Origin of the sequence: Bradyrhizobium denitrificans (assembly GCF_013179005.1) — a bacterium.
Taxonomy (GTDB): Bacteria; Pseudomonadota; Alphaproteobacteria; order Rhizobiales; family Xanthobacteraceae; genus Bradyrhizobium; species Bradyrhizobium denitrificans.
Map to the genome: position 1 here is coordinate 57102 of NZ_JABFDP010000002.1, position 57671 is coordinate 114772.

The window sequence follows — 57671 nt, forward strand, 5'->3', positions numbered from 1 at the left end:
TGCAGGATCTGCCCGGCGATCTGGTGGCGAGCATCACGGCCCAATATGTCGAGCGTGCGCCGAAGGCGGCCGAACTGTTCTCGCGCGGCGGGCATGATGCGACCGCGACCTTCGACATCGGCAACCCGAACCTGACGATCGAGACCGCCAAGACCGTCGAGGTCGGCCTGCGCAAGGCTACCGGTCCGTTCCGCTTCGAGGCGACCGCCTACTACACGCAGTTCAGCAACTTCATCTATCGCCGTCTCACCGGCGTGATGTGCAGCGACGATTTCGACTCCTGCGGCACTGCGGGTGCCAATCTCAACCAGGCGGTCTATTCGCAGCGTAACGCGCTGTTCCGCGGCGCCGAGTTCCAGAGCCAGTTCGATGTCGCTCCGCTCGGCACCGGCATCTGGGGCATCGAGAACCAGTTCGACGTCGTCCGGGCGACATTCCCTGACGGCACCAACGTGCCGCGGATTCCGCCGCTGCGCATCGGCGGCGGCCTGTTCTGGCGCGACGCGAACTGGCTGACACGCGTCAACCTGTTGCACGCCTTCGCCCAGAACGACATCGCCCCGATCGCGGAAACGCCGACTCCGGGCTACAACCTGCTGAAGGCCGAGGTCAGCTACCGGACCAAGCTCGATCCGAACATGTTCGGCGCGCGCGAGATGCTGGTCGGCCTGGTCGGCAACAACCTGCTGAACGAGAAGATCCGCAACTCCGTGTCCTACACCAAGGATCAGGTCCTGCTGCCCGGCATCGGGGTGCGGATATTTGCCAATCTGAAGTTCTGATCACGAACTCGGAGGAGCGCAGAAGCCGACCAACCTGCGCTCCCTCCTTCGTCATTGCGAGGAGCGAAGCGACGAAGCAATCCAGAGTCCTCGCTGGGCCCTGGATTGCTTCGCTCGCAATGATGGAAAGATCTTAGCGCGCGTAATCCCAATCAGGACGGATCTCGCCCGCGACACCCTCGAAGGCGCCCTCGACCAGCTCGTTCACCAGCAACCGGTTGTAGTCGACAGGCCCGGGCATCGTCGCGCGGCCCTTCGGCACCGGCTTGAAGCCGACCCGCGCATAATAGGCGGCATCGCCGACCAGCAGGATCAGGCGGTGGCCCTGCACGCGCGCATCCGCGATCGAGCGCTCCATCAGCATGCGGCCGATGCCGTGCTTGCGAAACGGCGGCTCGACCGTCAGCGGCCCGAGCATCAGCGCCTTGGTGTCGCCGACGCAGATCGGCAGCTGCCGCACAGAGCCGACCAGCAAGGTGCCGATATGGGCGGTGAACGACAATTCGAGCAGGTGATCGACGTGCTCGCGCAACCGATAGGCGCTCAGCACGAAGCGGCCGGGGCCGAAGGTGCGCTCATGCAGCCGCTCGATCGCCTGCGCATCGCCCGGCTTCTCGGCTGAGATCGTGATGGAGAGGTCACTCATGTGGGGTGGCGAGATAGCATCCCGGCGCGGCGCGGTCCATGGCGTGGCGCCGTCGCTTTCACCGCATTCGCTCAGTCCTCCAGATCACCTGCTGAATTTCTGAGCATTCAGACGGTGTGACCGAAGATTGTGCTGAGATGTCAAGTTTCCGGAGCCGCCATCGCCTAACCTCGCCCCCGTCATGAGCGTTGCGGCCGTCGTCCCGGCCGCTTGGGACCCCTCTGACACAGCGGCAGGTCGAAGATGACAGGTGCATTCCGGTCGCGCCATCGCGGCGAAACTCATGTTTTCGATGATCTCAAGACGCTGCTGGCCTGCGCCTCGCCCCGCCGCTCCGGCGATGAACTGGCGGGCGTCGCGGCCGACAGCGCCGCGCGGCGGGTGGCGGCACGGATGGCGCTGGCCGATGTGCCGTTGCGACGTTTCCTCGACGAGCCGCTGATTCCCTACGAGACCGACGAGGTCACGCGCCTCATCCTCGACAGCCACGATGCCGCGGCATTCGCGCCGGTCGCCGCGCTGACCGTTGGGCAGTTTCGCGAGTGGCTGCTGTCCTGGGAGGCGGATGCCGACCGGCTTGCCACGCTCGCGCCCGGCCTCACCCCGGAGATGGTCGCGGCCGTCTCCAAGCTGTGCGGCAATGGCGATCTGATCGCCATCGCGGCGAAGTGCCGGGTGGTGACCGCGTTTCGTTCCACCATCGGCCTGCCCGGCCGGCTGTCGTCACGGCTGCAGCCCAACGATCCGACCGACGATCCCCAGGCGATCGCGGCCGGCACCCTCGACGGTCTGCTGTTCGGCATGGGCGATGCCGTGATCGGCATCAATCCAGCGACGGACAATGTCGAAGCCTGCATTCGCCTGCTGTCGATGCTCGACGACATCAGGTGCAAATTCGAGGTGCCGACGCAATCCTGCGTGCTCAGCCACGTCACGACCTCGATCCAGGCGATCGAGCAAGGCGCGCCCCTGGATCTCGTCTTTCAATCGATTGCCGGCACCGAGGCCGCCAATGCCGGGTTCGGCGTGACGCTCGCATTGCTGGCGGAGGCGCAGGACGCCGCGCAGTCGCTCAAGCGCGGCACCATCGGCAGCAACGTCATGTATTTCGAGACCGGCCAGGGCGCGGCGCTCTCGGCCGACGCCCATCACGGCCTCGATCAGCAGACCGTCGAGGCCCGCGCCTACGCGGTCGCGCGCGCCTTCTCGCCGCTGCTGGTCAATACCGTCGTCGGCTTCATCGGTCCGGAATATCTGTACGACGCAAAGGAAATCATCCGCGCCGGGCTGGAGGATCATTTCTGCGCCAAGCTGCTCGGCGTGCCGATGGGCTGCGACGTCTGCTACACCAACCATGCCGAGGCCGATCAGGACGACATGGACGATCTGGCGCTGCTGCTCGCGGCGGCCAATGTCAATTTCCTGATCGCGGTCCCCGGCGCCGACGACATCATGCTCAACTATCAAAGCCTGTCGCATCACGACGTGATGCGGTTGCGGCATCTGCTCAATCGCCGCCCGGCACCCGAGTTCGAGGCCTGGCTGGCGCGCATGGGCCTGCTCGACGAACACGGCCGCGTGCCGCCGCTGCCGGGCAGCGCGCCCGCCGTCACCCGGCTGATCGGACGCGGAGCGCGGGCATGAGGGACGATGCGTTCGACATGTTGCGCCGGATGACGCGCGCCCGCGTCGCGCTCGGACGCTGCGGAGACGGGCTGCCGACGCAGGCCAGACTGGAATTCCAGATGGCGCATGCGCTCGCGCGCGACGCCGTGTGGGGCAAGGTCAATTTCGACAGCATCGCCGACGCGCTGGCGCCGCGCGAGGTGATCAAGGTGGCCAGCGCGGCGCCGGACCGCGCCAGCTACCTGCGCCGGCCCGACCTCGGACGCCGCCTCGCCGCAGGCGCAGCCTCACAGCTGCCGTCAGGTCCGTTCGATCTCGTCTTCGTCATCGCCGACGGGCTCTCCGCCGATGCGGTCGAACGCCACGCAGCTGACGTGGTGATCGCGACCGAGGCGCGACTCCCGGGCCTTGCCATTGGTCCGGTCGTGCTGGCCTCGCAGGCGCGCGTCGCGCTGGGCGACGATGTCGGCGCGGCGATGCGCGCCCGGCTCGTGGCCGTTCTCATCGGCGAGCGCCCGGGGCTGTCGGCGGCCGACTCGCTCGGCGTCTACCTCACACTCCATCCGGCGCCCGGCCTGCGCGACAGCGCGCGCAACTGCATCTCGAACATTCATGACCACGGCCTGTCGGCGGAGCGGGCCGGCGAGAAGCTGGCCTGGCTGGTGCGCGAAGCGCTGCGGATCGGCGTCACCGGCATCGGCCTCAAGGAAGCGGCGCCGGACGGCGCGATCGAGACCACACACTCGACAGCAGAGATCACCCATCACAAACCGACAGGAGCGCGTGGACATGAGTGACGAGACCAAACCGACGCTTTCGAAGAGCCTGACCGGCCTCCATCTCTGGGGCATCGCGGTCGGGCTGGTGATCTCCGGCGAATATTTCGGCTGGAGCTATGGCTGGGACAAGGCGGGCACGCTCGGCTTCCTGGTCACCACGATCTTCATCGCGGTGATGTACACGACCTTCATCTTCTCCTTCACCGAGCTGACCACGGCGATCCCGCATGCCGGCGGCCCGTTCGCCTATTCCTATCGCGCCTTCGGCCCGCTCGGCGGCTTCGTCGCGGGCTTTGCGACCTTGATCGAGTTCGTGTTCGCCCCGCCCGCGATTGCGCTCGCGATCGGTGCCTATCTCAACGTCCAGTTTCCGGCGCTGTCGCCGAAAGCCGCCGCGCTCGGCGCCTATGTGGTGTTCATGGCGCTCAACATCGCCGGCGTCTCGATCGCCGCGACGTTCGAATTGTTCGTCACGATCCTGGCGATCGCCGAACTCCTGGTGTTCATGGGCGTGGTGTCGCCCGGCTTCTCCTTCGCCAATTTCGCCGCCAATGGCTGGGCCGGTGAAAGCACGTTCTCGCTGACGAGCATCGGCGGCATCATCGCGGCCATTCCCTTCGCGATCTGGTTCTTCCTGGCGATCGAAGGCGCGGCCATGGCTGCCGAGGAGACGAAGAATCCGACCAAGACCGTTCCGCTCGCCTATATCGCCGGCATCCTGACCCTCGTCGTGCTCGCCTTCGGCACCATGATCATGGCCGGCGGCGTCGGCGACTGGTCGAAGCTCGCCAACATCAACGATCCCCTGCCGCAGGCCATGAAGATCGTCGTCGGCGAGAATTCGGGCTGGCTGCACATGCTGGTGTGGATCGGCCTGTTCGGCCTGATTGCCTCGTTTCACGGCATCATCATGGGCTATTCGCGCCAGATCTTCGCGCTGTCGCGCGCCGGCTTCCTGCCAGCAAAGCTCGCCGCGCTGCATCCGACCTGCCGCACGCCGCATTGGGCGATCCTCGCCGGCGGCGTGGTCGGCATCGCCGCGATCTTTTCCGACGAGCTGATCCAATTCGCCGGGCAGACGCTGACGGCGAACATCGTCACCATGAGCGTGTTCGGCGCCCTGGTGATGTACATCATGAGCATGGCCGCCCTGTTCCGCCTGCGCGCGACCGAGCCCAATTTGGTCCGGCCGTTCAAGGCGCCGCTCTATCCGGTGCTCCCGGCCGTGGCCCTGGTGTGCGCGACGCTCTCGCTGCTCACGATGGTCTGGTTCAACCTGCAGGTGTTTGCGGCCTTCGTGGTGCTGTTCGCCGCCGGCCTGCTGCTCTATCGTCTGACGGCAGGCAAGCGCACCAATGCGGCGAATGACAATCTGCTCGACATCGCCCTGAACGAGGCCCGCGCCATGGCCGATTGATCCGGCCGCCGCGTGAGATCTTCGCCAACAGCCCTCCGCGCCATGTCCGTGCGCGGAGGTCCCATCGAGAGCCCGCTTCGACAGGCACGTGACTTGCATAACTACGAGGTGTGAATCGACGGCGCATTTCCTCAAAGGCGAGGATCTCATGGCACAGCATCTTGCAGCCGACAGCCAGCCTCCGCGGGATCGGAGCCGGAACATTCTGGCCGCCGCCGCGACCGGCGTGGCTGACTTCATCGCCCGCACGGGAGGTCGCCCCGAAGCGGTGTTCGAGCGGATCGGCATCGATGCGGAATGCCTTGGCCAGACCCGCCGCGCGCTCGACCTCGCAGACTATGTCGCGATGATGGAGGACGCCGCGCAGGAGACCGGCAACGACAATTTCGGACTGTGGTTCGGCCAGCGCTACCAGCCGCAGATGCTCGGTCTGATCGGCGAGATCGCGCTTGCGGCCCCGACGCTCGGCTCGGCCATCGAGCACCTCGCGCTGTGGTTTCCCTGGCATCAGCAGGCGACCGAGACCCGGCTCACCCGACGTGACGGCTTGCTCCGGCTCGAATATCGCATTCTCGACGGCTCGATCGTCGATCGCCGGCAGGATGCCGAGCTGACCATGGGCATGTTCGCGAATGTCTTCCGCACCTGCCTGCCGTCGGGCTGGGCGCCCGAGATGGTGCTGTTCGAGCATGCCCGGCCCGCGTCCTGGCGCGACCATGAAGCGGCGTTCGATGCCGATGTCGGCTGGTCGCAGGGGACCAACGCGCTGGTGTTTCGCGATCGCGGCCTGGACCGCGCGATGCCGCAGGCCGATCTGTCGCGCCTGCAGCGGCTGACCACCGATCTCGCCGGCGTTGCCGGCTCGTGCGGCACGCCGGCATTTCTCGACCTGGTTCGCGGCGAGATCAGGCGGCGGCTGTCCGCGGGCGCGCTTCATCTGGAGGAGGTCGCCGAGGCGCTGTCGACCACGCCCTGGACCTTGCAGCGCCGCCTTGCTGAATTCGGCGCCACCTTCTCCGATCTGATCGAGGCTACGCGCCTCGATCTCGCCCGCCATTATCTGCGCCAGGCCCATTTGCCGCTGGGCGACATCGCCTTCCTGCTCGGCTATTCCGAAGCTTCAGCCTTCTCCCGCGCGTTCGCCCGCTGGACCGGCTGCAGCCCGCGGCGATGGCGTCAGCTCTCCTTGCAGGCGATGGCCCGCAACTGACGCCACGCCAGCGTCACTCCGCCGGCATTGTCTTCTCGACCAGCCGCACCCAATAGGACGCGCCGTGGCCGAGAATGTTGTCGTTGAAGCGATAGGCCGGATGGTGACAGTCCTTGCCGTCGCCCATGCCGAGGAACACGAACGCGCCGGGGCGGGCCTGCAGCATGAAAGCGAAGTCCTCGGCGCCCATCAGCGGCGGCGCCTGATCGACGACGCGCTCCGCCCCGACCACGTCGCGCGCGACGTCGGCGGCGATCACGGTCTCGCGCGCATGATTCATCGTGATCGGATAGAGCCGGGTGTATTTCGTCGTGGCCGTGCCGCCATAGGTGCGCGCGATGCCGTCGGCGACCTCGGCGATGCGCCGTTCGACCAGGTCCTGCACCTCGGGATCGAGCGTGCGCACGGTGCCCTTCAGCTCGACGGTTTCGGGAATGACGTTCATGGCCTTGCCGGCCTCGACCATGCAGATCGAGATGACCGCCGACTTGATCGGATCGATGTTGCGCGACACGATCGACTGCAGTGCCGTGATGATGTGCGCGGCGATCAGCACGCTGTCGACCGCCTTGTGGACGCCGGCGCCGGCATGGCCGCCCTTGCCATGAACGGTGATCTCGAGTTCGTCGGACGCGGCCAGCATCGGGCCCGGCCGCAGCGCAAAGACTCCCTCGGGCACGCCTGGCGCATTGTGCAGGCCGTAGACCTCCTGGATGCCCCAGCGGGTCATCAGGCCATCATCGACCATCGCCTTGCCGCCGGCACCGCCCTCCTCGGCCGGCTGGAAGATCACGATCGCCGTGCCGTCGAAATTGCGGGTCTCGGCGAGATGCTTGGCGGCCCCGAGCAGCATCGCGGTGTGGCCGTCATGGCCGCAGGCATGCATCAGCCCCGGTGTCTTCGAGGCATAGGGCACGCCCGAAGCCTCCTCGATCGGCAGCGCGTCCATGTCGGCGCGCAGGCCGATGATGCGGCCCGACCCCGTCTTGCGGCCACGGATCACACCGACCACGCCGGTCCGCCCGATGCCGGTGACGACCTCGTCGCACCCGAATTCCCGCAGCCGCTCGGCGACGATGCCGGCGGTGCGATGCACCTCATACATCAACTCCGGATGCTCGTGAAAATCGTGGCGCCAGGCGGCCATATCGTCGGCGAGAGCGGCGATGCTGTTGAGGATGGGCATGGAAGCAGGGATCTCTTTGCAGGACGTGGAGCGAACCCGAACCATGACGGCACTGGCGGGCGGATACAAGCGTCCGCCATGCGGCGTGATGGGATGTGATGAGCCGGCCTCAGGCGGATGGCCGCCCGAGCGGTGCATGCGACAGATAGGCCAGCAGCTTCATCTCGCGACGGCCGCGGGTGACGGTATCCAGCACCAGGCCCGACGAGGCCGACAGCAGCGCCATGATCATCAGGCCCATCGACAGCACGGCCGTGGGCAGCCGCGGCACCAGCCCGGTCTCGATGAAGGTAACGAAGACCGGGATCGCGAAGCCGATCGAGACCAGCGCGAAGAAGATGCCGATCGCCGTGAAGAAGCGCAGCGGCTTCTCCGAGCGATAGAGCTTCAGGATCGTACCGAGGATGCGGAAGCCGTCGCGCCAGGTGTTGAGCTTGGAGACCGAACCTTCTGGCCGCGCATAATACGGCGTTGCGATTTCGGCCACCGGGAGCGCCAGTTCCAGCGCATGAACGCTGAGTTCGGTCTCGATCTCGAAACCGTCGGAGAGAACGGGAAATGATTTCACAAAGCGCCGCGAGAACACGCGGTAGCCGGACAGGATGTCCTTGAAGGCCTGACCGAACACTTCGGCGAGAAAGCGCGTCAGCATCCAATTGCCGGTGCGATGGCCCATGCGATAGGCCGCCTGCTCCTGGTCGATCCGCAGTCCCACGACCATGTCGAGATGCTCGGCCACGAGCCGCTCGATCATGCGTGGCGCGCTCGGCGCATCATAGGTGGCGTCGCCATCGACCAGCACGTAGATGTCGGCATCGACATCGGCAAACATTCGCCGGACCACATGGCCTTTGCCCTGCCGCCGCTCGCTGCGCACCTCGGCGCCGGCCGCGCGCGCGACCTCGATGGTGCGATCCTTCGAATTGTTGTCATAGACGTAGACGGTCGCCGTCGGCAGCGCCTGCTTGAAGTCCCTGACCACGGCGGCGACGGCCGCCTCCTCATTGTAGCAGGGCACCAGCACTGCGATCCGCATCGATGGTGAACTCATAGACCCCTCTCCCACGCCGGGGAGACTGCCCGCATTCGGTGCAGAATTTCATAATGAGCCGGCCTGAGCGGGCTGTTCCGGCCGCCAGGTGGGAATGACCTTAACGCCGTCTAGCACCTCGCGCAGGCGGGACAGCGTCCCCAAAGTGGTTCCCTCGGGCAGCGCATCGCGGGCGAAGAAGCCGGTCTCGACGATCTCGCTGTTCGGCGTCGGCGGCCGGTCCTGCGTGAACCTTTTGATAACGAATACGGCGACGTGGTCCCGTGGCGAGACGTGGCTGTTGAGGAAAACGCCGTGCAGCTCCGGCTCAGCCGAGAGCTGGATCCGTCCCTCCTCGAACAATTCCCGCGTCAGCGCCTCCAGGAAGGTCTCGCCGACCTCGACACCCCCGCCCGGCAGGTGCCAGCCGGCGACATAGCCATGCCTGACCAGGAACACCCGATTGTCGGCATCCAGCACGACGCCGCGCACACCCAGGGTCATGCCGCGCGCGAACCGCCAATACAGATGAAAGCCGCGCCGGAGCAGCGGCTCGAACCGGATCCGCAAGCGGCTGAGATGTGTTGTCATCAGAATTCGAAGTCCTGGTTGTCCTTGCGCTTCCCCGCGGGGCTTGCCATGAGAGCCGGCAGCATGAGGGATAGCACGACATGACGATTTGGCGCGCTCGCATCCGCATTCGGCGCCGAGGCCGGTGATGGCCGCGTTCACGCTCGCGCATCTGTCCGACCCGCATCTCGCACCGCTGCCGCGGCCGCGGCTGGCGGAGCTCGCCGGCAAGCGCGCGCTCGGCTATCTGAACTGGACCCGCAACCGCTACAAATATCACCGGCGCGATATTCTCGATCTGCTGGTGTCGGACCTGCACACGCAGATGCCGGACCAGATTGCCGTCACCGGCGATCTGGTCAATTTCGCCCTGGAGTCGGAATTCCCGCTCGCCCAGGCCTGGCTCAAGACGGTCGGGCCACCGGACAAGGTCACGGCCATTCCCGGCAACCACGACGCCTATGTGCGCTCGACCCGGCTGCGTTTCGCCGAGAGTTTTGCCGCCTATTTCGGCGGCGATGCCCCGCAGGAGGGACCGGCGACTTTTCCCTCGCTGCGCCGGCGCGGGCCGCTGGCGCTGATCAGCCTGTCATCGGCCGTGCCTTCCGGTCCGTTCATGGCGACCGGCCGGCTCGGCAGCGCGCAGCTTGCCGCTTTGGAGCAACTGCTGCAGTCGATCGCCCATGAGCAGCTGTTCCGGGTGCTGCTGGTGCATCATCCGTTGCGCTCCGCCAATCGCATGAAGCGGCTGACCGACGCCAAGGATCTCATCGCCCTGCTCGCACGCCACGGCGTCGAGCTGATCCTGCACGGCCACGATCACGTGCATTCGACGATCTGGATCGACGGCCCCGAGCGCAAGATTCCGACCGTCGGTGTGCCCTCGGCCTCCTCCATTGCACACGGCCATTATCCGGCGGCCGCCTACAACATCTTCGCCATCTCCCGCGCCGGCAATCACTGGCGCTGCGACATGACGGTCCGCAGCGTCAACGATGCGTTGCGGGTGCGCGAGATTCGGCAGGTTCGGCTGCTCTGACGCGGGTTCAGAAAGAGATCGGTTTCAGGCTCTCATAAAGCGCGACGCCGAACAGCGACAGCGCGCCGAGCACAAAGCCGAGCGCAAACGTCCAAACCCTGCTGCCTTGGCGCGGCTTCTCCGCGGCGATCGGGGCCTGCGCGCGCGCCGGGCTGAAGGCGCGCTCGCGCTCGACCATGCGGCGCGCAACATAATCGGTCACAGCCTTCACGATGGCGCCGGCCTCGTGCGATTCGGCGAGCACGATGCGGCCGTTGCGGGTGTCCTGCACGAAGCGATATTGCCGCTTGTCGCGGCCCATCACGACATGGGCGACAATGTCGATCCACAAGCGCGGCGTCTCGCCCTGGCTGATGCCGCGATCGAACAAATCGATCTGGCCCGGGATCTCATTGAACAGCGGATCGAGCGCGTCGTTGAGAATCTCCAGCCGCGCCACCTCGGCATCGCGCAGATCGACCACCACCCCGGTGCGGTCTGCGGCCTCGATCCGGGCTTGTCGCAGCGCCTCGCGCAGGCGCACGGGACGCGGTTCGGTGCTGCTGTCGGGGGCCTCGGACATCGCTGACGCTTTCACAGTTTGGCCCTGGTTCTGCCAGGTTCCCACCCGGTTAACCTAGCAGTAACCCAGTATTCTGCAATCCCCTTTGATCTTCAATGGGTTATAAGCACAGCATCGTAACCAGAACGGACGTGGGCGGCCTCCTCCGGTGACCCGGCTGAGACCGCCCCGTCCTTGGGCTCTTCCTCGAGCTTATTCAAATACCCGGCAATGCCTCGCGTCGGGTCACGCCGCCGGGGCGCGCTGCGGCTCCTCGACGATCGAGAACCGCACGCCAGCCTTGTGCCGGTTCTCCTCGGAGACCTCGCGCCAGCAGTCCTCGGCTTCCTTGCGCGACTTGAACGGACCCTTCACCTGGGCCGAGCCTTCCACCAGCTTGTGGAAATTCATCGAGCCGAACTCGCCGCCGATCACCCAGAAATTGCTGGTCATGAGACCCTCCTTCAACGTCACAACTTTGACAGTGCATTGCGAATTGCGTGACAGGAGATAAACGCGAAACCGACGCTTACCGCTAGTCCCCTTGTTTTTGAATGGTGATGTCATGTAACATCATCACTTGTCACAAATGTAATTTTGTAAATCTTGTCACAAACTGGGGGCTTCCGGCCTGTCAGGAGATCGCGATGCCCGGTGAATCCGGAAAGAAGCTGTTCGTCGGCCCGCGCTTCCGGCGGATTCGCCAGCAGCTCGGTCTGTCGCAGACCCAGCTCGCCGAGGGGCTCGGCATTTCGCCAAGCTACGTCAACCTGATCGAGCGCAACCAGCGGCCGGTCAGCGCCCAGATCCTGCTCCGGCTGGCCGAGACCTACGACCTCGATCTGCGCGATCTTGCGACCGCCGACGAGGACCGCTTCTTCGCCGAGCTCAACGAGATCTTCTCCGACCCGCTGTTCCGCCAGATCGAGCTGCCGAAGCAGGAGTTGCGCGACCTCGCCGAGCTGTGCCCCGGCATTACCCACGCCCTGCAGCGTCTGTATGCCGCCTACGCTGAAGCGCGCCGCGGCGAGACGCTGGTGGCGGCACAGATGGCCGACCGCAACGCGGGCGGCGGCCATTTCGAGGCCAACCCGATCGAACGGGTGCGCGACCTGATCGAGGCCAACCGCAACTACTTCGCCGAGCTCGAGCAGCAGGCTGAAGGCCTGCGCGACGCGCTCGACGTGCCCGCCGAAGGACTCTATGCGGCGCTTGCGGCGCGGCTGCGCGAAAAGCATTCGGTGCAGACCCGGGTGATGCCGGTCGACGTCATGCGCGAGACATTGCGCCGCTATGACCGACATCGCCGCCAATTGCTGATCTCGGAACTCGTCGATGGGCCCGGCCGCACCTTTCAGCTCGCGTTCCAGCTCGGCATGGCTGAATGCCTGCCGCAGTTCGAAATCATCATCGGCCGCGCCGGCGCACTCGACGACACATCGCGAAGGCTCTACCGCATGACGCTGGCAAGCTATTACGCCGCCGCCGTCATGATGCCCTACGGCCCCTTCCTCGCCGCCGCAGAAGCGCTGAGCTACGACATCAACGTGCTGGCGCAGCGCTTCAACACCGGCTTCGAGCAGGTCTGCCATCGCCTGACCACGCTATCGCGCCCCAATGCGCGCGGCATTCCATTCTTCATGCTGCGCGTCGACAATGCCGGCAACGTCTCCAAGCGGTTTTCGTCCGGCACCTTCCCTTTCTCGAAGTTCGGCGGCACCTGCCCGCTGTGGAATGTGCACTCGACCTTCGACACGCCGGACCGCCTTCTCAAGCAGATCATCGAGCTGCCCGACGGCTCGCGCTATTTCTCCATCGCGCAGATGGTGCGCCGTCCGGTCGCGCCGCATCCGCTGCCGCAGCCGCGCTTCGCCATCGGCCTCGGCTGCGAGATCCGCCACGCCTCACGTCTCGTCTATGCGGCAGGCATGGACCTGGAGAAGACCGAGGGCACACCGATCGGCGTCAATTGCCGGCTGTGCGAGCGCGAAAACTGCGCCCAGCGCGCCGAGCCGCCGATCACCCGGACGCTGATCCTGGACGAGACGACACGGCGGGTGAGTTCGTTCGCGTTCAGCAATGCAAGGGAGCTGTAGGGCAAACGCTGTCCACGTCATTGTCGTCCGCCTGCAATGACGAGAATCTGAAATCGCAATGCCTCGCCCCGCCGGCCAGCGTCTGCGTCCTTTCGAGATGGATGCCGCGCACGGCATAGGCGTCGACATCGAGCCCGCAGATGTTCGGCAGAATCGCCTGATCGCCGTGACGCGCCGCGAACTTGCAGAATCCGCATGATGTGTAGTTGATGCCGAACTCGAACCGGTCGCCCGGGCCAGGCTCGACAAACTCATAGACGAAGTCATCGGGGAACTCGCGCTGATGAGCTTCCGAAGCGCTGTGTGCGGCCTGCTCGCGCAAACGTCTCCGGTTCTCCGGCGACATGAACTGGCGCCCTTCGGCAAGGCGATCCGCTGCGGGCTCGATGAGCAGTTGCGCCCTGTAGGTTTCCCGTTCGATGTCGCCGATCAGGGAGGGTGACACGCCGTGCCGCCGCAGCACGCGGCTGATGGCGATGAAGCCGATCAGGCGCATGAAGAAGTCAGTCATGCGGCTTGCGGCGCCGCCGACATAGGGCATCTGGGTGAGCACGACCTCGAATTCGTCCATCACCTGCCGCCTGATCTGCGCGATGCCGGACGCATGCGCGCGGTCGCGCAGCAGCGGTTCGGCGAGGTCGAGGCGATGGCGCATGACAGCTTCCATCGCATCGCGATGCCCCTCGTAGAACGGGTGAACGATATCGACCATGGCGTATCTCTCCTCTGGCGGCTCTCGGGCCTTGCCCTGTAGGCACCGATGACATGAGGAGCGGAACGTAGCTGTCGAGGCCGGGCCGGCTCAAAGCAGATTTGCTGTGGTCTCACCGTAGAAAATCTATTGCAAGGCCACGGCCGATCAGTGTCAAACTCGATGCAATGACCTATACGCTTCCGCCGCTCAACGCGTTGCGCGCATTCGAAGCTGCCGCGCGACATCTCAGCTTCAAGCGCGCCGCGCAGGAGCTGCATGTGACTCCTGCGGCCGTGGGCCAGCAGGTCAAGGCGCTGGAGGCTCGCCTGGGCGTCCGCCTGTTCGAGCGATTGCACAAACAACTCATCCTGACTGCAGCCGGTCAAAGCTATTTGCCCGGCATATCGGACGGTTTCCGTCGCATCGCCGACGCGACCGCGCAACTCAAGCCGCAAGGCGCCGTGCTGCTGCAATTGGGCGTCCATGGCGGCCTCGACCTGCGCCGGCTCGGGCTGGACGCATTCCGGGCGGGGAATGCCGAGATCGGCTTGCGCGTGCTGCAACCCGCCGGCTTGCATGAACTGGTCGAGGGCAAGGTCGACGTGCTGATTGCCCGCAGCCTCGGTCACCACCCGGGCTATCGCTGCGACCGGATTCACGGGGAAACTGGCGTGGACGATTGGCTGATCTCTCCCGAAGGGACGGCCGATTGTCCGGAGATCGTCAGCCTTCGTAACTGGCTGCGCCGGCGATCGAGCGAGGCCGGGCTCGCGCCTCAGCGGTCCCCGCATCGGATCGGTATCGTCTGACGATGAAGCACCTCTGAAGCAGGAGTCTGCGGCTCAACATCCTGCTCATGACGCGCATCCTCTCCGCGCCTGACGCGCTGCGCTGTCGCCATTCATGTGCCGTTCGGCAACGATGATCCATTGGTGAGAGCGGCAAGGTCGCCGACTCCGATGGAACCCGACGTCGCCTGAGCGGTTGCTTCGGCGTCCACGCAGAAAAGTGAGAACAAGTTGAATCGCCGTCAGTTCATGCAATCTGCGGCTGCGATCCCGATCGCCGCATCCGTCGCGCGGAGCGTCGCGGTCGCGGCGCCTGCGGGTCAGCCGTTCAATGCAGCCAATGTCCGCGATCTCGCGCGCAACCTCGCGGCCAAGCCATATGCCGCGCCGGACGACAAGCTGCCGGATGCGCTGGCGAAGCTCGACTACGATGCCTACCGCTCGATCCGCTTTCTGCCGGAGCACGCGCTGTGGCGCGACGAGAAGCTGCCGTTCCAGGCGCAGTTCTTTCATCGCGGGTTCATCTACAAGGACCGCGTCGACATCTACGAGGTCACGGACGGCCAGGCCAGGCCGGTGACCTATCGTCCGGAAGACTTCGCGTTTGGTCCGCAAGTGCCGGCGTTTCCGGCGGCCGATCTCGGCTTCGCCGGCTTTCGGCTGCACACGCCGATGAACCGGCCGGACTATTATGACGAGGTCTGCGTATTTCTCGGCGCGAGCTATTTTCGCGCGGTCGCCAAAGGCGAGATCTACGGGCTGTCGGCGCGCGGCCTGTCGATCGACACCGGCGAGGCCAAGGGCGAGGAGTTCCCAGTGTTCAAGGCGTTCTGGCTGGAGAAGCCGACCGCCGGCGCCACTGCGATGGTGGTGCACGCGCTGCTCGACAGCAAGAGCGCGACCGGCTCCTACCGCTTCACGATCCGCCCGGGCGACACCACCGTGTTCGATGTCGAGGCCTCGCTGTATCCGCGCGTCGAGATCGGCCATGCCGGACTGGCGCCGATGACCAGCATGTTCCTGTTCGGGCCCAACGACCGCAGCGACACCGACGACTTCCGGCCCGCGGTGCATGATTCCGACGGGCTTGCGATGTTCAACGGCAAGGGCGAGCAGCTCTGGCGTCCGCTCAGCAATCCGCGCGACCTGCAGGTCAGCGTCTTCAACGATCTCAATCCACGCGGCTTCGGCCTGATGCAGCGGGAGCGGCAATTCGCCGCCTACCAGGATCTGGAATCGCGGTTCGAGCGGCGACCGAGCCTGTGGATCGAACCGATCGGCGATTGGGGCGAAGGCGCCGTGGTGCTGTTCGAGATCCCGACCAAGCAGGAGATCCATGACAACATCGCCGCATTCTGGCGGCCGAAGACGCCGCTCGCGGCCAAGGGCGAGCACAACATGACCTATCGGCTGCATTGGGGCCCGGACGTGCCGAAGCCGCATGCGCTGGCGCGCTTCACCCGCACCGGCGTGGCCGCGCTGGGCGAGGGACGGCTGTTCGTGCTCGAACTCGCGGGCGATGCGCTCAAGGGGCTCGATCCCGGCACCGTCAAGGGTGTCGTGAGCGCCGAGAAGACCGAGGTGACCAACGTGGTCGCCCAGCCCAATCCCGAGACCGGCGGATGGCGCCTGAGCTTTCAATGCGCCGCCAAGGACGCGCCGGTCGAGCTGCGGGCCGAACTGTTCGCGAGCGACAAGCTCATCTCCGAGAGCTGGATCTATCGATGGACGCCGTAAGCTCAAGACGATCGCATCAGCTTCGTGACGAGACGGGAACGGACTTCCTGCCCTCCGAGGCGCCCTGCGAGATGGTGGCTGCGCCGCTTGACCAGCCCGTGCCGGGCCGTCCTGCGCTCAGCAGCGGGCCAGGGGTCGCGGTCCGTCGCGCGCTCGTTCTGGCCTCCACCGCCGCGCTGACCGCGGTGGGCTGCGCCAAGATGTACCAGGTCGTCGAGGTCGGCGGCGTGACCGTGCTCGAAGGCCTGGTGCTCGTGCTGTTCTGCATCCTGCTCGCCTGGATCACCTTCGCCTTCATCACGGCGCTGGCCGGCTTTGCCGTGACCTTGGCTCGGACTCGGGAGACGATCCCGATCGATCTCGACGGCCCCCTCCCCGCGCTGTCGAGCCGCTCCGCGATGCTGCTGCCGACCTATAACGAAGATCCGGACGCGGTGATGGTGCGGCTGCGCGCGATGATCGAATCCGCGGCCGCGACCGGCGCGGCCGATCGCTTCGACTGGTTTCTGCTCAGCGACACCACCGACCCCGACATCTGGATCGGAGAGGAGGCCGCGTTCCTGGCGCTGCGCGACGCATGTCCCGCGCATCGCGTCTACTACCGGCACCGCGCCGACAATCTCGCGCGAAAATCCGGCAACATCGCCGAATGGGTGCGGCGGTTCGGCGCAGCCTACGACCACATGATCATTCTCGATGCCGACAGCCTGATGAGCGGCGAGACGATGGTCCGGCTCGCTTATGCGATGGAACAGGCGCCGCAGGCCGCGCTGATCCAGACGCTTCCGGTGATCGTCAACGGCAGCAGCCTGTTCGCGCGGCTGCAACAATTCGCAGGCCGGCTCTACGGGCCCGTCATCGCCTCCGGCAATGCGTGGTGGTACGGCGCCGAAGGCAATTATTGGGGCCATAACGCCATCATCCGCGTCGCCGCCTTCGCGCAGCACGCCGGACTGCCCGAGCTGCGCGGGCGCAAGCCGTTCGGCGGACACATCCTCAGCCATGATTTCATCGAGGCCGCGCTGATGCGCCGCGCCGGATGGGGCATCTACATGACGGTGAATCTCGGCGGCAGCTACGAGGAGGTGCCGCCGTCGCTGATCGACTATGCCGCGCGCGACCGGCGCTGGTGCCAGGGCAATCTGCAGCATCTGGCGGTGCTACCGGCTCGCGGGCTGCACTGGGTGTCGCGACTGCATCTACTGATCGGCATCGGCGCCTATGTCACCGCTCCGCTATGGCTCGCCTTCCTGGTGCTCGGCATCCTGATTTCGCTGCAGGCCAATTTCGTCCGGCCCGAATACTTCCCGAAAGGCTTTGCGCTGTTTCCGAGCTGGCCGGCCCAGGATCCGGTGCTCGCCGCCCAGGTGTTCGGCGCGACGCTCGGCCTGCTCATGATCCCGAAGCTGCTCGCCTGCTTGGCTGCCTTGTTCACCGCGGACAGGCGTCGGGGCTTTGGTGGCGGCCTCCGGCTCTGCGCCGCAGTGGTGACCGAAACGTTGCTGTCGGCGCTGATCGCGCCGTCGATGATGATCTTCCAGTCGGTCGCCGTGATCGACATCCTGCTCGGCCGGGACGCCGGCTGGCAGGTGCAGCGGCGCAGCGATGGCGGCGTCAACCGGCAGGAAATCTTCCGCAAATTCGCCCTGCCCTCGGTCTGCGGCGTGGCCATGGCCGCCGCCGCCTATGCGGTCTCCGTTCCGCTGCTGGCCTGGATGTCGCCCGTGATCGCAGGACTTGTGCTCGCCATCCCGATCGGCCTGCTGACCGCCGGCCGCGGCCGCGGCGCGCGCCTGTTCACCACGCCGGAGGACCGCGAGCCGGCGCCGGTGCTGATCCGCGCCAGGGAGCTTGGCGAGGCCCCGCGGCAACCGCACGAAGCCGCACTGCACGCGCTCCGGCAGGACGCCGAGCTGTGCCGCCAGCATATCAATGCCCTGCCCGCGCCGCCGCAGCGCCGGCCCGGCGACATCGATATCGATCTCGCCACCGCCCGGGCGCGGATCGCCCAGGCCGGCGGTTTCGCCGAGGCGATCGGCTACCTGTCCCGCCGCGAAACGCTCGCCGTGCTCAAGGATGCCGCGACGCTACAGCACCTGCTCGCCTTGCCGGCTTAAGGACCTGGCCCGCGTTCGGCTACTTCGTCAGATGCGCCGACGCGATGGCCTGCTGGAACAGCGCGGTCAGCGCGGCGCCGATGCTGCCCGAGGAATCGACCTCGTAATAATAGCCCGGACTGGCGCACGACTTCATGATGCCGCTGATCGAATCCCGCCACGGCGCGATGTAGGTCGTGTACCAGCTGTTGTTGGTGATCGCGAGATAGGTGGTGTAGAGCACCGCGATCTTGATGCCGCGCGCCTTCAGGGTGTCGCAGGTCGTGGTGTTCAACGGCTCCTGACAGCGCCCGCCCGAAAGCACGGTCTTGCTGCACGTCGTCGGATAGGAATAGTCGGCGACACCGTCGGAGACGAAGAACAGCCATTTCTGCGGCTTCGTCGACGAGCCATCACCCTGGGCCGGGATCACGCCATTCATGCCGGACATCGCACCATCGAAATCGGTGCACATGTCGTTGTTGTAGCCGCTATAGGGGATCGTCATCAGGTCCAGCGCGCCGACCGAGGACTTCACCGACGACATGCTCGACGACAGGCTGGCGATGGTCGTCAGCCCCAGCGAGCCGCAATCGCTCCCCAGGCTGTAGACTGCCATGCGGTATTGGTTGCTGACCACCTGGCTGGCCGTGGCTGTATCGGTCAGCGACTGGGTTGCCGACCTGACGACGTCGATCCGCATCGTCACGCCCTTGTTCTTGGCGATCTGGTAGTAGCTGTTGGTCTGCAGCGTCTTCTTCGTGCTCGATGTGTAAGTATCGTGACAGGCGAAGGCGCATTTGTCAGAGGTCGCGTTCTGCAGCGTCGTCATGTCGGCCGTGGTTGCGCCGAGCCCCTGTGACGGCGAATTGTCGACCAGGACGTAGAAATCCATATAGGTCGGGAACGACGCCGACGCCGACGAGGAAGCCGTCACGGTCATTGTCGGAAAGCCGAACATGTACATGAACGCCGTATTGACGACCACCGACGCCGTGCCAGTCACGGTTCGCGCCGTCACGCTGTCCGTGACGGTGATGTTCAGCGAGTTCGAGGTCAGCTTATGCGACGACATCTGGCCGTTGTACATGTTGGTGGCAGATGTCTTGGCGTCCGCCGCCGTGCCGCGCATCGCGGTATAGCCTGTTGCGGCGAGCATCGCCGCATCGAGCGAGGCGGACAGCTTGGCCTTGGCACGTACCGCCATCGAATAGTCGATCGCGGAGCCGACGAAGGTGAGGATCGGCAACAATGCGAGCGCGAATATGATCGCGATATTCCCGCTCTCGTTGCGGCGAAACCGCGACAGGAGCCCGAGGTATCGATGTCCGGACAGCACCGCAACACTCCAAACGCAGAACTCTGATGCGGGCCATATTGCTGATGATCCCTTTCATCCGAATTGACGCAATTGCCGAGAATTCGTTACCAGGCGTTTCCACCGAGGTTTCGCCGGCCCCGTTAGTCCGTCCTTAGTGATATGACAGCGCGGCCCCTGCACATGACACCGTCGGCAGGTCCAGCTCGAGCGCCGGAGAACGCCGTGCCGCCTGCCTGACCGCGGCGGACGTTGCCGCCGCTCGCCATGCAAGTCGACCTCTCACGCTTTTCAGAATTCGGAGGCATCGAGCGCGGCCGGTCTGGTCGGCCGGCACGAGGCGCCCGGGTGTGGCGCAGCTGTTCAGCCCCGATTGCAAAGCGGCAGCGCCGATAGCATAGTCCGCGCGCTCTGGGGCGCCTGGAGCGCTGATTCTCGGGAGTTTGGGGACGACGATGGCGGATGCCGATCTTGATGCCGTGATCCGGCAACTGGCCAAGCAGCAGAACAAGACCATTCTGGCGGCGGCCAAGAAGCGGCGGGACCGCTTCAGCGGCTTGGCCATGAAAGCCAAGGACAAGGACGCCAAGGAGCGCTACAAGATGCTCGCCCGCGAAGTGGCCGAGCAGGCCAATGCCGCGGCGCGCCGGCTCCTGATCTCGGCGGACAACGTCGCCGACAGCTATGCCCGCGCGATGCGTCAGGCCGCCGCGGCCGAGCTGCCCAAGAAGCCCGAAAAGCCGCAAAAGTCCGAAAAGTCAGCCGCGGCAGCGCCGGCAAAGCCGGACGGCAAGAGCGGCAAGAAGTCCGTCAGCAAGACCGCGAAGGCCGCCGCCAGGAAAACCGGCAAAGCCGCAGCCTGACCGCGCCTCCCGACACGAGACACGGACGTCCGACATCATCGGCCGGATGACGGCCGCCATGTGCCGCCGAGGCGGCCCCGCATCCCCAGGCGCGGGCAGCGCCCGGCGAAAAATCCCTGGTCCATAGCAACCATCCGCGCATGACCGACTTTCCCCGGGGGTCGTTCAGGACGCGGAGATGGGAATGAAGGCGCTGGTCTGGCATGGCAAAGAGGACATCCGCTGCGACACGGTGAGCGATCCCGAGATCGAGCACGACAGGGACGCGATCATCAAGGTCACGAGCTGCGCTATTTGCGGCTCGGACCTGCATCTGTTTCACAACTACATCCCTGCGATGATGCCCGGCGACATCATGGGCCACGAGACGATGGGCGAGGTCGTCGAGGTCGGTTCCGGGGTCAATGGCAAACTCAAGAAGGGCGACCGCATCGTCGTGCCCTTCACAATCATCTGCGGTGAGTGCGAGCAGTGCCGGCGCGGCAATTACTCGGTGTGCGAGACCACCAACCGCAACAAGCATCTCGCCGAGAAGGTGTTCGGGCACACGACCGCGGGATTGTTCGGCTACACGCATCTGACCGGCGGCTATCCTGGCGGTCAGGCGGAATATCTCCGCGTCCCCTTCGCCGACGCCACCCACATCAAGGTGCCGGACGGGATGACCGACGAGCAGGCGCTGTTCCTGAGCGACATCTTCCCGACCGGGTGGCAGGCGGCCGCGCAATGCGACATCGAGCCGGACGACACCGTCGCGGTGTGGGGCTGCGGCCCGGTCGGACAGATGGCGATCCGCAGCGCCATCCTGCTCGGCGCCTCCAGGGTGATCGCGATCGACCGGATTCCCGAGCGGCTGGCCATGGCCGAAGCCGGCGGCGCCATCACCATCAATTTCGATAAGGAGAGCGTCGTCGGACGGCTGAACGAGCTGACCGACAACAAGGGCCCGGAGAAGTGCATCGACTGCGTCGGCTTCGAGAGCCATATCAGCATGGCGCAGCCCGACAGCGTGCTCGACCGGGCCAAACAGATGTTCATGCTGGAGAACGACCGGCCCCACGCGCTACGTGAGATCATCTATGTCTGCCGGCCCGGCGGCATCGTCTCGATCCCCGGCGTCTATAGCGGCTTCTCCGACATGGTGCCGATGGGCGCGCTGATGAACAAGGGGCTAACGATCCGCACCGGCCAGACCCACGTCAACCGCTGGACCGACGATCTCACGCAGCGCATCGCCGACAGGCAGATCGATCCGTCCTTCGTGATCACCCATACCGTGCCGCTTGCGCAGGGACCTGAGATGTATCGCGCCTTCCGCGACAAGCAGGACAGCTGCGTAAAGGTCGTGCTGAAGCCATAAGGGATCGCATCGCATGTTTCATTTCTCCAATCTCGTCAGGTCGAAGGGCGACCCCAAGATCATCTCCACCGGCCCGAGTTCGCTGACGGCGGCGGATCGGCTGGCGCGCGGGCTCGGCTGGTTCAGCATCGCGCTCGGCACGCTGGAGCTGCTGGCGCCACATCGCGTCACCAACGCGCTCGGCATGCAGGGACGCGAGGGTCTGGTGCGCGCCTATGGTGCGCGCGAACTGCTCGCCGGCGTGATGACGCTGTCGGTGGAGAAGAAGGCCGGCCTGTGGAGCCGCGTCGCCGGCGACGGTCTCGACATGGCGACGCTGCTCGGCGAGGTCAGGCCGAGCAATCCGCGCGCCGGCACCGTGATGGCGGCGCTGGTGATGGTCAGCGGAATCACCGTGCTGGACTATCTGGCGGCCAAGGATGTCGCCGCACAGCACGACCCGAAACGCGGCCGCAAACGGCTCTACAGCGATCGCAGCGGTTTCCCGAAGGGCATCGCCGCCGTCAGGGGCGCGGCGCTGCCGCGTCCCGCGAGCAGTACGGCCACGACGTAGTTCGCGCGCCGCGCTTGGCTACGGCGTCAGCATGACCGAGAACAGGCGGAAACCTGCGATCTTCGGAAAGGCCTCGGCCGCCTCGGGCGACGCCAGAGCAACGACGGCCGCGCTCACTTCGCCATTGGTCAGCCGGGTGATCGCAGTGGCCTGGCCTTCCAGCAGCAAAACCTCGGACGCCCCGGCCGCGTTCATCGCAGCGGTGATCTTGGCGTTCGACTTCGCATAGCGCTCGTCGATCGCGATCACCTTGCCGCTGAGATCGGCGAGTGCGCGCACGTTCGGACGCGCCATGAGCACAGCCACGAGATGCGTATCGGCAGGGACCTCGGGCACGCGCAACGCCGTCATCCGTTCGGCCAATTCGGCCGCGACAGTGACCTCGCTTTGCACCTTGGCCGGGTTCGGTAGAACATCCGACACGGCAGGCGGCGGCTTGGCGCCGGATTCGCCGGCTGCAGGCGGCGACGTTGGCTCCGGGCGGGCTGTTCGCGCCGGCGTGTTGATCGGCTTGTCCGCGGATGTCTCCGTCCGCTTGTCTCGCGTCTTGTCGCTGGGCTTGTCGGCGGGCTTGGTCACGGTGGCGTGAGACGCGGCCCGCCGCTTGGCGGCGCGCGCATGCTTGCGCTGCAACTTTGCCCGACGCGCCACGGCCGGAGCAGATTTACGGCTCGACTGGCCGGCGATTTCGGCAGGCGCCAGCACGGTCGGCTCGCCGACGGGCGGACTATCCGCGCAGGCTTGGCCGCTCAGATCCACACAGGGCACCGCGAACTGCGGCGTTGCCGGGTGACTGCAGCCCCCGAGGGCCAACGCTGACACCACGGCCAACGCGCCGATACAAAGCGCTCTCACTTTTCCGCTCCTGACGACTCTCCTAGCGCGCCTGTGGGCGTCTGCTTTGCTCACCATCTCGATCGGGATGCGTTAAACTCACGCTTAAGCGGCGGCCGCGGGCGGCTCGGACAGCGCCGCGTGGTTAATAGCCCGCGCACAAAGCGGCGGATCCGGCCGGGCTGCCCCCGCGCCGATAGGAGCCTATCCGGCCATGCCGGCTGATTTTCGCCGTTGATCGGAGCGCCCGCCGCGGCCATGGTGCGGCTGTTGTCGGGACAGCGGAGGCAATCGTGGCCGCAAGGCCTGCCACGCGGAACGAACCGCCGCCGCTGCCGTTTTTCGAACCTGCGAAGGATGCTCCATGGCCAAGATTGACCCCGCTGCCGGCAAGCCGCTCGCCAATGCCGCGCTCGCCAACATTCCGCGGCTGATCACGGCCTATTATGCGCTCAAGCCCGATCCGCATGAGCCGACCCAGCGGGTCGCGTTCGGCACCTCCGGCCATCGCGGCTCGTCGCTCAAGACGGGCTTCAACGAAAACCACATTCTCGCCACCACGCAGGCGCTCTGTGACTACCGACGTCAGCACGGGCTTGATGGTCCGCTGTTCGTCGGCATCGATACCCACGCCCTCGCCGAGCCGGCCCTCGCCAGCGCGCTCGAAGTGTTCGGCGCCAATGGCGTCGACGTGATGGTCGACAAGGACGGCGGCTACACGCCGACGCCGGTGATTTCGCACGCCATCATCGCCTACAACAAGGGCCGTACGGAGCACCTCGCCGACGGCGTGGTCATCACGCCGTCGCATAACCCGCCAGAAGATGGCGGCTACAAGTACAATCCGCCGCATGGCGGCCCGGCCGACACCGATGCCACCGGGGAGATCGAGCGGCAGGCCAATATCTATCTGGCCAACGAACTCGATGGCGTGTCGCGCATCAGCTACACGAAAGCCAGGCAGCGCGGCTCAGTGCATCCTTACGACTACATCACGCCTTATGTCGCCGACCTCGCCAACACGGTCGACCTCGACGCCATCAAGGCCGCAGGCGTCAAGATCGGCATCGATCCGCTCGGCGGCGCCGCCATCGCCTATTGGGCGCCGCTGATCGAGCGCTACGGGCTCAACGCCACCATCGTCAACGATCTCGTCGATCCCACTTTCCGCTTCATGACCGCGGATTGGGACGGCAAGATCCGCATGGACTGCTCGTCACCTTACGCGATGGCGAGCCTGATCGGCATGCGCGAGCGCTTCGACGTCGCCTTCGCCAACGACACCGATGCCGATCGTCACGGCATCGTGACGCGCTCGGGCGGCTTGATGAATCCGAACCATTATCTGGCGACCGCGATCTCCTATCTGTTCGCGCACCGGCCCGACTGGCGCAGCGACGCTGCGATCGGCAAGACCATCGTGTCGAGCTCCCTGATTGACCGCGTCGCACGCAAGCTCGGACGAAAGCTGGTCGAGACGCCCGTCGGCTTCAAATGGTTCGTCGAGGGCCTTCACTCCGGCAGCTTCGGCTTTGCCGGCGAGGAGAGCGCCGGCGCCTCGTTCCTCAAGCGCGACGGCACGGTCTGGACCACTGACAAGGACGGCCTCATCCTCGGCCTGCTCGCGGCCGAGATCATGGCCAGGCGCGGCCGCGATCCGAGCGAGCTCTACAAGGAGCTGACGTCGGAGCTGGGTGCGCCGGTCTATGAGCGGATCGACGTCCCGGCGAGCCCGCCACAGAAGGCCGCGCTGAAGGCGCTGACGCCGGAGCAGTTGAAACTGACCGAGCTCGCCGGCGATCCGGTCCGCGTCGTGCACACCAAAGCGCCCGGCAACGGCCAGTCGTTCGGCGGCATCAAGGTCGAGACCGATTATGGCTGGTTCGCGGCGCGGCCGTCCGGCACCGAGGACGTCAACAAGCTCTATGCCGAGAGCTTCCGCGATGCCGAACATCTCAAGCGCATCCAGAGCGAGGCGCAGGCGGCGCTGGCCAAGGTGGCGTAAAAAAGTGAATGGCGAATAGCGAGTGGCGAATAGGGGTCTTGCCGTTCCCTATTCGCTCTTCGCGCGCCCCCTTCCCTGCCGCACCCCGGATCGGATATCGATGGTCCGACAAGGAATTAGACAGCCATCGGTGAGACCGGATGCGAAGCTCTTCGACTGCCTTGCGCGTGACCTTCAGCGCGCTCGCGACCTCCTTCATGCTGGTTGTCGGCGCGTCGGCGCAAATGGCGCCGGAGGCGGCTGCGCCCCGACCGAAGCCGGCGCCCTCGATGCGCGCCGCCTCCTGTCATAACGGCCAGAGCTTCGACCGCTTTCTCGCCGAGCTGAAGCAGCGCGCCGTGGCCGAAGGCGTGTCGCAGCGCGCCATCGCCGCAGCATCGCCCTACCTCACCTACGACCAGGGCATCGTCAACCGCGACCGCGGCCAGCGCGTATTCGGCCAGCTGTTCACCGAATTCGCCGGCCGCATGGCGGCGGTCTACCGGATGCAGAACGGCCAGCAGCATATCAAGATGCATGCGGCGGCATTCGCCCGCGCTGAGAAGGACTATGGCGTGCCGCCGGCGGTCATCGCGGCGTTCTGGGGCCTGGAGAGCGATTTCGGCGCCAATATGGGCAACCTGCCGGTGCTGCCCTCGCTGGTGTCGCTGGCCTATGATTGCCGCCGCAGCGAGCGCTTCCAGAACGAGACCATTGCCGCGCTGAAAGTCATCGACCGTGGCGACCTCTCGCCCACCGAGATGATCGGCTCCTGGGCCGGCGAGCTCGGCCAGACCCAGTTCCTGCCGACGCATTATGTCACCTATGCCGTCGACTATGACGGCGACGGCCGCCGCGACCTCTTGCGCAGCGCGCCCGACGTGATCGGCTCGACCGCCAACTATATCGCGACCGGCCTCAAATGGCGCCGCGGCGAGCCCTGGCTGGAGGAGATCCGCGTGCCTCCAACCTTCCCCTGGGAGCAGGCCGATCTCACCGTCAAGGCGCCGCGCAGCAAATGGATCGGCCTCGGCGTGACCTATGCCGACGGACGGCCGCTGCCGAATGATGCGCTGGAAGCGTCCGTGCTGCTGCCGATGGGCCGCAACGGCCCGGCGTTCCTGGCCTATGCCAATTTCGCCGCCTACACCGAATGGAACAATTCGCTGATCTATTCGACCACCGCGGCCTATCTCGCCACCCGCATCGCCGGCGCCGCGCCGATGCGCAAAGCCAGCGGCCCGGTCGCGCAACTGCCGTTCAACGAGATCAAGGAGCTGCAGCAGCTGCTGGTGAAAGCCGGCTTCGACGTCGGCAAGGTCGACGGCGTGCTGGGCCAGCAGAGCCGCATCGCCGTCAAGACCATGCAGCTGCGGCTCGGCCTGCCCGCAGATTCCTGGCCGACGGCAGAGCTGCTGGCGCGGATGCGCGGCAACACGCCGCGCGCTCAGGCCGCGCCGGCGACGACCACTGCCACGCGCTGATCATCCTCGGCCAAAGGACAACGGCAATGCCTCACGTTATCGTCAAACTCTACCCGGGCAGGTCCGAACAACAGAAGCAGGCGCTCGCACGGGCCCTCACCGAAGCGGTGACACGCACGCTCAATTCCGGCGAAGACTCGGTCTCGGTCGGCATCGAAGATGTCACCCCGAACGAGTGGACGGCAAAAGTGTACAGGCCCGACATCATCGACAAGGCTGACACGATCTACAAGAAGCCCGGCTACGACCCGCAGTGAGCTGATGCTGCTGTGATCGCGCACAAGGCATTGTGATCGGCAGCCGTACCCGATCGGGTTCGGGTCTGCGCGGGCGGGACGCCCGAGTTGCGGGCTGGCGCCGTCGCAGCTAAATGCCGCCGTGAGAATTCGGAGAACCAGCGTATGGCCATCGTCTTCATTACCGGGAGCGCGGACGGGCTCGGCCGGGCCGCGGCGCAATCGCTGCTCGATCAGGGCCATCGGGTGGTGCTGCATGCGCGCTCGGCCGATCGCGCCGCGGCGCTCGGCGAGCTCGGATCGCGCGCGGCCGGGATCGCGGTGGGCGATCTCCGCAGCGCCGAGGAGACGCGGCGCATCGCAGACCAGGTCAATGCGATCGGGCGCATGGACGCGATCATCCATAATGCCGGCGTCTATTCTCAACCGGATCGCGGCGCGACTCCGGAAGGACATGCCACCACCCTCGCCATCAACACGCTCGCGCCGTACATGCTGACAGCGCTGATCGAACGCCCCGCCCGACTGGTGTATCTCAGCAGCGGGCTGCATCGCGGCGGAGAAGGCTCGCTGACCGATCTCGACTGGACGACGCGCCCGTGGGATTCGGCAAAGGCCTATGCCGAGACCAAGCTGCACGTCGTGGCGCTGGCCTTGGCGCTGGCGCGGCTCTGGCCAGAGGTGCTGAGCAACGCGGTCGATCCCGGTTGGGTGCAGACGAGAATGGGTGGGACGAGCGCCCCTGTCGACATCGAAACCGGACAGCGGACCCAGACCTGGCTGGCGGTCAGCGACGATCCCGAAGCCCTGGTCAGCGGACGCTATTGGCATCACCTCCGGCAGCAGGAACCGGCCGAGGAGGCAGTCGAACGGACGTTCCAGGACAAACTCATCGCCAGATTGGCCGAATTGACCGGTGTCACGCTGCCGTAGTTCAGGTGAATCTCAGGGCCGAACCCGTCACGCGCTTGGGCCGACAGAGCAACACGCCAGCCTTGACCATTTCCTGCTGCAAACGACGCCCTGGATGGAATTCCATCCTGCGCCACTTGCGCGGAACCCACCCGCATTTTTGGAATGGCTCGGGCCATTGTGCCGTCTGCGGCAATGCACAATTGACCCTCACCTGTCCTCTCCAAGGGAAGAGCCGATGAGCACATCGAAACTGTTCGAGCCGTACAAGCTTGGTCCGATCACTCTCGCCAATCGCGCCGTGATGGCACCGTTGACGCGCAACCGCGCCGTCGAAGGCCTGGCCGCCGGCCCGCTGACCGCCACCTATTACGCCCAGCGCGCCAGCGCCGGCCTCTTGATCTCCGAGGCCAGCCAGGTCTCGCAGCAGGGCCAGGGCTACCAGGACACGCCCGGCATCTACTCCAAGGAGCAGATCGCCGGCTGGCGCAAGGTCACGGACGCGGTACATGCCAAGGGTGGGCGCATCTTCATCCAGCTCTGGCATGTCGGCCGCATCTCACATGTCTCGCTGCAGCCTCATGGCGGCGCGCCCGTCGCCCCGTCGGCGATCGCCGCCAAGACCAAGACCTTTGTCGGCGGCGCCTTCACCGATGTCTCGGCGCCCCGCGCGCTAGAGCTCGCCGAGATCCCGGGGATCGTCCAGGCGTTCAAGCAGGCCGCGCTGAACGCGATCGAAGCCGGCTTCGACGGCGTCGAGATTCATGGCGCCAACGGCTATCTGCTCGACCAGTTCGCCAAGGACGGCGCCAACAAGCGCACCGATGCCTATGGCGGATCGATCGAGAACCGCGCCCGGCTGATGCTGGAGGTCGCCAAGGCGGTCTCGGAGGCGATCGGCGCCGACAAGACCGGCATCCGCCTGTCGCCGGTGACCCCCGCGAACGACATCTCCGATTCCAATCCGCAGGCCCTGTTCGACTATATCGTCGACCAGCTCAACGCGCTGAAGCTCGTCTACATCCATGTCATCGAGGGCGCGACCGGCGGCCCGCGCGACGTGGCGCCGTTCGACTATGCCTCGCTGCGCAAGCGCTTCAAGGGCACCTACATCGCCAATAATGGCTACGACCTCGCGCTGGCCAACAAGCAGCTCGATGCCGACGCCGCCGATTTGATCGCGTTCGGGCGGCCCTTCATCGCCAATCCGGACTTGGTCGAGCGGCTCAAGCAGAACGCACCGCTCAACGAGCTCGATCGCGCGACACTCTATGGCGGCGGCGCCAAGGGCTACACCGACTATCCCACGCTGCAGGCGTCTCAGGCAGCAGAATAGCGCCCGGCGTCGCGCGTTCACGCCCCGCAAACCTGGTGAGACCGCCGCTCTGCGGTCTCACCACCACTTTGGATGGTCCCCCTCAGGTCATGCTTCCCGGCAGAAAGCAGCGCACTTCGATGCGCAGCACCTTGTCGAGCTGGCGATAATAGACCGGCCAGACCATCGTCCGGCCGGCGCGATTGGGCCCGGCGACGACAGCGTCCTCCGGAACGTCCCACCATAGACCTTCAATCCGCACCCGGTAGCGGCCATCCTGCATCTCCCAATCGATATCGGACAGCGCGGTCCCGTCCGCATCCGAGCAGCACGGCCCCTTGGCCGAGCGAAGACTTTCGAACCAGGCCTTGAGCGGCGAGTTCGCATAACGCCCGTCGAGATCGCGCGCCGTCGCGTCGCATCGGAGCGGACACCACATCGCGAGACCGGCCGAGAGAATGAGCAACGCCATGGCTCCGAGCGTGCGACGGAGGACGGTCGGCCGACGCGAGGCCATCAGTCCTGATGCGCTGATCGGTTCGAATGTTGACGGCCGGTCGGACATGTCTGCACCTCGTTGCTCGCTGCAAAGGATGCGCAACAGTTCGATGAGCTTCATGGCGGAAGTTCGTAGTTGGCGAGGACGATCGGCGTGCATCGCGCAGTCGTCGTAAATTCCAATGCCAAGCGCTGAGCTGTTCTCGGCAAGCCCGGGAGAACCTCCCGGCACCCACCATGATCAGGGCCGATCACGACATGCGGTCGTCGTCCGACGAAGAGGCGCAGCGAATCAGCTTCCAGGCCTGCTGTTCGACAGGCATCCATACGACGAACGAAGAGGCCGGGATTGCTCCCGGCCTCTTCGCGAGCTGCCGCGCACGTCCATCCGGTGCGGGGGAGCTCAGAACTCGGCGCGAACTTTCAGCACGGCCGACTGCTCGAGATAGGCGCTTCCCACCACGGCGTTGTAGCCGAGCGAAAGCGACTGCCGGTCGCCGAACGCGATCAGCTTCAGCGCGGCGCCGAGCTCAGCCGTGTCGCGCGTGGGCGATGGTCCGGCGGCGAAGAACGTGCCGGCGCCTCCGGCAAAGCCCGCGGTGACGGTCTGCGCCGTGTTGCCGAATTCGTGCCGCCATGCCGCGAGCGTCTCCAGGCCGAAGCCGTAGGTCGATGTGACCAGAAGCGGAATCGTCGAACGCAGGCCCAGATTGGAGCGGACCGAGTTGGTGGTCTGCTTGGCGATGGTGAGCGCTGCCCCGGCCGCGCTGGCCTCGGTGTAGCCCTGCTGGTCGAGATGAGCGAACGCGACCCCGGCGAAGGGCGTCAGCACGGCCTGATCCACCTTCACGGGGACGCCGAGCTCGGCGCGGCCCACGGTCAACCATCCCTTGTGGCTGCCCGACACGCTGTCAGCAAAGCCCGCGAAGCCGATGCGGCGCGTGGTGGTGTAGTCGAGCAGCGCGACGCCGGCGGATCCGCTGACGTACCAGGACGGCTGAACATAGGCGCCGTACACCGTGCCCTGGTAATGCTGGATGCCGACCGAGTCGCCCGCTGCCGTCTTGTCGTCCATCGCGCTGGCGGCGTAGCCGAACGCGGCGCCGATGCGTGACGCGCTGCCGATCCGTTGATCGATGCCCGCCACCAGCCCGCCGGTGTTGCCGGCATAGCCCGCGACACCGCCGACCTCGCGCTGCGAGATGTTGGTGCCGATCAGGCTGCCCCACACCGTGCGCTCGGGCTCGGGCACCACGGCCGGCGCCTTCAAGGTCGGACGCGCTTTGGTTGGGGCAAAGGCCAGCAGCACCGAGGTCAGCGGGTCTGTGTCATCGGCGAAGGCCGAGGCGACGCGCGCGTTCGGCGACGCGCCGGCCGCCGCAGCCGTGAGGCGGTTGTCGATCTGGCCCTGCAGCAGCGCGGCAGTCGCCAGCGGGACCTCGATCTGCGCCCCGTTGACGAACGGGCGCAGCTGGTCGCCGGCGCGGCGCACCTCGTTGTCGCTGCGCAGGCTCTGGACCGCGCCGCCCAGCGCCTGCAATTGCGCGTTGCCGCCGCGATAGCCGACCAGATGATCGAGTGCCGCGAGGCTGCTCGGCGAGAGTCCGGCGATGCTCGCCGGTGACCGCACATTGGCCTTCAGCAACAGCGCACCGGTCGTGCTATCCGCATTGAAGCTCACGAGCGCGCCGGAAAAATCGACGTTGAGCGGCGCGGTCGAGACCGAGGTCGCCACACGGTAGACATCGCCGTCGCGCACGATGCCCTGAAGCCGCGGGGCGATCGTGCCGGTGCCCGCAAAGGCCAGCCTGCCACTGATGTTGCCGAGATTGGTCGACGGCGCTGCCGCGGTGCCGCCCGGTCCATAGATCGTGGTGCGCAGCACGGCATTGTCGACGAGCTGCACGCCGTTGACGCTGCTGACCGTCACCTGCGATTTCATCAGATCGAGCATGCCGAAATTGACGACACTGGCGAGGCTCGTCACCCCGTCCAGTGTCAGCGCGTTGCTGCCGATGCCGTTCCGAGCCACGACATTGCCGCTAAAACCGGTGCCCCTGAGCAAGATGGTGTTGGACGCCCCCCTCTGATCGATGATCGTGATATCGCCATCCAGCCTGCCGCTGTTGACCAGCCTGAAATTGCGCGCGCCAGAAAAGCTGGCGGCCTGGGCGGTGGTCGCGGCACAGAGCGGATCGGTGGTGTTGGTGCCGGCGGCCGGACAGGCCCTGCCGCCCGCATCGGTCCCCGTCCCCGAGCTGCTGAAGGTGCCGGCCGCAGTGCCTGCGATCCCCTTGGTGAACGACCCGCGCGAGGCGCTCTGGTCGACCTCGATCTTTCCGGAGATCGTGCCGCTGTTGGTGACGTTGTGCGCGCCCGAACCGAGATAGAGGTTGCCCTGGATCAGCCCGGCATTGGCGATGACGCTGTCGCGCGGACCCGAATTGGAGCCGCTGCCTGTCAGCGGAAATGCCTGGCCCGACGCTCGTCCAGCCGCGGTTGTCAACGGATTGGTATCCAGCGCCAGGATGTCGCCCTTGATGACGCCGCCTGCCGTGTTGGTCAGGTTCAGCGTCTTGGTTTCACTCACCGTCACATTGCCATTGCTATCGAACGCATAAAGCGGCGTGTCCGGGTTGCTGCCGGCAACCGTCCTGAACTCGGCGCCGGCGAAGACGGCGATCGCCCAATGGCCGTCGTAGAAGCGGCTCGCCGCCGTCCAGTCCGTGTTGGCGATGATGCCGGAGTTGGCGATGATCGTCGCGGCCCGGCCGTAATAGGCGGCAGCAAAATGGCCGGTCGCCGACACAGTCCCGCCGGCCCGGTTGTTCAGCACGAAGCTGTTGGTGTTGTCGTCGGAATAGAGCGCCGAGATGATCGCCAGATTGGTGCCGTTATAGCGCGCCGTCGCGGTGGCCCCGGTCGAGACGGTGAGCCGGGCCGGATCGAACGTACTGAAGACATTCTGCGTCGCCGCCAGCGTGCCGGTGTTGTTGACCGTAAACCTGTTGACCTGACTGTCGGCGACGACGACGTGCAGCCGGCCGGCGCTCAGCTGGCTGGTGGTGAGGCTGAGCCAGCCGGCATTGTTGATCACCACGTTGTTGACGGCCGGGTTCTCGGCATTCGAGAAGTTGGCGGCGATCATGCCGCGATCGGCGAGACCCGCCTGGGTGTTGGTGACGAGGGTGCGGTTGGCTGTCGCGTCCAGCGTGATGATCGCCGTCGGCGGATTTGGATTGTAGCCCCTTGCGGGGAAAGCCGGGTTCGCCGGCGTGTAGGCGTTACTTCCGCTCGCGGGCGTCGCGGTAGCCGCTGCCGCGTCATATACCGTGACGGCCGTTGTGATGCTCCCACTGCAACTGGCGGCCACACCAGGCGTCGTACATTCGGCCTTTGCGCCGCCGGTCGTCATCCATGCGGACAGCAGCACAACGCCTGCGGCAGCCGCTTCGCTGCGCTTCCTGATCTTCGAATCCAACTGCCGTCCCCCGAGCTACGCAAAAATTACTGATTAGTTATTTGTTTCTGAATTTATCTGAACAATACCGTGCATGAGCAAGGCGAAAGTTTCTCGGCACACGCAGGATCAAATCCAATGCGCGACGGAAATTGTCCCGCTCGCAACGCGATGTCTCATCGGACTGTTCTCGCGTGATGTATTCGTCGCGACGCCAGCGAGCGCCAGCCAACGCCGTGGCTCTGCACGGATCGCAACGATCAGGCCGGAGCGAGCCAAATAAAAAGGCCGGGATTGCTCCCGGCCTTCAGCCGCGGTGGGGATCGGCCGCGGCGGCGCAAACGCGCAGCGATTATCCTGCAGGCGTCCGCACGCTTTAGAACGTTGCCTTCAAGCCGGCATAGACCGCGAGCGGCATGCCCGGCAGCATGCTGCGGGGATCGTTGAAGGTGACCAGATTGGCCGCCCCCTCGGTCGAATTGTTGAAGCCTTTCGGATCAAACACCGTCCCGGCGGAATAATAGCGCTTGTTGAAAAGGTTCTGCACCATCCCAAACAGCTCCACATTCTTCGTCACCTGATAGGACGTATGCAGATTGACGACCCAGTAGGCCGGCACCTTGGGATAGGTGTTGGCGTCGTCGCGGAGCAGATACTGGCTGCCGATATAGTTCATGTCGGCGCCCACTTTCCAGGCGTCGGTCACGGCATATTCGGCACCGAGTTTCAGACGATGCGCGGGGATGGCGGGAATGTGACTGCCGGGCAGCACGGCGACGACGGCCTGGCGATTCGGATCGTTGACGCTGAACGAACTGCGGAACGTGGCGTCGACGAAGGTGTAGTTGGCGTAGGCGGCCCAACGATCCCAGGTCAGGTCGACCTTGGCCTCGACGCCCTGACGCAGGGTGGTTCCGGCATTGGTGAAGTAGCCGGCGTTCGGACGCGCCAGGCTGGCGACATTGATGATATCGTCGGAGTTCTGCGTCCGGAACAGGCTGATACCCCACCTTAGCCGCCAGCCGTCATTCTCGACCAAGGGCGGCGCTTTGCGATAGGGCGCAACCGCCGCATAGGCCGAGCGGCCGCCGGAGATCTCGCCGCGCAGACCACCTTCGATCGTCCGCGACACCACCTGCTTCAACGGCGGATCCGCGATCAGGAAGTTGTCGATCAGACAAGGATTGGCCGGATCAGAACAGCCGAGCTCGAGCGGCGTCGGGGCGCGATTGGCCTCCGAATAGCCGGCATAAGCGGTGAGGCCGGGCGTGAACTTGTAGGTGAAGCCGACCACCGGATTGAAGCGCTGGAAATTATTGCGGCTGTTCAGCGCCGGATTGAGGCCGGTCTCATCCTGCAGATTGATCTGAGCATAATTGAAACGGCCGCCGGCGGTGAAGGCCAGCTGCGACGTGATATCGAACGTATCGGTCGCATAGACGCCCACATAGGTGTTCTTCGCCCCAAGGTTCACCGGCGCGACATTCGCCTGCGGCTGATCGATGAAGACGCCGGTGCCGGTGACGAAGAAGTTGCCATCGACGGTTCCTAGCTCGGACGTCGCCTGGAAGTTGGAGCGGCCGTGATCGACGCTGCTGCCCACCACGAAATGGTTGTCATGCCCGAACAGCTGGGCGGTGTTGGCCGCCTGCAGCGAGCCGCCATAGCTGTTCGACTTGGTCCAGTTGCGATCGATCGCACCGAGCGCCGTGTTGGCCGGCAGGTTATTCACAGACGCGCTATTGCGATTGATCGGAAACTCCGCCCCCGTGGCATCATCCTGAAAACAGAATTCCCCGGGGAACGCCCCATTGTCGTCGCAGGCCTGGGCCTCAGTCCCGTTGCCGTCGACATGGGACGCGCGGTAGGCGCGGTAATAGGCGTTGGCCTGGACGGTCCAGGCATCGGTCGGCGTCCACTTGGCGCTTGCCTGCAGGAAGGCGAGTTGCAGACGGGTCGACTGCGGCCAGGTGTAGACGCTGGACCAGCGCTGATTGAGCATCTGGATCGGCGTCGCCGCCACCGAGCCCAGTTTGTTGTCGGCGCCGGTGAACGACAGATGGAATTCGGTTGTATCACCGCGCAGACCAAGGTCGGCATACATGCGCCGGACCTGCGACGAGGACGAGTGATCGCGCCAGCCGCGGTCATAGGCGCCTTCTGCCGCGACATAAGCCGACACATTGCCGTTGGTCCAGCCGGTCTGCGCGCCGGACTGAATGCGGCCATAGGAGCCTCCCCAGAGCTGCGCCTCGGTGCCCTGATAGGTGAAGCCGTTCTTCATCTCGATCGACAGCGCGCCGCCGGTGGCGTTGAGACCGAACAGCGGATTGTTCGGCATCAGGGTCATGCGCGCGATCGCCATCTCCGGGATCAGGTCCCAGTTCACGACATCGCCGAACGCCTCGTTGATGCGGCTGCCATTCTGATACACGGCAATGCCTTGCGGGGTGCCCGGCACGGGGGATGCCGTCGCGCCGCGATAGTCCAGATTGCGCTGGAACGCGTTGCCGGATTGGTCGCTCAGCGAGACGCCCGGCACCGAGCGCAGAATGTTATCGAGCAGCGATGGCGCGCGGCTGTGATCAAGCTCGCGCGCGCCGATCGTCTCGACATTGGACGGGACCTTGTCACGGTCGATTTCGGCGCCCGGCACCGGCGCCACACCGACAACCTCGATGGTCTGGAGTGTCTGCTGCGCGAACGCAGCCGCAGGTAGCAACGCACACGTGGCAAGAAGCGCGCTCTTCAGCGCTGACAGTCTGGTCAAGACGTCCCCCAGTTTCTTGTCTCCCGCTTCCACGCACGCCCACGCCCCTGGGCGGCCAGCACGTGAAGCCGGTCGGATGACACGATTACAAACGTTATTATTGGTAAATAGCGGCCATGTTCCTCGCAACGGGCAATATTCTTCGCCCCATAGGGACAATCTTCCCGTAACCTTAGATGGGCAATCATTTTGCCAAGCCGTCTCCACGGAGCGGCCGCATTGTCGCCGCGGGTCCGGTTTGCAACGGAACCTGCATGGTGGACGAACGCCCGGGGGATACCGGTAGCCAAGGAAGAGACCTTCATCGGATGTATCGCGTTCTGCTCGTTGACGACCACCCGGTCGTGGTTGCGGCCTGCCGCTGGCTGCTGAGCGAGGCCGGGATCGGGGAGCTGTCCGAAGCGCATGATGCCGAAAGCGCCTATGAAGCCTTTGTGCGCGAGCGCCCGGACGCGGCGGTGGTCGACCTTCGCCTGCAGAGCCAGGAATTGGGCGGGATCGGCCTGATTCAGCGCATGCGCTCGCACGACCCCGGGGCCAGGATCCTGGTCTTCAGCATGCTCGCCGACCCGCGAATCGTCCGCTCGGCGATCGACGCCGGCGCGAGCGGCTATCTGCTCAAGGATGCACCGCCGCACGAACTGCCGAAGGCGCTGGATCAGATCCGATCGGGCGGCACCTATCTCGATCCGCAGCTTGCCAAGCGCATTGCGTTATTGCGCAAGGAGGCCGACGGCACTGCAGCAACAGCGCTGACCCAGCGTGAGCGTCAGGCGCTCGCGCTGCTCGGGCAGGCGAAATCCTATCAGGCGATCGCGGATCAGCTCGGGATCAGCTACAAGACCGTCATCAACCTGACCTACCGGCTGCGACAGAAGCTCGGGGCCCGCAGCCTTCCGGACTTGGTTCGGCTGGCGGTCGAGATGTCGCGCCCGAGCCTGTAAGAGGCTGTGACAATCTCGGCGACCGGATGTTCATACGACTTGCCGGCCCACGACGCGCATCCGCCTTCAAAGCCGCGTCGCGCATCCGCCTCAAAAGTCGCGCATCCGCCTCAAAATAAAAGGGCCCGCGACGGTTTGCCATCGCAGGCCCTCCTGATCAGCTTTGGTCGGCCCGCGGCGGGCCGCGCGCCTCACTTCAACAGCTTGGCCACCGACTTCAACTCTTTCGAATCGAGCGTGCCGTCATTGTCGGGATCGGCGGCCTTGAAGCGTCCCTCGACGAGCGCGAGATATTCGTCCTTGGTCAGCGTGCCGTCATTGTCGGGATCAGCAGCCTTCAGGTCCTTGGCCGACACGCGGCCGCGGAGCTCCTTGGCATCGAGCGTGCCATCATGATCGCGGTCGAGACGATCGAACAGCGCCCCCGCAGCGGCACGAACCTCGTTCATATCGGCAGTGCCGTCCTTGTCCGGGTCGATCGAGGTGAGCAGCTTGGAGGTGGCGGGCGCGCTGGCCGCCATCGTGGCCGTGCCGACCATCGCCGTCATGGCCACAGCAGCAGCCGCCGTCATCATCAGTTTCCAATTCATCGAATTGATCCTCTGTCTCCGCCGTCCGACCAGGGCGGCGATGAATGGCGCAGTAACAACTCATGCGAGCATCATCGGCTTCGCAGACGACGCAACACGCACGCCCTGACCTATGAGACGGTTTCCGATTTCGCAAGTGCAATAGCGAGACGTTCGGGAATTTGACGCGGCTGCCGGGACTAGAACCTCGGGCCATGCAGGAAATAGCGCCCGGGGCGGTCGCGACGGGGCGACATCTCCAGGTCGGCGCCGGCCTCGCCCCGGCTGTTGGCGACGACTTCGCGTCCTGGCTGCGCAGCGCGCCGCCGCTGTGTCCCGCGGTGCACCATCGTGTCCACGCTGCCCTTCACCTCCGCGGCTCGGTTGACGGGACGCCGCAACGACACACGCCTGGCTCGCGTGACGTGACCTCCGGTCTCCGCTGCATCCGCCGCCGTTGCTCTCCCGCCACTCCTCCGAACGACCTTGTGCCTTGTACAGCCGGCCTCGGATGTCGCGCAGATCTTATTAGTCGTCTTCATGCCGGGATGGGTGTGCTGCCACCAGGCCTCCAATTCGTCGCGCAGTGACGGCCCTCGCGCGAGCGCACGGTCATCCGGCAGCAGCATGACGGACAGCAGGAGAATCGCGATCACCCCCAGCCTCCTCGACTGAGCGAAGGACCGGCGGCGATGACCAATGGTTTTGAGCACAGGGGAGTCCATTCTCTAGCTGATTCAAGAGTCGGCGTGCATGCGGCCATGGATGTTTTCCCCGCTCTATGACCTCAATGTGTTTGCACGGCGCCACATTCATTGCCGCGCTGCGATTGATTCGCGTGTTGGTCGCCACATTGCGCCGGTGAAAAAGTCCCGTCCGCCTTGCCAAAACATCCCTATTCCCGCGTCATGCAAGCACGGAGCTTTGGAATGCGGCACGCGGCGGCTCATCGTTTCCCGAGTGCGTCACCTTTCAGCCGGCCGCACCGCATGTTTTCGCCGCGTCGACTCGATAGCTCCTCGTCCAGGGGGAGCACGAGGATATGCAGTCGGCCGGCATCGCAAAACAACAACAACAAAGACAATCGCGATGGTGCGTGACCGCTGCTGCCCTTCTGCTCAGCCCCTTCGGCGCGTCAGCCGAGGAGATCCAGGGCAACGACCCCGCCTCGCCCGGGCATTTCCAGATCGAGCAGCGCTTCGGCTATGTCACCACGTTCAATCCGCAGCAGCAGAATGGCGGCCAGCGCGTACCGCAGCGCGCGATCACCGGCGAGACCGAGATCGGCTATTCGCCGACCGAATGGTATGAGATCGCGCTGACGTCGCCTTACGCCTTCGCGCGCGCCAATGTGCCGATGACGCTGGGCAATGTGATGGACAATGGCGTGCCCGGCTACTCCTTCCAGTCCGGCGGCGTGACGATCAGGCAGACTTTCATCCAGGGTGATCGCCTCGAACGCACGGTCTTTCTCGGCCTGGTGTCGCGCACCATCCTGGCGCCGCAGGGAGGACTCACGCCGGATCTGTGGGTCGCCAACAAGGCAGGCGCCGGCCAGCCGGGCGCGCCGCGCTTCGTTCAGGAAGCCACGCCGCGCGTGGCGCAGATGTTCACGCCGATCATCGGCGTCAATCTGCCCAATGATTATCAGTTGATCTTCAACGCCAACATGACCTTCGGCATCGACGGCGCCGGCTCGGCCTTCGAGCCATCGGTCCGCTTCGTCAAACGCCTCAACGACCGCTGGACCGTTGGCATCGAGCACTTCTCCAATCTCGGACCAATCGGCCATATCCTGCCGTGGAACCAGCAGATGCAGACGCTCTATGCGGTCGCCGATACCAAGTTCAAGGGCTTCGAATTCAGCTTCGGCGTCGGCTACGGCCTGACCAATGCCTCGCGCGGCCTCGCGGTCAAGACCAGCATCGGCAAGGATTTTTGACACGGACCTGATCTGCCGCGGCATCTCATCTTCGATCACAACACAAGGAAGCTCATCATGCGTCGCCTCGTCACCACCTGCGCTGTTCTCATGCTGGCCGGCTCGGCCGCCTTTGCCGAGGACGGTCCGCGCTTTCTCAACCGCACCGGCCAGACCATCGTGAAAATGTATTTGGCGGCAGCAGGCACCAAGAGCTGGGGCACCGATCAGTGCAAGAACGACGACGAGGGCGAGGTCGACCACAATGAGCGCATGACCTTGGTCGGCGTCAAATCCGGCCGCTACGATATCAAGCTCGCCGACAAGGCCGGACGCACCTGCGTGGCCAAGAACATCGAGCTCAAGGAAGGCGCGCAGTTCGTCGTGCGCGATACCGATCTCACCGAATGCTCGAAGTGAGCAGACGATCGTGAGGCCGCTCAGCGCGGCCTCATATGCAACGGCACCGAGCGTGTTTCCTGCGCCTGTTTCATGACGGGCGGAAAGCGCGGAAACGGTGCGGCGCGTTCGATGATGGACAGCGCCGCGCGATCCAGCGCCGGCGAGCCTGAGCTGCCAGCGAGCCGGCGCGACACCAGCCGCCCGTTGCGATCAATCACGACATTGACGATGGCGGTCCCGCTTGCGCCATTGCCGTCGGACGGATAGGCGACGTAGCGGCGGATATGCGCCACCACTTCGGCATTCCAGCTTGCCTGCCCCTCGCGCGCACCGACACTGTCCTCGCCAGGGTTGGGAGCAGATGCGACGCGCGACGGACGGCTCGCCTGCGCCGCAGCCGGCTTCGGCGGTGCGGGCTTCTTCTCGGCCTTCTCCTGCGTTTCCTTCTTCTCGACCGGTTTGCGCTCGACGCGCTCGGGCACCGGGGCCGGCTTCTGCTCCGGCGGTTTGGCCTCGACCGGCTTGGGCAGCGGCGGCGGCGGCAACACGATGTCATCGACGCGTGGCGGCTCTGGCGCCAGCGCAACCTGAGGCGCGGGCTCGGGCGCGGGAGCGACCTCGGGCACCGGATCCGGCTGAGCCATGAGCTGCGGCTCCGGATCAGGCGGAGGCTGCGGGACCGGCTCGGCCACGGCTTCGCGCGCGACGGGCTCCTCCTTGACCGGCTCTTCCTTCGGTGGCTCGACCGGCGGCGTGGGATCGGCCGGCGGCGCCTCCTGGGCCACGGGCGCGGGATCGCTGACCACGGCCGGCGTGAACACCACATCGAAGGCCGGTGCCTCGGCGCGCCCTTGCACCGCAGGACGCAGCAACAAATAGCCCGCCGCCAGCCCGACATGCAGCGCGGCCACGACCAGCGCGGCGACGGTCCACAACGTCCGCTCGCGGCGCTCGTCATCCTCGAACGGATCGAGCGTCAGGACGCTCACGGCACGCTCCGGTCTTCCAATGCGACCAGCGCCACCTTGGTGTAGCCGGCGCGCCGCAGCGTGTTCATCAGCGCCATCACCTCGCCATAGGGCAGCGTCTGGTCGGCGCGCAGCAGCACCCGCTGGCCATGGTCGGACTTCGTCGCGGCATCGAGCGAGGCGGCAATGTCGGCCTGCGCCACGCTTTGATCGCCGACCGCAAGCGAACGGTCGGCCTTGAAGGTCACGAAAACCGGCGTCTCCGCGCGCGGCTGCGGCTCCGCCGAGATCGCCGGCAGGTTGACCGGGATATCGACGGTCGCCAGCGGCGCGGCCACCATGAAGATGATGAGCAGCACCAGCATGACGTCGATGAACGGCGTCACATTGATGTCGTGCGTCTCCTCGAACTCATCAGGACGCTTGGCGAGCTTGACGGCCATCGCTCACTCCGCCGGATTGGCGATCGACAGCAGCGACGTATCCACCGCCCGGATCGCGCCACGCCGCGCTTCGGTCGAGGCCGCGTGCTGACGATCGAGATCGCGGCTCAGCAGCCGCATCACGGCCACCGACGCATCGGCGATGACCGCGCGATAACCGCCGGTTGCGCGCGCGAAAAGGTTGTAGATGACAACGGCCGGGATCGCGGCCGCCAGGCCGAAGGCGGTGGCCAGCAGCGCCTCCGCAATGCCCGGCGCGACCACCGCGAGGTTGGTGGTGTGGGCATGCGAGATGCCGATGAAGCTGTTCATGATGCCCCAGACGGTGCCGAACAGACCCACAAAGGGCGCCACAGCGCCCACGGTGGCGAGAATGCCGATGCCGCGGCCGATCCGGGCCACCGCAGCCGCCTCGACCCGCTCGAACTGCCACGCGACGCGCTCCTTGATGCCATCAGCCGGAAGGCCGCGTGACTTGTCGATCTCGTCCTCGGCGACGGCGAGCAGGCGACCCACCACCCCCTCTTGCGCGGATTCGGATCCCGCCGCATTCGCCAAGGAGTGGGCCGTGACCGCGGTGCCGAGCGCAACGCGCGCCACGCGGAGCGCCGCACGGAGCTGAACCGTCTTCACGACCAGAACGGTCCAGGTCGCGACGGACGCGAGCGCCAGCCCGATCATGACCGCCTTCACGACCATGTCGGCCTGCAGGAACATGGTCCAGGGGGACAGCGCTTCCGGCAGCGTGCTCGCGAGACTGGCGATGTTCGCCTGGTCCATGGTCCGACTCCCTCGCTGGCCGCGTGGTTTGATGATCCCGAATCCGGATGTGCGATCGCATCGCGCGACGCCGGATCAGTCGTGGCCTTGTTGTTTCGCGTCGTTGGGGCAAAGTCGCGGCGAAGACCGCAACAATTCCACTGCGGAAGAGTGCAGCCTGTCCTCATCGCCTTCAAGGCACTTGCGACGTGGAATATGTCCCGGATTGCTCGGGAATAATTCCCGGACGGAACCATGCGCGGCTGCGGGCAAAACAAAAGGCCGGGATCGCTCCCGGCCTTTCGATCTCTCTGGTCTTCCGCTCCGCCGTGACGCCGCGGTGTCGTGGACTGCCCGGTCAAGCCGGGCGGTCACGGTGGTGTGCGATCACTTCGCTTCGGCGCGCTTGGGCGGGCTGGCCGGCCACGACTTGATCAGCGTGTCGTAGTCGATCGTCTCGCCCTTCGGCTTTTCGTTCGCGAGCTTGCGCTGCGGAGCGATGTTGCCGTCCTTGGCCGACTTGTTGAACCAGAACTCGGCCGATTCCTTCTTGTTCAGCTTCGGACCGCACTCGCCCTGCACCTTGGACTTCTCGAGACGCTCAAGGACAGAGTCCTGGGCGGCTGCGAGCGCATCCATCGCGGCTTGCGGGGTCTTCGCACCGGACGACGCGTCGCCGATGTTCTGCCACCACAGTTGCGCCAGCTTCGGATAGTCGGGCACGTTGTTGCCGGTCGGGGTCCACTGCACGCGCGCGGGCGAGCGGTAGAACTCGATCAGGCCGCCGAGCTTCGGCGCACGCTCGGTGAACGACTTGTCCCAGATGTCGGATTCACGGATGAAGGTGAGGCCGACATGGCTCTTCTTGAGGGACACCGTCTTGGAGACGATGAACTGCAGGTACAGCCAGGCCGCCTTGCGGCGATCCGGCGGGGTCGACTTCAGCAGCGTCAGCGAGCCGGCGTCCTGATAGCCGAGCTTCATGCCTTCCTTCCAATAGGCGCCATGCGGCGACGGGGCCATGCGCCATTTCGGCGTGCCGTCCGCGTTCACGACCGGCAGGCCGGGCTTCACCATGTCGGCGGTGAAGGCGGTGTACCAGAAGATCTGCTGGGCGACGTTGCCCTGCGCCGGAACCGGGCCGGCCTCCGAGAAGGTCATGCCCTGCGCCTGCGGCGGCGCATACTTCTTCATCCACTCGAGATATTTGGTGATCGAGTAGACCGCCGCCGGTCCGTTGGTGTCGCCACCACGCTCGACCGAGGAGCCGACCGGACGGCAGCCTTCCATGCGGATGCCCCATTCGTCGACCGGCAGGCCGTTCGGGATGCCCTTGTCGCCGTTGCCAGCCATCGACAGCCAGGCGTCGGTGAAGCGCCAGCCGAGCGAGGGGTCCTTCTTGCCATAGTCCATGTGGCCATAGACCTTGACGCCGTTGATCTCCTTGATGTCGTTGGTGAAGAACTCGGCGATGTCTTCATAGGCCGACCAGTTCACGGGCACGCCGAGGTCGTAGCCATACTTGGCCTTGAACTTCGCCTTGTAGTCCGGGTTGGTAAACCAGTCGTAGCGGAACCAATAGAGGTTGGCGAACTGCTGGTCGGGCAGCTGATAGAGCTTGCCGTCCGGCGCGGTCGTGAACGACTTGCCGATGAAGTCGTTGACGTCGAGATAGGGATCGGTGACGTCCTTGCCCTCGCCCTTCATGTAGTCCGACAGCGCGATGGTCTGGCCGTAGCGGAAGTGAGTGCCGATCAGGTCCGAGTCGTTGATCCAGCCGTCATAGACGTTCTTGCCGGACTGCATCTGGGTCTGCAGCTTCTCGACGACGTCACCTTCCTGGATGATGTCGTGCTTCAGCTTGATGCCGGTGATCTCGCTGAACGCCTTGGCCAGCGTCTTGGCTTCGTATTCGTGGGTGGTGATGGTCTCGGAGACGACGTTGATCTCCATGCCCTTGAACGGCTCGGCCGCCTTGGCGAACCACTGCAGTTCCTTCAGCTGCTCTTCCTTCGACAGGGTCGAAGGCTGGAATTCGCTGTCGATCCATTTCTGGATCGTGGCGTCGTCCGAACGGGCCGGCGCGGACAGCGTCATGGTCGCGGCGAACAGCGCGACAGCGCTGGTCATCGCAAGATAGCTCGCCTTGGTCAGGTGATGCTTCCTAGGTTTCAAGTGTCGCATGGTTTCCTCCTTGCAGCGACAGACGTATCCAGGTCCGGGTTGCCCCCGGATCTGCCCCTTTTCACCTGCGTCAGACGGTGCGGAAGATCGCAACGGCTGACGCAAGCGAAATTGCGGTCGCGAGCCACAGGCTCGAAACCTCAAACCCTTCCTCACCGATCGGCAAGGTCGCAATCGTATCGGTGCCGACCAGGCCGATCCATGCGAGATGGATGACGGCAGCCGTGATCAGCGAAATGAACAGGCGGTCGCCGCGCGTGGTCGGAATGCGCAGCACACCGACGCGCTCCGCCTCGGGATAGCGCGCGGCCAACAGCGTCATGACGCCGAGCGTACACGCCAGCGCCACGAAGAAGATCGCCGTCGGCGCGGTCCAGGCCATCCATGCGATGCTGTCCATGGCTATCAGCTCCAGGCGGTGGTGAGCCCCCTCCCCCGCTTGCGGGGGAGGGTTAGGGTGGGGGCGCCGCGCGTCCGGCTGCCCGAGAGGAGAGATGCCACCCGCATCGCATCTGACGACGCGATTCGGCCTCCCCCGCAAGCGGAGGAAGCGGAACGGAGGCTATGGCGTGGCACGTGCATCATCACACCCGTCCCAGCGCGAAGCCGCGCGCGATGTAGTTGCGGACGAACCAGATGACGAGCGCGCCGGGGATGATCGTGAGCACGCCGGCGGCCGCCAGCAGGCCCCAATCCATGCCGGACGCCGAGACGGTGCGGGTCATCACCGCCGAGATCGGCTTGGCATCGACCGAGGTCAAGGTGCGCGCGAGCAAGAGCTCGACCCAGGAGAACATGAAGCAGAAGAAGGCCGCGACGCCGATGCCGCTCGCGATCAGCGGCACCAGGATCTTCACGAAGAAGCGCGGGAACGAGTAGCCGTCGAGGAAGGCGGTCTCGTCGATCTCGCGCGGCACCGACGACACGAAGCCCTCGAGGATCCAGACGGCGAGCGGAATGTTGAAGATGCAATGCGCCAGCGCCACCGCCCAGGGCGTATCGAACAGGCCGATCGCCGAATAGAGGTTGAAGAACGGCAGCGCATAGACCGCAGCCGGCGCCATGCGGTTCGACAACAGCCAGAAGAACAGGTGCTTGTCGCCGAGGAAGCGGTAGCGCGAGAACGCATAGGCCGCCGGCAGCGCCACCAGGATCGAGATCACCGTGTTGAGAATGACGTATTTCAGCGAGTTGATGTAGCCGGAATACCAGCTCTCGTCGGTGAAGATCCGCATGTAGTTCGCGATCGTCGGCTGATGCGGCCACAGCGTCATCGTCGTGACGATCTCGTTGTTGGTCTTGAAGCTCATGTTGACGAGCCAATAGATCGGCAACAGCAGGAAGACGAGGAACACCGCCATGATGACGCGACGGCCCGGAATCGTGTTCATCACGCGCCCCCTTCGGCCGGCCGGCGCTCGGCGTCGGCATTGGTCATGATGGTGTAGAACACCCAGCACACGATCAGGATGATCAGGTTATAGACCAGCGACAGCGCGGCCGCCTTGCCGAGGTCGAACTGGCCGAGCGCGATCTTGACGAGCTCGATCGAGATGAAGGTCGTCGAATTGCCGGGCCCGCCGCCGGTCACGACGAACGGCTCGGTGTAGATCATGAAGCTGTCCATGAAGCGCAGCAGCACAGCGATCAGCAGCACGCGATGCATCTTGGGCAGCTGGATCGCGGTGAACACCGCCCAGCGCGAGGCGCCGTCGATCTGCGCCGCCTGGTAATAGGCGTCGGGAATCGATTTCAGGCCGGCATAGCACAGCAGCGCGACGAGGCTCGTCCAGTGCCAAACGTCCATCACGATCACGGTGGCCCAGGCATCGAGATCGTTGGAGACGTAATTGTAGTCGATCCCCATGCTCGTCAGCGTATAGCCAAGCAGGCCGATGTCGGGCCTGCCGAAGATCTGCCAGATGGTGCCGACCACGTTCCACGGAATCAGCAGCGGCAGCGCCAGCACGACGAGGCAGAAGGCGACGGTCCAGCCGTCGCGCGGCATCGACAGCGCCACGACGATGCCGAGCGGCACCTCGATGGCCAGGATGGCGAGCGAGAAGATCAGGTTGCGGCCGAGCGAGGCGAGGAAGCGACCGCCGAGATCGGTCGAGGGATCGAGCAGCTCCTTGAACCAGCCGACGCCGTTCCAGAAGAACTGGTTGTTGCCGAACGTGTCCTGCATCGAATAGTTCACGACCGTCATCAGCGGCAGGATCGCGGAGAACGCGACCAGCAGGAACACCGGCAGGACCAGGAACCAGGCCTTGTTGTTGATGGTCTTGTCCATCTCTCAGGCTCCCTCGACGAGACGGCTGTCGGCATAGACATGGACATAGGCCGGGTTGAACTTCAGCCCGATCGCCGAGCCCTGCGGCGAGACGCCGGCCGGCAGGCGCGCGGCAAACTTGACATCGCCGACCCGGACCCGCGCGAAGCGGATGCGGCCGAGATCGTCGACACGTTCGATATTGGCATCGAGCAGGCCCGGTCCCGGCTCTGCGACATCGACGAATTCCGGCCGCACCCCGATCTCGATCTTGGCGCCGGCCGGCAGCGCATCATAGCTGCGCGCCAACGACAGCGTGTGACCGGCAATGCGGGCCTCACGGCCCTTCACCTCGGCGGCGAGAATGTTCATGCCGGGCGAGCCGATGAAATAGCCGACAAAGGTGTGCGCCGGCTTGTCGAACAGCTCGGCCGGCGTGCCGCTCTGCACGACGCGGCCGTCATGCATCACGACGACCGTGTCGGCGAAGGTCAGCGCCTCGGTCTGGTCGTGCGTGACGTAGATCATCGTCAAATCGAGCTCACGATGCAGCGCCTTGAGCTTCGAGCGCAACTGCCATTTCAGCTCGGGATCGATCACCGTCAGCGGCTCGTCGAACAGGACGGCGGCGACATCCGAGCGCACCAGCCCGCGGCCGAGCGAGATCTTCTGCTTGGCATCCGCGGTGAGGCGCGTCGCCTTGCGGTTGAGGTCCGGCGTCAGATCGAGCAACCGCGCGATCTCGGCGACGCGCTTGTCGATCTCGGCCTTGGGCACGCCGCGGTTCTTCAGCGGAAATGCGAGATTCTCGCCGACCGTCATGGTGTCGTAGATCACCGGGAACTGAAACACCTGGGCGATGTTGCGCTCGCGGGTGGTGCGGTGGGTGATGTCGGTGCCGTCGAACAGGATCTTGCCGCGCGATGGCGTCAGGATCCCGGAGATCAGGTTCAACAGCGTGGTCTTGCCGCAGCCGGACGGACCGAGCAGCGCGTAGGCGCCGCCCTGCCGCCAGGTCATCGTCACCGGCTTGAGCGCGAAGCTTTCGATGTCGGCGTCGTTGCCGTGATAGGACTGGGCGAGATCGACGAGGTCAATGCGGGCCATGCGGCATCTCCCTCTAAAGACTGCCAGGTGCCGCGACCAGGCGGTCGCCGGCGTCGAACACGAAGATATTGGCGGGATCGAGCACGGCATCGAGAATCTCGCCGGGCTCGTATTCATGGACGCCGTGCAGCACGGCGACCCAGTTCATGCCGTCGCGGGTCAGATGCACGAAGCTCTCCGATCCCGTGATCTCGGTGACCGAGACGGTCGCCGGAAAGGCATGGCGGCCATGGCTGCCGTCGCCCTTGGCCAGTCCGAGCTGATGCGGCCGGAAGCCGACGCGATAGGAGCCCTCCGGCAGATCGGCATAGAGGCCGGCCGCCGGCGCCCTGACGCCGCCGGCATAATGCACGCTGTCGCCGCGCTTCTGGATCTCGACGACATTCATCGGCGGATCGGAGAACACCTGCCCGACGCGCAACGTGTCCGGACGGCGGTAGACGGTGGCGGTATCGCCGGCCTGCAGCGCCTGACCTTCCCACATGCACACGGTGCGGCCGCCCAGCAGCAGCGCCTCCGACGGCTCGGTGGTTGCATAGACGAAGATCGCCCCCGACGCTTCGAAGATGCGCGGCAATTCGGCGCGCAGCTCCTCGCGCAGCTTGTAATCGAGATTGGCCAGGGGCTCGTCGAGCAGCACGAGATCGGCGCCCTTCACCAGCGCGCGCGCGATCGCGGTGCGCTGCTGCTGGCCGCCGGAGAGCTGCAGCGGGGTGCGCTTCAGATAGGGCTCGAGCCGCAGCAGCCTGGCGGCCTCGGCCACGCGCTTCTCGATCTCCTCGCGCGGCTTGCCCTGCACCCGCAGCGGCGAGGCGATATTCTCATACACCGTGAGCGAGGGATAGTTGATGAACTGCTGATAGACCATCGCGACCGATCGCTGCCGCACGTCGGCGCCGGTGACGTCCTTGCCGTCGACCAGCACGCGGCCGGTGGTCGGCTTGTCGAGCCCGGCGAGCAAACGCATGATCGAAGTCTTGCCGGACAGAGTCGGGCCGAGCAGCACGCTCAGCGTGCCGCGCTCCAGGGTCAGCGAAACGTCTCGAATGGTCGTGACGCCGTCGACGACCCGGGAGACGTGATCGAGCGTGACGCTCATGCGCGTCCCCCGGCTTCACGCGCCGTCACGGCAGCGCGCTCGCGGTGGGCTGTGATCCACGCATCGAGCGCTGCGATCTCAGCCGCCGACATTCGCAACCCCAGCTTCGATCGCCGCCACACAATGTCCTCGGCCGTCAACGCCCACTCATTCGTCATCAGGTACCTGACTTCGCGCTCCGTCAAGGTGCCACCGAAGTCCTGGCCGAGATCGGCCAAAGATGTCGCACCCGCGAGCACGGTCTGGGCCCGCGTACCATAGGCATGCGCGATGCGCTTCGCATGTGCATCCGACAGGAACGGATAGGTCTTGCCGAGATCGGCGACCAACGTGGCAACGGCCTGCACCTGCATGTCGCCGCCGGGCAGCGCGGCCTTGCCGGTCCAGCCTTCGTCCGCCTTCGCGCCCTTCAGATACGGCGCCAGGCGCTCCAGCGCCTCCTCCGACAGTCGCCGGTAGGTGGTGATCTTGCCACCATAGATCGAGAGCAGCGGCAGGCCGCCGGGCGTATCGAGCTCGAACACGTAGTCGCGCGTCGCCGCCTTGGCCTCGCTGGCGCCGTCGTCATACAGCGGGCGCACGCCGGAATAGCTCCACACCACGTCAGCCGGCGTCACTGGCTTGGCGATGTACTCGCCGAGCGCGGCGCAGAGATAGGCGATTTCCTCGTCGGTCGCCTTCACCTTGGCCGGATCGCCCTGATAGTCGCGATCGGTGGTGCCGATCAGCGTGAAATCCTGCTGGTAGGGAATCGCGAAGATGATGCGGCCGTCGGCATTCTGGAAGATGTAGGCGCGGTCGTGATCATAGAGCTTGCGCACCACGATATGCGAGCCCTGCACCAGGCGCACTTTCGCTTTTGCATTGACACCGGCGCCGGTCGAAAGCACCTGCTCCACCCACGGGCCGGCGGCATTGACCAGCGCACGCGCCTTGATGGTCTCGCGCTCGCCGGTCTGGGTGTTCTCGGTGGTGACAAGCCAGTTGCTGCCGTCCTGCCGGATCGCGGTCGCCCGCGTCCGCGTGCGGATGACGGCCCCGCGGTCGGCAGCATCGCGCGCGGTCAGCACGACCAGACGCGCATCGTCGACAAAGCAGTCGGAATATTCGAAACCGGTGGAATAGCGTCCGGCGATCAGCGGACGGCCGACCTCATCGCTGCGCAGATTCACCGAGCGTGTCGGCGGCAGCAGCTTGCGGCCGCCGAGATGGTCGTAGAGGAACAGGCCGAGCCGCAGCAGCCAGGCCGGGCGCAGGCCGGAATGATGCGGCAGCACGAAACGCAGCGGGCGGATGATGTGGGGCGCGATCTGCCAGAGAATCTCGCGCTCGATCAGCGCCTCACGCACCAGGCGGAATTCGTAATATTCGAGATAGCGCAAGCCGCCATGCACGAGCTTGGTTGACCAGGACGAGGTTCCGCTCGCCAGATCGTTCATCTCACACAGAAAAACGGAATTTCCGCGTCCGGCCGCATCGCGCGCGATGCCGCAGCCATTCACGCCGCCTCCGACAATGGCGAGGTCGTAGATCCGCTCCAACAGACGCATCCCCCGTCAATCGCCTTGACCGCGGCGATTTCACTTTCGCTTTCGAGTTAAACACAAACGAAAGTGAAAGCAAATCGAAAAACGCATATTGGGCCGCGATTGGGCATAACGTGCCCAATCTCGGCCCAAACAGCCTGTGGAATCAGCGCGGGGGGTCAGGCGCGGCGGAGTGCCGCCGGGTTGGCTGTTTCGGCCGCCTCTGCGGCCTCCTCCGCCTCGTCGGCCGGCATCGCCGAGACCACCTCGATGCCGCGGCTGTGGCAGAGGCTGGCGAGCCCATCGGGCAACGGACGGTCGGTGACGAAGGTCTGGATCTGGCTGAGATGGGCGATGCGCACCGGGGCACTGCGATGCAGTTTGGTGGAATCCGCCACCAGCATCACGCTGCGCGCATTGGCGATGATGGCCTGCGCCACCTGCACCTCGCGATAGTCGAAGTCGAGCAGCGCGCCCTCCTCATCGATCGCCGAGGCGCCGATGATCGCGTAGTCCACCTTGAACTGGCCGATCAGTTGCGTCGCCGTCGAGCCGACCACGCCGCCATCCGAACGCCGCACCGTGCCGCCGGCCACGATCACCTCGATGCGCGGATGCGGATAGAGCAGCATCGCGACATTCAGATTGTTGGTGATGACCAGCAGATCCTGATGCGAAGACAGCGCGCTCGCCACCTCCTCGGTGGTGGTGCCGATGTTGATGAAGAGCGACGAGCCGTTGGGAATGCGCGCAGCGGCAACCGTCCCGATCGCCTTCTTCTCGTCCGCCGCGACGAAGCGCCGCGCTTCATAAGCGAGGTTCTCCACCCCCGACGCGATAATGGCACCGCCGTGAATGCGCGTCAGCGCGCGCTGCTCGCAGAGATCGTTGAGATCCTTGCGAATCGTCTGCGCCGAGACTTCGAAACGGCGCGCCAGATCTTCCACCATGACGCGACCGGAGGCGCGCGCGATGTTGAGAATGTCAGTCTGGCGCTGGGAGAGAACGGCCATGGCAAGCTTTCAGGACAAGCTGCACCATGGTGATGCTGATCGAGTCAAGGGTCAATCGGCGAGGCGTTCAAGCGCACTGCAGCAATGACGGCTTGACGCATGTGCAACGCGGCATTCCCTACGGGTCGTCAGCGGAAGATTGACGCGCCCGTCATGCGACAGGTCAGGCGGCCGCACTCAACTCGCCGCTGACGAGACGAATCGCGGCGCGCTCGGCCTCGCGCGCGTTGCGAAACACCTGGCCCTCGAGCGCATTGAAACGGTGCGACGCCGCAAAGAAACGGAAGCCGCCGCGATCCCGCACGACGATCCCTGCCGCCTGGGAGCTGACCTCGATGATATAGGTGTCGGACATTGCGAAATCCCGTCGTTCATTCCGGGGCTTATAACGGAGCCCGACCAGGAATGTTCCTGCGATGCTCCATAGCTGCGGTCCATGACGCGGAATTCAACAGGCGATTCTGTCGATCCTATGTTTGATCGACGCCCGGTTCGTGACAACGACTGTTGACTGGACGATCTCGCAACGCACCCGGCCGCAACAGCGGCTGCTGCTTCGGTCAATTGGCCGCACGCCGCGATGATGATCTTTTCGGAAAGCTGGTTTCCACTTTCCGGATCATGTCTAAGCCGACGTCGTCGCGCCGTCGCGCTTGACCGGTTGCGGCCGGCCGTCATCATCGATCGAGACATAGGTGAAATTGCCGTCGGTCACCAGGATCGGCTGCTCCTCCCTGCGGCGCAGAACCCAGGCCTCCAGGCGCACCGTCAGCGAGGTGCGCCCGACGCGTACCAGATGCGCATAGACCGAGACGAGGTCGCCGACATAGACCGCCTTGCGAAAGTTCATCGCCTCGATCGCGACGGTGACGGTGCGAGACTTCGCGATCTTGGCAGCGAACACGCCGCCGCCCACGTCCATCTGGCTGAGCAGCCAGCCGCCGAAAATGTCGCCATTGGCGTTGGTGTCGGCCGGCATCGCCAAGGTGCGGATGCAGAGATCGCCGCGCGGCTCGGTCGGCGCTGACAGCGCGGCATGGACAGTCGCTTCGGTCACGTCAGGTGGTCTCCAGTTCAGGGCTCTCGCATATGATGATCATAGCTTGAGTTCGGCTCCCTTCACATCGTCATGGCCGGGCTCCGTCCCGGCCATCCACGCCGTTCGGCATCCTGGGAAAGACGTGAATGCCCGGGCCTTCGCCGCGCCGAAGCGGCTTCGGCCGCGCAGGCGGGACGGAGCCCGGACATGGCAATGGGGAGGCAGCCTGGCGAAAAACTCAGATTGGTCATATGCGATAGCCCTGAGTTCAACCGGGGGGCAGCGCGCGCCGAAGACGGCGTCAGTCCGGCCGGATCATCTCGAACATGTCCTCGGCCTTGATCTCGAAATAATCGCCGCGACGGCCGGCGCGGACGATCGGATGTGCGAGCGCTGTCTGGTAGACGCCATCCTTGATCAGGGATTTGTCGATGTGCACGCCGACGACTTCGCCGAACGTCATCCAGGCTTCGGTCTTGGCGCCGTCCGCCCCCTGCAGCTGAAGGATCTGCGTCACCTTGCACTCGAAGGCGACCGGACTCTCGCCGACGCGCGGCACATTGACGAATTTGCACGGCAGCGGCGTGACACCGGCCAGCTTGAACTCGTCGACATCGCGCGCAACATGGGCCGCCGTCGCATTCATCTGGGTCGCGAGATCGCGCGTCACCAGGTTCCAGACGAACTCGCCGGTGTCCCGGATATTGGCGGCCGAGTCCTTCATGTTGGTCGACGAAAAGCCGATGATCGGCGGCGTGTAGTTGAAGGCGTTGAAGAAGCTGTAAGGCGCGAGATTGACGTGACCGTCCGGATCGCGCGAGGAGATCCAACCGATCGGGCGAGGTGCGATGATGGCGTTGAAGGGATCGTGCCTGAGGCCGTGGCCGTTCTTCGGTTCGTAGAAATGCAGGTCCCGTTCGGTCACGCGGCCGTCCCTTCCGTCATCGCGAGGAGCGCAAGCGACGAAGCGGTCCAGGATGCGAACACCATCCTGAATGGCCTCGTATCGCTCGCAATGACGCAGAACTTAGCTTGCGGCGCCCTTCGAACCAAGCCCTGCCAGCACGAAATCGATCATCTCGTCGACCGTCGGACCCGGCTTTGTCGCACATTGCGCAATCATCTGGGGATGAAAGAAGCGCATCATGGCCGTCGTTGCACATTCTGCCGCCAGTTCCAGTTCGCGGACCGCGAACTCGCCCGATGCGGCGCCCTGCCCGATCACCCGGCCGATGATCTCGGTGATCAGCTGCATATGTGCCTCGCAGACCTCCCAGCTCTGCTCCATGGCTACCGTGACCATCTCGTGCAGCTTGGAGTCGCCGACATAGCGCTCGGTATTCATGCGATGGATGGTGCCGAGCATCTCGCGCAGCCGAGGTGCGGCCGGGCCGGGCCGATCGGCGATCACGAGCGCCGCCGCTTCGACCTGGCCCATCAGCGTGCGCGCGACAGCCTCATGAATGGCCTTCTTGGAGTCGAAGAAGCGGTAGACGTTCGCCGGGCTCATGCGAAGCTCCTTGGCGATGTCGGCGACAGTGGTCTTCTGATAGCCGATCTGCCGAAACAGGCGTTCGGCCACGACGAGGATGCGTTCGCGCGTATCGGGCTCGATATGGTCGGAAACCAGCGTCATCATGCTCGCGATCTTGTCGGTCCTTACTCAGCCGCCTGGGCGATAGGAAGCTCCGGTGCCGGTTCATCAACGTGCTGCGCCGCAGAATGATCCCGCGCCCCCGCCCCGCGCTCATCGAGGCTCTTCCGGAACCATAGGGCATAGAGGCCCGGCAAGTACAGCAGCGTGAGGAAGGTTGCAACAAACAAGCCGCCCATGATGGTGATCGCCATCGGCCCCCAAAACGCGGAACGCGACAGCGGGATCATCGCAAGGATCGCGGCCAGCGCGGTCAGCACCACCGGACGCGCACGCCGCACCGTGGCCTCGATGATCGCCTCGCGCCGGGTCAGGCCCGAGGCCACGTCGGTTTCGATCTGGTCGACCAGGATCACGGTGTTGCGCATGATCATGCCGGCCAGCGCGATCAGCCCGAGCAGCGCCACGAAACCGAAAGGCGCATTGGCGACGTTGAGCCCAAACGATGCGCCGATGATGCCGAGCGGTGCCGTCAGGAACACCAGCACCAGGCGCGAAAAGCTCTGCAGCTGGATCATCAGCAGGGTCAGCATGACGATGACCATCAGCGGAAACAGCACGAAGATCGACGCATTGCCCTTGGCCGACTCCTCGATCGCGCCGCCCATCTCGATGCGGTAGGCCGGATCGAGGTGACTACGAATGTCGGCGAGCTTCGGCCAGATCTGGTTGGTGACGTCGGGCGCCTGCACGCCGTCGGCGACGTCGGACCGCACCGTGATCGCCATGTCGCGGTTGCGCCGCCGCAGGATCGGCTCCTCATGCGAATATTCGATCTTGGCGATCTGCTGCAGCGGCACGGCGACGCCGTTGCGCGAGGTGATGGTGAGGTCGCCGACGCCCGCGAGATCGAGCCGTTCGGACGGCACGGCCCGCGCGATCACGCCGACCTTCTCGATGCCGTCACGAATGGTAGTCACCTGCACGCCTGAGATCAGCATCGCCAGCGACTGCGACACGTCCTGCGGCGTCAGGCCGATCGCGCGGGCGCGATCCTGGTCGACGACCAGCTTCAAATAGGGCGACTGCTCGTTCCAGTCGAACTGCGGGTCCCGCACATTGGCATTCTGGCGCATGACATCGCGCACCTGATAGGCGATCTCGCGAACCTTGGCGGTGTCAGGGCCGATCACCCGGAACTGCACGGGGAAGCCGACGGGCGGACCGAAATTGAAGCGATCGACGCGCACCCTCGCCTCGTTGATCTCGCCATTGGCAGCGGCGGCCTCGATTCTGGCCTTGATCCGCTCGCGCGCCGCGACGTCCTTGGCGACGATCACGATCTCGGCAAAAGCCTCGTTCGGCAGTTGCGGATTGAGGCCAAGCCAGAAGCGCGGCGAGCCCTGGCCGACATAGGAGGTGAAGGTCTCGATGTCCTTATCGTCCTTCAAGAACCCCTCGGCCTTGCGCGCGGCCTTCTCGGTGACGTTGAAGGCGGTGCCCTCCGGCAGCCGCAACTGCAGGAACAGCTCGGGCCGCTCCGACAGCGGGAAGAACTGCTGCTGGACGTGGCCGAAGGCGACGATCGAGGCCACGAACACGCCGACCGTCGCGGCCACGGTGGTGATGCGATGCGCGACACACCAGCTCACGACGGCGCGCAGACCGCGATACATCCGGGTATCATAGACCGCATTCTCATCGTGACCGTGATGGGCCTTCATGTCCGGCAACAGCTTCACGCCGATATAGGGTGTGAAGATGACAGCGACAAACCAGGACGCCACCAGCGAGATGGCGACGATCCAGAAGATGGTTCCCGTGTATTCGCCGACCGCAGAACTGGCGAAGCCGATCGGCAGGAAGCCGGCGGCGGTGACCAGCGTTCCCGTGAGCATCGGGAAGGCCGTGGATTCCCAGGCGAACGATGCGGCGCGGACGCGGTCCCAGCCCTGCTCCATCTTCACCACCATCATCTCGACCGCGATGATCGCGTCGTCCACCAGGAGGCCGAGGGCGATGATCAGCGCGCCGAGAGAGATGCGGTGCAGATCCAGTCCCATTGCACTCATCACGATGAAGACGATGCCGAGCACCAGCGGCACCGACAGCGCCACCACGATGCCGGTGCGCCAGCCGAGCGCCAGGAACGAAACGAACAGCACGATGACCAGCGCCTCGACGAAGGAGTGCACGAATTCGCCGACCGCGGTCTCGACCACTTTCGGCTGGTCAGCGATCTGCTTCAGCTCGATACCCTGCGGCACCGCTTTCATGAAATCGTCGGACGCGGCGTGCACGTCCTTGCCAAGCTCGAGGATGTTGGCGCCCTTGGCGGTGACGATACCGAGGCCGAGCGCCGGCTTGCCCTCCTGATGCACCTTGTAGGTCGGCGGATCGACGAAGCCGTGGGTGACGGTGGCGATGTCGCCGAGCCGGAACACGCGGCCGTTGCTCTCGACCGGCGTCTCGGCCACCGCCTTGGCGCCGTCGAGCGCGCCGGTGACGCGCAGCGGCACGCGCTGCGACGAGGTCTCGACCGTGCCGGCCGATGTCACATTGTTCTGCTTGGCGAGGGAATCGAACAGCGCCTGCGGCGTGATCCCGAGCGTTGCCAGCTTGGCATGGCTGAACTCGACATAGATGCGCTCGTCCTGGGTGCCGTAGAGATTGACCTTGGTGACGCCGTCGACCTTCAACAGGCGCTGGCGCAGGCCTTCCGCGACCTTCTTCAGCTGAGCATAGTCCGCCCCGTCGCCGGTCATCATGAACAGGATGGAATCGACGTCGGAAAACTCGTCATTGACGAACGGCCCGAGCACCCCCGAAGGCAGCGAGGCCTGCACATCCGCGAGCTTCCTACGGACGAGGTAGAACAGGTAAGGCACCTCCTTCGGCGGCGTCGAGTCGCGGAAGGTGATCTGCATCGCGGCGAAGGCGGGCTTGGAATAGGTCTCCACCTTCTCGAAGTAAGGCAGCTCCTGCAGCTTCTTCTCGATGGGGTCCGCGACCTGGCTCTGCATTTCCGTCGCGGTGGCGCCGGGCCAAATCATCGAGACGTTGACGACCTTGACGGTAAAGGACGGATCCTCGGCGCGCCCGAGACGCTCATAGGAGATGAACCCGAACAGGCCGAGCGCCACGATCAGGAACAGCACCAGTGGCGGATGACTGACCGCCCAGGCCGACAGGTTGAAACGCTTCATGGCACGCTCCCGATGATCCGATATCGCTAGTCCAGTCCATTCTCAGTGATCGTCGTTGCGAGCGAAGCGAAGCAATCCAGGACTCTTTCCGCAGACGCAGTCTGGATTGCTTCGTCGCTTTGCTCCTCGCAATGACGACAGCGACTTCCTTCATTCCGGGGAGATGCGGAGCATCCACCCCGGAACGACAACCGGCTAGAACGTCAGCGCGGAGACGACGCGCACCTTCTGCGCGGGATCGATCTTCTGGACGCCGAGCGCGACCACCTTCTCGCCCTCCTCGACGCCCGACGTGACGAGCACGTCCTTGCTGTCATAGGCTTTCACCTTGACCGGCTTCAGCGTGACCTCGCCCTTGTCGTTGACCACGTAGAGGGAGGGATCGCGGCCGTCGCTGAACAGCGCCGAGAGGGGCAGCCGCGCCACGCGCGTGGTGGCCGGATCAGACAGCGTGAGCGTCGCGGTCATGCCGAGCGAGACATTATCCGTTGCTTCCGGCAGCGAGAATTTGGCGAGATAGGTGCGCGTCGCGGGATCGGCAGCCGGAGCGATCTCGCGCAGCCGCGCCGTGTAGGTCTTGCCCGCCTCAGACCACAGCGACGCGGTCGCGACCCCGTTCTTGGCGCGATCGAGCAGGGTCTCCGGGATGGCGACGACGGCTTCCTTCTCGGCGAAGCGCGCGACCCGTATGGCCGCCTGACCGGCGGCGACCACCATGCCGGGTTCGATCATGCTGGCGGTGACCACGCCGCGCGCATCGGCGACCAGCGTGGCATAGGACAGCGAATTGCGGGTCAATTC

The 57671-nt window shown here is 65.2% G+C and carries 52 protein-coding genes (2 of these 52 cut by a window edge); 21 read left to right on the plus strand and 31 right to left on the minus strand.

What is annotated here, in order from left to right; translation table 11 throughout:
- Positions 1-782, plus strand: partial view of a TonB-dependent receptor gene (locus HL671_RS02305; RefSeq protein WP_172235482.1) — the end only. Its footprint begins 1543 nt before the window's first position; 782 of the gene's 2325 nt are visible here — the last part of the coding sequence; its start codon lies off the left edge, out of view; it ends in the stop codon at positions 780-782.
- A gap of 133 nt (positions 783-915) precedes the next feature.
- Here the strand turns inward: HL671_RS02305 and HL671_RS02310 are convergent, their stop codons facing one another.
- Entirely contained in the window at positions 916-1428 is a 513-nt protein-coding gene (locus HL671_RS02310; protein WP_012042471.1) for a GNAT family N-acetyltransferase, read from the minus strand.
- A 243-nt stretch (positions 1429-1671) separates the two neighbouring features.
- On the opposite strand from HL671_RS02310, the gene HL671_RS02315 reads away from it, so the two are divergent.
- From HL671_RS02315 to qhpR, 4 genes are all read left to right on the plus strand, one after another.
- Positions 1672-3072 carry an ethanolamine ammonia-lyase subunit EutB gene (locus HL671_RS02315; RefSeq protein ID WP_172235483.1) on the plus strand — a complete coding sequence of 467 codons (1401 nt, stop codon included), beginning with the start codon at positions 1672-1674 and terminating at the stop codon, positions 3070-3072.
- Positions 3069-3851 (plus strand): ethanolamine ammonia-lyase subunit EutC, encoded by a 783-nt coding sequence (eutC, locus tag HL671_RS02320; protein WP_049795341.1) that lies wholly within the window; start codon positions 3069-3071, stop codon positions 3849-3851. Before HL671_RS02315 ends, eutC begins: the two co-directional genes overlap by 4 nt.
- Positions 3844-5250: an ethanolamine permease gene (gene eat / locus HL671_RS02325; RefSeq protein WP_041750532.1), complete on the plus strand. Its 1407-nt coding sequence runs from the start codon at positions 3844-3846 to the stop codon at positions 5248-5250. Before eutC ends, eat begins: the two co-directional genes overlap by 8 nt.
- A 148-nt stretch (positions 5251-5398) precedes the next feature.
- Positions 5399-6460 (plus strand): AraC-like transcriptional regulator QhpR, encoded by a 1062-nt coding sequence (qhpR, locus tag HL671_RS02330; protein ID WP_041750531.1) that lies wholly within the window; start codon positions 5399-5401, stop codon positions 6458-6460.
- A gap of 13 nt (positions 6461-6473) precedes the next feature.
- Here qhpR and HL671_RS02335 read toward each other — a convergent pair whose 3' ends face one another.
- The 3 genes from HL671_RS02335 to HL671_RS02345 all read right to left on the minus strand — a co-directional run bounded on the left by HL671_RS02335 (position 6474) and on the right by HL671_RS02345 (position 9267).
- Positions 6474-7646, minus strand: a complete 1173-nt coding sequence (locus HL671_RS02335) for a M20 aminoacylase family protein (protein WP_172235484.1) — start codon at positions 7644-7646, stop codon at positions 6474-6476.
- Between the two features lie 109 nt (positions 7647-7755).
- Positions 7756-8697, minus strand: a complete 942-nt coding sequence (locus HL671_RS02340) for a glycosyltransferase family 2 protein (protein ID WP_012042465.1) — start codon at positions 8695-8697, stop codon at positions 7756-7758.
- Positions 8698-8745: 48 nt separating this feature from the next.
- On the minus strand, positions 8746-9267 hold the full coding sequence (locus HL671_RS02345; protein WP_172235485.1) for an NUDIX domain-containing protein: 522 nt from the start codon (positions 9265-9267) through the stop codon (positions 8746-8748).
- Positions 9268-9394: 127 nt separating this feature from the next.
- On the opposite strand from HL671_RS02345, the gene HL671_RS02350 reads away from it, so the two are divergent.
- Complete coding sequence (locus HL671_RS02350) at positions 9395-10285, plus strand: metallophosphoesterase family protein (protein WP_041751364.1); 891 nt, start codon at positions 9395-9397, stop codon at positions 10283-10285.
- A gap of 7 nt (positions 10286-10292) precedes the next feature.
- Here the strand turns inward: HL671_RS02350 and HL671_RS02355 are convergent, their stop codons facing one another.
- Both HL671_RS02355 and HL671_RS02360 read right to left on the minus strand, forming a co-directional pair.
- Positions 10293-10847, minus strand: a complete 555-nt coding sequence (locus HL671_RS02355; RefSeq protein ID WP_041750529.1) for a hypothetical protein — start codon at positions 10845-10847, stop codon at positions 10293-10295.
- 225 nt (positions 10848-11072) lie between these two features.
- The gene (locus HL671_RS02360; protein WP_006612464.1) at positions 11073-11279 is read right to left on the minus strand and encodes a DUF4170 domain-containing protein; all 207 of its coding nucleotides are present in this window, start codon (positions 11277-11279) and stop codon (positions 11073-11075) included.
- A gap of 194 nt (positions 11280-11473) precedes the next feature.
- Between HL671_RS02360 and HL671_RS02365 the strand changes: the two genes are divergently transcribed.
- On the plus strand, positions 11474-12922 hold the full coding sequence (locus tag HL671_RS02365; RefSeq protein ID WP_012042461.1) for a helix-turn-helix domain-containing protein: 1449 nt from the start codon (positions 11474-11476) through the stop codon (positions 12920-12922).
- Here the strand turns inward: HL671_RS02365 and HL671_RS02370 are convergent.
- The gene (locus HL671_RS02370) at positions 12900-13634 is read right to left on the minus strand and encodes an L-2-amino-thiazoline-4-carboxylic acid hydrolase (RefSeq protein WP_172235486.1); all 735 of its coding nucleotides are present in this window, start codon (positions 13632-13634) and stop codon (positions 12900-12902) included. The two genes, HL671_RS02365 and HL671_RS02370, sit on opposite strands and share 23 nt — an antisense overlap.
- Before the next feature lie 167 nt (positions 13635-13801).
- Here HL671_RS02370 and HL671_RS38735 point away from each other — a divergent pair, with 167 nt between their 5' ends.
- From HL671_RS38735 to mdoH, 3 genes are all read left to right on the plus strand, one after another.
- The gene (locus HL671_RS38735) at positions 13802-14425 is read left to right on the plus strand and encodes a LysR family transcriptional regulator (protein ID WP_172235487.1); all 624 of its coding nucleotides are present in this window, start codon (positions 13802-13804) and stop codon (positions 14423-14425) included.
- Between the two features lie 228 nt (positions 14426-14653).
- The gene (locus HL671_RS02380) at positions 14654-16141 is read left to right on the plus strand and encodes a glucan biosynthesis protein G (protein WP_172235600.1); all 1488 of its coding nucleotides are present in this window, start codon (positions 14654-14656) and stop codon (positions 16139-16141) included.
- Positions 16129-18258 carry a glucans biosynthesis glucosyltransferase MdoH gene (mdoH, locus tag HL671_RS02385; RefSeq protein WP_172235488.1) on the plus strand — a complete coding sequence of 710 codons (2130 nt, stop codon included), beginning with the start codon at positions 16129-16131 and terminating at the stop codon, positions 18256-18258. The genes HL671_RS02380 and mdoH overlap by 13 nt, the downstream gene beginning before the upstream one ends.
- Before the next feature lie 19 nt (positions 18259-18277).
- On the opposite strand, the gene HL671_RS02390 is transcribed toward mdoH, so the two are convergent.
- On the minus strand, positions 18278-19576 hold the full coding sequence (locus HL671_RS02390; RefSeq protein ID WP_172235489.1) for a TadE/TadG family type IV pilus assembly protein: 1299 nt from the start codon (positions 19574-19576) through the stop codon (positions 18278-18280).
- A gap of 434 nt (positions 19577-20010) precedes the next feature.
- Here HL671_RS02390 and HL671_RS02395 point away from each other — a divergent pair, with 434 nt between their 5' ends.
- The 3 genes from HL671_RS02395 to HL671_RS02405 all read left to right on the plus strand — a co-directional run bounded on the left by HL671_RS02395 (position 20011) and on the right by HL671_RS02405 (position 22331).
- Complete coding sequence (locus HL671_RS02395) at positions 20011-20418, plus strand: hypothetical protein (protein WP_012042455.1); 408 nt, start codon at positions 20011-20013, stop codon at positions 20416-20418.
- Between the two features lie 184 nt (positions 20419-20602).
- Positions 20603-21778, plus strand: a complete 1176-nt coding sequence (locus HL671_RS02400) for a zinc-dependent alcohol dehydrogenase (protein ID WP_172235490.1) — start codon at positions 20603-20605, stop codon at positions 21776-21778.
- Positions 21779-21791: 13 nt separating this feature from the next.
- Positions 21792-22331, plus strand: a complete 540-nt coding sequence (locus tag HL671_RS02405; protein WP_172235491.1) for a hypothetical protein — start codon at positions 21792-21794, stop codon at positions 22329-22331.
- 18 nt (positions 22332-22349) lie between these two features.
- Here the strand turns inward: HL671_RS02405 and HL671_RS02410 are convergent, their stop codons facing one another.
- The gene (locus HL671_RS02410; protein WP_312010657.1) at positions 22350-23036 is read right to left on the minus strand and encodes a hypothetical protein; all 687 of its coding nucleotides are present in this window, start codon (positions 23034-23036) and stop codon (positions 22350-22352) included.
- 493 nt (positions 23037-23529) lie between these two features.
- Between HL671_RS02410 and pgm the strand changes: the two genes are divergently transcribed.
- The 5 genes from pgm to HL671_RS02435 all read left to right on the plus strand — a co-directional run bounded on the left by pgm (position 23530) and on the right by HL671_RS02435 (position 29117).
- Positions 23530-25170: a phosphoglucomutase (alpha-D-glucose-1,6-bisphosphate-dependent) gene (gene pgm, locus HL671_RS02415; protein WP_172235492.1), complete on the plus strand. Its 1641-nt coding sequence runs from the start codon at positions 23530-23532 to the stop codon at positions 25168-25170.
- Between the two features lie 224 nt (positions 25171-25394).
- Positions 25395-26633 carry a lytic murein transglycosylase gene (locus HL671_RS02420; RefSeq protein WP_012042450.1) on the plus strand — a complete coding sequence of 413 codons (1239 nt, stop codon included), beginning with the start codon at positions 25395-25397 and terminating at the stop codon, positions 26631-26633.
- Between the two features lie 26 nt (positions 26634-26659).
- A complete protein-coding gene (locus HL671_RS02425; RefSeq protein ID WP_041750527.1) occupies positions 26660-26890 on the plus strand; it encodes a tautomerase family protein in 231 nt (76 codons plus the stop codon).
- A gap of 144 nt (positions 26891-27034) precedes the next feature.
- The gene (locus HL671_RS02430; RefSeq protein ID WP_172235493.1) at positions 27035-27802 is read left to right on the plus strand and encodes an SDR family NAD(P)-dependent oxidoreductase; all 768 of its coding nucleotides are present in this window, start codon (positions 27035-27037) and stop codon (positions 27800-27802) included.
- A 217-nt stretch (positions 27803-28019) separates the two neighbouring features.
- Positions 28020-29117: an alkene reductase gene (locus HL671_RS02435; RefSeq protein WP_172235494.1), complete on the plus strand. Its 1098-nt coding sequence runs from the start codon at positions 28020-28022 to the stop codon at positions 29115-29117.
- Between the two features lie 82 nt (positions 29118-29199).
- Here HL671_RS02435 and HL671_RS02440 read toward each other — a convergent pair whose 3' ends face one another.
- From HL671_RS02440 to HL671_RS02450, 3 genes are all read right to left on the minus strand, one after another.
- Positions 29200-29568, minus strand: coding sequence for a hypothetical protein (locus tag HL671_RS02440; protein ID WP_172235495.1), 369 nt, complete (start codon positions 29566-29568; stop codon positions 29200-29202).
- A gap of 429 nt (positions 29569-29997) precedes the next feature.
- Positions 29998-33075, minus strand: coding sequence for an autotransporter family protein (locus tag HL671_RS02445; RefSeq protein ID WP_172235496.1), 3078 nt, complete (start codon positions 33073-33075; stop codon positions 29998-30000).
- A 355-nt stretch (positions 33076-33430) separates the two neighbouring features.
- Entirely contained in the window at positions 33431-35824 is a 2394-nt protein-coding gene (locus HL671_RS02450) for a TonB-dependent receptor (protein WP_172235497.1), read from the minus strand.
- 308 nt (positions 35825-36132) lie between these two features.
- On the opposite strand from HL671_RS02450, the gene HL671_RS02455 reads away from it, so the two are divergent.
- Positions 36133-36768 carry a response regulator transcription factor gene (locus HL671_RS02455; protein ID WP_172235498.1) on the plus strand — a complete coding sequence of 212 codons (636 nt, stop codon included), beginning with the start codon at positions 36133-36135 and terminating at the stop codon, positions 36766-36768.
- 191 nt (positions 36769-36959) lie between these two features.
- On the opposite strand, the gene HL671_RS02460 is transcribed toward HL671_RS02455, so the two are convergent.
- Positions 36960-37316 carry an EF-hand domain-containing protein gene (locus HL671_RS02460; RefSeq protein WP_012042442.1) on the minus strand — a complete coding sequence of 119 codons (357 nt, stop codon included), beginning with the start codon at positions 37314-37316 and terminating at the stop codon, positions 36960-36962.
- A 221-nt stretch (positions 37317-37537) separates the two neighbouring features.
- Complete coding sequence (locus tag HL671_RS02465) at positions 37538-37993, minus strand: hypothetical protein (protein WP_172235499.1); 456 nt, start codon at positions 37991-37993, stop codon at positions 37538-37540.
- Positions 37994-38433: 440 nt separating this feature from the next.
- Here HL671_RS02465 and HL671_RS02470 point away from each other — a divergent pair, with 440 nt between their 5' ends.
- Positions 38434-39279, plus strand: coding sequence for a hypothetical protein (locus HL671_RS02470; RefSeq protein WP_172235500.1), 846 nt, complete (start codon positions 38434-38436; stop codon positions 39277-39279).
- A 57-nt stretch (positions 39280-39336) separates the two neighbouring features.
- A complete protein-coding gene (locus HL671_RS02475; protein WP_041750526.1) occupies positions 39337-39678 on the plus strand; it encodes a hypothetical protein in 342 nt (113 codons plus the stop codon).
- A 20-nt stretch (positions 39679-39698) separates the two neighbouring features.
- Here the strand turns inward: HL671_RS02475 and HL671_RS02480 are convergent, their stop codons facing one another.
- The 17 genes from HL671_RS02480 to HL671_RS02560 form a co-directional block, all read right to left on the minus strand.
- On the minus strand, positions 39699-40649 hold the full coding sequence (locus HL671_RS02480; RefSeq protein WP_172235501.1) for an energy transducer TonB family protein: 951 nt from the start codon (positions 40647-40649) through the stop codon (positions 39699-39701).
- Positions 40646-41071: a TonB system transport protein ExbD gene (exbD, locus tag HL671_RS02485; protein ID WP_012042437.1), complete on the minus strand. Its 426-nt coding sequence runs from the start codon at positions 41069-41071 to the stop codon at positions 40646-40648. Before exbD ends, HL671_RS02480 begins: the two co-directional genes overlap by 4 nt.
- Positions 41072-41074: 3 nt before the next feature.
- Positions 41075-41851, minus strand: a complete 777-nt coding sequence (gene exbB, locus HL671_RS02490; protein WP_172235502.1) for a tonB-system energizer ExbB — start codon at positions 41849-41851, stop codon at positions 41075-41077.
- 366 nt (positions 41852-42217) lie between these two features.
- The gene (locus tag HL671_RS02495; RefSeq protein WP_172235601.1) at positions 42218-43960 is read right to left on the minus strand and encodes an ABC transporter substrate-binding protein; all 1743 of its coding nucleotides are present in this window, start codon (positions 43958-43960) and stop codon (positions 42218-42220) included.
- Between the two features lie 124 nt (positions 43961-44084).
- Positions 44085-44414 carry a DUF2160 domain-containing protein gene (locus tag HL671_RS02500; protein WP_012042434.1) on the minus strand — a complete coding sequence of 110 codons (330 nt, stop codon included), beginning with the start codon at positions 44412-44414 and terminating at the stop codon, positions 44085-44087.
- A gap of 184 nt (positions 44415-44598) precedes the next feature.
- Entirely contained in the window at positions 44599-45405 is an 807-nt protein-coding gene (locus tag HL671_RS02505; RefSeq protein WP_012042433.1) for a carbohydrate ABC transporter permease, read from the minus strand.
- On the minus strand, positions 45405-46307 hold the full coding sequence (locus HL671_RS02510; RefSeq protein WP_172235503.1) for a carbohydrate ABC transporter permease: 903 nt from the start codon (positions 46305-46307) through the stop codon (positions 45405-45407). Before HL671_RS02510 ends, HL671_RS02505 begins: the two co-directional genes overlap by 1 nt.
- 3 nt (positions 46308-46310) lie before the next feature.
- Positions 46311-47393, minus strand: coding sequence for an ABC transporter ATP-binding protein (locus HL671_RS02515; RefSeq protein ID WP_012042431.1), 1083 nt, complete (start codon positions 47391-47393; stop codon positions 46311-46313).
- A 13-nt stretch (positions 47394-47406) separates the two neighbouring features.
- Positions 47407-48492 carry an ABC transporter ATP-binding protein gene (locus tag HL671_RS02520; RefSeq protein ID WP_012042430.1) on the minus strand — a complete coding sequence of 362 codons (1086 nt, stop codon included), beginning with the start codon at positions 48490-48492 and terminating at the stop codon, positions 47407-47409.
- Entirely contained in the window at positions 48489-50042 is a 1554-nt protein-coding gene (gene glpD, locus HL671_RS02525; protein WP_172235504.1) for a glycerol-3-phosphate dehydrogenase, read from the minus strand. Before glpD ends, HL671_RS02520 begins: the two co-directional genes overlap by 4 nt.
- Positions 50043-50197: 155 nt before the next feature.
- Entirely contained in the window at positions 50198-51031 is an 834-nt protein-coding gene (locus HL671_RS02530; RefSeq protein WP_012042428.1) for a DeoR/GlpR family DNA-binding transcription regulator, read from the minus strand.
- Between the two features lie 163 nt (positions 51032-51194).
- Positions 51195-51386 (minus strand): hypothetical protein, encoded by a 192-nt coding sequence (locus tag HL671_RS02535; protein WP_012042427.1) that lies wholly within the window; start codon positions 51384-51386, stop codon positions 51195-51197.
- A gap of 270 nt (positions 51387-51656) precedes the next feature.
- Positions 51657-52088, minus strand: a complete 432-nt coding sequence (locus HL671_RS02540) for an acyl-CoA thioesterase (RefSeq protein WP_012042426.1) — start codon at positions 52086-52088, stop codon at positions 51657-51659.
- Positions 52089-52371: 283 nt separating this feature from the next.
- On the minus strand, positions 52372-52995 hold the full coding sequence (locus HL671_RS02545) for a flavin reductase family protein (protein WP_012042425.1): 624 nt from the start codon (positions 52993-52995) through the stop codon (positions 52372-52374).
- A gap of 102 nt (positions 52996-53097) precedes the next feature.
- Complete coding sequence (locus tag HL671_RS02550) at positions 53098-53706, minus strand: TetR/AcrR family transcriptional regulator (RefSeq protein WP_041751362.1); 609 nt, start codon at positions 53704-53706, stop codon at positions 53098-53100.
- 23 nt (positions 53707-53729) lie between these two features.
- On the minus strand, positions 53730-56870 hold the full coding sequence (locus tag HL671_RS02555) for an efflux RND transporter permease subunit (RefSeq protein ID WP_172235505.1): 3141 nt from the start codon (positions 56868-56870) through the stop codon (positions 53730-53732).
- Positions 56871-57065: 195 nt separating this feature from the next.
- Positions 57066-57671: the 3' portion of an efflux RND transporter periplasmic adaptor subunit gene (locus HL671_RS02560; protein ID WP_172235506.1), read on the minus strand. The gene runs 501 nt beyond the window's last position; the window shows 606 of its 1107 coding nt (coding positions 502-1107); its start codon lies beyond the right edge, outside the window — the gene reads right to left on this strand; it ends in the stop codon at positions 57066-57068.

Coding starts and splice junctions, on each gene's coding strand:
- HL671_RS02555 (WP_172235505.1), bottom strand. CDS start 56,870: ATGAAGCGTTTCAACCTGTCGGCCTGGGCGGTCAGTCATCCGCCACTG.
- HL671_RS02550 (WP_041751362.1), bottom strand. CDS start 53,706: ATGACGCTGGTTTCCGACCATATCGAGCCCGATACGCGCGAACGCATC.
- HL671_RS02440 (WP_172235495.1), bottom strand. CDS start 29,568: ATGGCGTTGCTCATTCTCTCGGCCGGTCTCGCGATGTGGTGTCCGCTC.
- HL671_RS02455 (WP_172235498.1), top strand. CDS start 36,133: ATGTATCGCGTTCTGCTCGTTGACGACCACCCGGTCGTGGTTGCGGCC.
- HL671_RS02400 (WP_172235490.1), top strand. CDS start 20,603: ATGAAGGCGCTGGTCTGGCATGGCAAAGAGGACATCCGCTGCGACACG.
- HL671_RS02380 (WP_172235600.1), top strand. CDS start 14,654: ATGCAATCTGCGGCTGCGATCCCGATCGCCGCATCCGTCGCGCGGAGC.
- HL671_RS02350 (WP_041751364.1), top strand. CDS start 9,395: ATGGCCGCGTTCACGCTCGCGCATCTGTCCGACCCGCATCTCGCACCG.
- HL671_RS02340 (WP_012042465.1), bottom strand. CDS start 8,697: ATGAGTTCACCATCGATGCGGATCGCAGTGCTGGTGCCCTGCTACAAT.
- HL671_RS02535 (WP_012042427.1), bottom strand. CDS start 51,386: ATGTCCGACACCTATATCATCGAGGTCAGCTCCCAGGCGGCAGGGATC.
- HL671_RS02315 (WP_172235483.1), top strand. CDS start 1,672: ATGACAGGTGCATTCCGGTCGCGCCATCGCGGCGAAACTCATGTTTTC.
- HL671_RS02430 (WP_172235493.1), top strand. CDS start 27,035: ATGGCCATCGTCTTCATTACCGGGAGCGCGGACGGGCTCGGCCGGGCC.
- HL671_RS02505 (WP_012042433.1), bottom strand. CDS start 45,405: ATGAACACGATTCCGGGCCGTCGCGTCATCATGGCGGTGTTCCTCGTC.
- qhpR (WP_041750531.1), top strand. CDS start 5,399: ATGGCACAGCATCTTGCAGCCGACAGCCAGCCTCCGCGGGATCGGAGC.
- HL671_RS02475 (WP_041750526.1), top strand. CDS start 39,337: ATGCGTCGCCTCGTCACCACCTGCGCTGTTCTCATGCTGGCCGGCTCG.
- mdoH (WP_172235488.1), top strand. CDS start 16,129: ATGGACGCCGTAAGCTCAAGACGATCGCATCAGCTTCGTGACGAGACG.
- exbD (WP_012042437.1), bottom strand. CDS start 41,071: ATGGCCGTCAAGCTCGCCAAGCGTCCTGATGAGTTCGAGGAGACGCAC.
- HL671_RS02520 (WP_012042430.1), bottom strand. CDS start 48,492: ATGAGCGTCACGCTCGATCACGTCTCCCGGGTCGTCGACGGCGTCACG.
- HL671_RS02510 (WP_172235503.1), bottom strand. CDS start 46,307: ATGGACAAGACCATCAACAACAAGGCCTGGTTCCTGGTCCTGCCGGTG.
- HL671_RS02355 (WP_041750529.1), bottom strand. CDS start 10,847: ATGTCCGAGGCCCCCGACAGCAGCACCGAACCGCGTCCCGTGCGCCTG.
- HL671_RS02435 (WP_172235494.1), top strand. CDS start 28,020: ATGAGCACATCGAAACTGTTCGAGCCGTACAAGCTTGGTCCGATCACT.
- HL671_RS02365 (WP_012042461.1), top strand. CDS start 11,474: ATGCCCGGTGAATCCGGAAAGAAGCTGTTCGTCGGCCCGCGCTTCCGG.
- HL671_RS02395 (WP_012042455.1), top strand. CDS start 20,011: ATGGCGGATGCCGATCTTGATGCCGTGATCCGGCAACTGGCCAAGCAG.
- HL671_RS38735 (WP_172235487.1), top strand. CDS start 13,802: ATGACCTATACGCTTCCGCCGCTCAACGCGTTGCGCGCATTCGAAGCT.
- HL671_RS02500 (WP_012042434.1), bottom strand. CDS start 44,414: ATGGACAGCATCGCATGGATGGCCTGGACCGCGCCGACGGCGATCTTC.
- eat (WP_041750532.1), top strand. CDS start 3,844: ATGAGTGACGAGACCAAACCGACGCTTTCGAAGAGCCTGACCGGCCTC.
- HL671_RS02515 (WP_012042431.1), bottom strand. CDS start 47,393: ATGGCCCGCATTGACCTCGTCGATCTCGCCCAGTCCTATCACGGCAAC.
- glpD (WP_172235504.1), bottom strand. CDS start 50,042: ATGCGTCTGTTGGAGCGGATCTACGACCTCGCCATTGTCGGAGGCGGC.
- pgm (WP_172235492.1), top strand. CDS start 23,530: ATGGCCAAGATTGACCCCGCTGCCGGCAAGCCGCTCGCCAATGCCGCG.
- HL671_RS02370 (WP_172235486.1), bottom strand. CDS start 13,634: ATGGTCGATATCGTTCACCCGTTCTACGAGGGGCATCGCGATGCGATG.
- HL671_RS02460 (WP_012042442.1), bottom strand. CDS start 37,316: ATGACGGCGATGGTCGGCACGGCCACGATGGCGGCCAGCGCGCCCGCC.
- exbB (WP_172235502.1), bottom strand. CDS start 41,851: ATGGACCAGGCGAACATCGCCAGTCTCGCGAGCACGCTGCCGGAAGCG.
- HL671_RS02420 (WP_012042450.1), top strand. CDS start 25,395: ATGGCGCCGGAGGCGGCTGCGCCCCGACCGAAGCCGGCGCCCTCGATG.
- HL671_RS02495 (WP_172235601.1), bottom strand. CDS start 43,960: ATGACCAGCGCTGTCGCGCTGTTCGCCGCGACCATGACGCTGTCCGCG.
- eutC (WP_049795341.1), top strand. CDS start 3,069: ATGAGGGACGATGCGTTCGACATGTTGCGCCGGATGACGCGCGCCCGC.
- HL671_RS02360 (WP_006612464.1), bottom strand. CDS start 11,279: ATGACCAGCAATTTCTGGGTGATCGGCGGCGAGTTCGGCTCGATGAAT.
- HL671_RS02335 (WP_172235484.1), bottom strand. CDS start 7,646: ATGCCCATCCTCAACAGCATCGCCGCTCTCGCCGACGATATGGCCGCC.
- HL671_RS02345 (WP_172235485.1), bottom strand. CDS start 9,267: ATGACAACACATCTCAGCCGCTTGCGGATCCGGTTCGAGCCGCTGCTC.
- HL671_RS02405 (WP_172235491.1), top strand. CDS start 21,792: ATGTTTCATTTCTCCAATCTCGTCAGGTCGAAGGGCGACCCCAAGATC.
- HL671_RS02425 (WP_041750527.1), top strand. CDS start 26,660: ATGCCTCACGTTATCGTCAAACTCTACCCGGGCAGGTCCGAACAACAG.
- HL671_RS02530 (WP_012042428.1), bottom strand. CDS start 51,031: ATGGCCGTTCTCTCCCAGCGCCAGACTGACATTCTCAACATCGCGCGC.
- HL671_RS02310 (WP_012042471.1), bottom strand. CDS start 1,428: ATGAGTGACCTCTCCATCACGATCTCAGCCGAGAAGCCGGGCGATGCG.